Source organism: Pseudomonas sp. S37, assembly GCF_016658545.1.
In the GTDB taxonomy this organism is placed as follows: domain Bacteria; phylum Pseudomonadota; class Gammaproteobacteria; order Pseudomonadales; family Pseudomonadaceae; genus Aquipseudomonas.
In genome coordinates this window covers 57,672-113,343 of sequence record NZ_JACVZC010000005.1, presented here as the reverse complement: position 1 = coordinate 113,343, position 55,672 = coordinate 57,672, and the positions used below count along the sequence as shown (strand labels likewise).

Genomic DNA, 55,672 nt, shown 5'->3' with positions numbered 1-55,672 from the left:
AGCACACCGGCACCCCGGCGCGTACCGACTTGCCCTTGCTGAAGATGGCCTGATCGCTCAGCCACAGCAGCGGCGGTTCGCCGACCCGCTGGTAGCTGAGAATCTGCGCGCCCTGCTGGGCGATCAGGAGTTCGGCGTGGTCGCTGCTGATACGCCAGCAGTTCAGTTCGCCATGTTGCTCGGTTACGACCTGGAAGGTAGCCATTGCACTTATCTCATCGATTGCCAGTGGGCCTTGGACCCGGGCACATGCAATGAGTTTACCGCCAGCGAGGCTCAGCGACGAGGCACAGAGCGGGTGCGGCCACTGCCGTCGATGGCAACGAAAACGAACACCGCTTCGGTAACCTTGCGCCATTCACTGGACAGCGGGTCATCGCTCCACACTTCGACCATCATCTGGATCGAGCTGCGGCCAATTTCCAGGGTCTGGGTATAGAACGACAGCTGCGCGCCTACCGCGACCGGTACCAGGAAGGCCATGCGGTCGATGGCCACGGTGGCCACACGGCCGCCGGCAACACGGCTGGCCATGGCAGTACCGGCCAGGTCCATCTGGGCAACCAGCCAGCCGCCGAAGATGTCGCCAAAACCGTTGGTTTCGCGCGGCAGCGCGGTGATCTGCAAGGCCAGGTCGCCTTGCGGGATAGGATCTTCTTGTTCGAGCTCAATCATGCGATGGGGCCTCTGACCCGTGACGCTTTCGTTGGTGTGGCGCAAAGGCCGGGTAAACGATTCAGCTTGAAACATACTACGCCGATTTCGTTTCACTGGGCGGCCGTAGGGAAACTCTGCGAAACCGCCTGACAATAAAGACCGGCGTTTTCGCACAACATCCCACGTTAGGGGCAACCTTTTCCTACGAATTGCCAGTATATAGAGCATAACGGCCAGCGACGACCGCGCATTCATGAATATCCGCTTGGTTTTTGTATCGCTTTCGGCGGGGCTCGGCAATTTGCTATCTTCGCCTGTCTCCAATCCAGAAGCCGCGTGCCAAGCGGCCTGCATGCCCTACAAAGAGAACAACGAGCGATGACTTCCGTGCCGAGCAGTATCGAGCAGCCCTCGCGGCCGCTGACCCGCAGTGACTACAAGACCCTCTCACTGTCCGCCCTGGGCGGCGCGCTGGAGTTCTACGATTTCATCATCTTCGTGTTCTTCGCCACGGTGGTCGGCAAGCTGTTCTTCCCGGCCGACATGCCCGAGTGGCTGCGGCTGATGCAAACCTTCGGCATTTTCGCCGCCGGTTACCTGGCGCGGCCGCTGGGCGGCATCATCATGGCCCACTTCGGCGACCTGCTCGGGCGCAAGAAAATGTTCACCCTGAGCATCTTCATGATGGCCTTGCCGACGCTGATCATGGGCCTGCTGCCGACGTATGCACAGATCGGCATGTGGGCACCGGTCCTGTTGCTGCTGATGCGTGTGATCCAGGGGGCGGCGATCGGTGGCGAGGTACCGGGCGCCTGGGTGTTCGTCTCCGAGCACGTGCCTGCGCGCAACACGGGCTACGCCTGCGGCACCCTGACCGCGGGCCTGACCGCCGGTATCCTGCTGGGTTCGCTGGTGGCAACGCTGATCAACAGCGTCTACAGTGCCGAGGAAGTGGCCGACTACGCCTGGCGTATCCCGTTCCTGCTCGGCGGTGTGTTCGGCCTGTTCTCGGTGTACTTGCGCCGCTGGCTGCACGAGACCCCGGTGTTCGCCGAAATGCAGCAGCGCAAGGCGCTGGCCGAGGAGTTGCCGCTGCGCGCCGTGCTGCGTGACCATCGCAGCGCGATCATCCTGTCGATGCTGCTGACCTGGATGCTGTCAGCGGCCATCGTGGTGGTCATCCTGATGACCCCGGCGCTGCTGCAGAGCTTCTATCACATCAACCCGATCGACTCGCTCAAGGCCAACAGCATGGCCATCGTACTGCTCAGCTTCGGCTGCATCGGCGCTGGCAGCCTGGCCGACCGCTTTGGTGCGGGGCGGGTGTTCGTGATCGGCAGCCTGCTGTTGCTGGCCAGCTCCTGGACCTTCTACCACAGCCTGCCGACCCACCCCGAGCTGCTGTTCCCGCTGTATGCGGTGACCGGCCTGTGCGTGGGCGTGATCGGCGCGGTGCCTTATGTGATGGTCAAGGCGTTCCCGGCGGTGGTGCGGTTCAGTGGGCTGTCGTTCTCCTACAACGTCGCCTACGCCATCTTCGGCGGGTTGACGCCGATGGTGGTGACCGCGCTGCTGAAGGTGAGCCCGATGGCGCCTGCCTATTATGTGGCGGGGCTGTGTGCCGTTGGTCTGGCGGTGGGGCTGTACCTGCTCGCCAACAAGCGCTGATCTGCGCAACGTCTGCCGGCCTCTTCGCGGCTGAAGCCACTCCCACAGGTACGCTGCCGGCCCTGTGGGAGAGGCTGTCTTGATCAAAATCTCAAAGATTGTGCAGGCCCTGTGGGAGCGGGTTTACCCGCGAAATGGCCGTGCCTGTCGTGCGCCTCTTTCGAACTTTGAAAGCCGCTCGCTTCTTCACACATGAAACATGCGGAAAGAACTGAACAGCAACAGATGAATATGTAACGCAGTCGTCAACCGCTAGATCGTCAGCCTGAGCCATGCAGACAAGGAGATTCTGTATGACTCAAAACACACTTCATGACAGTTCCACGGGTGATGTCGTTATCACCCCAGGCTCCTCCGGTTCCAGTAGCGGCGGGGGCGGTTTTTTCAGCATTGGCGGTGGCGGTGGCTTCGGTGGCGGCTTTGGCGGTTCCAGCCGGCGGCGCCGGAAAAAGCGCGCGAAAGCTCGCGCTGCTGCGCTGGCGAGGGCACAAGCCGAACAGCAAGCACGCCAAGCCGCGGCTGCAACAGCACGCGCCGAAGCGCAAGCGCTTGCTCTTCGACAGCAAGTGGCTGCCTACAGCCAGGCACGAGAAGGCCGGCGCGTGCAGCTTGACGCCCATTTTGCAGGCCAGGCTCAGGGCCTGGCCCAGGCACTTCAAAGCGAAATCGATGCAGCACGCAGGCGCCCGGAATATGACGGTAGCGAACGCTGGCAGCTCTATCTGATCACCAAGGCACGTAGCGAAACAGAAGGGCTGATTGCGGCAAAGCAAGGCGCGCTGGCCGGGTATCAGGCACGAGCGGCTGCTTTTGCTGGCGCGGATGCAAGTGCGGATGCCTATGCCGCGCGGCTGTCGGGCCTGGCGACCGCGGAGCAGATGCAGCAACAGCATCTCGACTGGGAAGCGGCCTATCTGGCATCCCACGAAGCCCGGTTGCTGCAAGAAGCGATCAGGCAACTGTCAGAGCGCTCGGCCGCATTGCTGGCGGAACATGCCACTCAGGAGCAAGCCTGGAGGGCGCGGGAGGCCAGTTGGGAGCAGCAGCGGCAGTACGCTGAACAGCGCGAAGCGCGCATTCGCTACAAGCAACAGACGGATGAAGACCGACGACTGCAGCGGCTGAAAGATGCCGCCACGCTGGCCGCTCCAGTTGCCGCAGCCCAGGCCGGTGGTGTGTTGCTCACCCAGGCCGGTGCACAGGTTGCGTTAGAAGTGGCCACTTCTATACAGCAGGCCATCGCCAATGCAGCGAAGGAGGTGCTGAGGGTCGCAGCAATTCGCGCCGGTCAGGCCGTAAGCCTGTCAGCTACAGCCATGCTGTACTCGCCAGTGCTGGCAGATGGTGAGTTGACTGCCGACCAGCGTCGTCGTCGGCTTGAAGGGCTGGGGGTACGTGCTGATCTGCTGGGCGTAGAGGCTGGGCAGGATCTGCAGGCCATCGCCAACGCTGGTGGTTCGGCTCGTGTAGCGAGCCGCATCAGGATCGAGCACATGCCGGGAGGCAGTGGTGTTGCGGTGGCGTCGACAGGAGTCGGGATCGCGTCCGAGGTGCGGGTCAGAAATGCCGTTTTCGATCCTCTGACCGAAACCTACCGACTCCAGGCAGAGACGCCCATCGGCAAGACCATCGTCCTCGGTAGTTCTGCCTTGCCAGTAGAAGGTGGGACGACGGGAAGGGTGCTGTCACTTGAACCGGAGGTGGCCACAGTTGGTGCAGGCGTGGACCTGCGTTTTGACGACTGCATTGTCTGTATCCCCGGCCAACCCCCTCAGTATTTCTCTTTCGCGCTTTCGCCAGCCGGTACCGGCGTGGTCAGCGGAAGAGGGCAAGCGGTTGCTGGCAACTGGTGGTCCGACAATGGGGCCGCTGCTGGCGTGGCAGTGCCGGCACAGGTTGGCAACCAGCTGCGCGGCCGCCAGTTCACCGGTATACCGGCCTTCGAAAGTGCGGTATGGCGGGCTATTGCTGCGGATCAGGTGCTGCTTGAGCAATTCGATAAGCTGAACCAGCGACGTATTCTCAGCGGTTTTCCTCCCGTTGCACCGAGGGCGAGTTGGAGCGGGGCGCGGCAGGAGTTCGAATTGCGGCATGTGGCTGCCGCCGGGGTGGATTCCGGGCTCTACAACCTGGATCAGGTGAGAATCCACAAGCCCAGCAACACCCAAGGTGTGTTGGCGGATGTCCAGCCGTTCAAGCCGTGGTTTGCATCCAGTGTCGAGCTTGCTTTTGACCCTGCCATCGTTCTAGGCCAGCCGCCGCGTACCTGGACGCCGCTGGTTGCGCCGGGCGCGGAACTGCTCGGGCCGACGCGCTTGCCGGAAGCTCCGCCTCTCTCGGGCATCCTGCCCGGGGCACCCACCGAGCCAGTAGGGCCAAGTCTTGAAATATTTCCTGGCGAGAATCCGGGTGAAACTGGGGCCATAATTCCTGGGTTTGGTGGCGATACAGATCTGCCGCAGTCAGGCTTGGTGAATAATGAGCCTGCCAAGCCTCTGGAGGTTGGAGAGTATAAGGAGCTTAGTCGACGTAGCATCAACGACCAAATGGACGTGGATCACATAGTGTCTAGAAAAGCTTATGAGCGTTTCTTGCTTCAGAATCTTCTGAGGCCATTACCTCATGAGATAAAAGCTATGCTGGAAACTGCACCGAGTATTGTGATTCCTGATGAAGTTCATAGGAAGTATAGTCAAACTTATGGTGGTAGGAATACCGCGAAAAGACAGGCAAAGGATGCTTCTGATCTGCGTGCAGCTGTTGACAGTAACATGGATGCGCTGAAGCCTGGGCTGCTGGAATACGGATTTGAAGATTACGATATAGAAAGTGCTCGTAAGCAATTGCATGCTCTTCATGAACAAAAAGGAATGTATAAATGAATGCGCAAGAATTAGATTCTTATTTGAACGGATTTGGTAAGTCGCATAGCGAGCTTGTCACTGAGGGGCTCCTGCCATCAGGTGATCTTATTGAGATCTATGATGGTTCGCTGGCTGTGTTTAGGGAGATTTGCCCGGGAATGTATTTTAATTTCTGGGCTGAGGATCAGAGATTTGAATCTTTGACATTTTCGCTCGCAGAAACTGCGACCTCGAAAGATATCTATCAGGAAAATCTGCCTGAACCTTATAGTGGGTGTACCACTCGTGAGGCCACCATAAATCTTCTTGGAGAACCAATTCAGTCTAAAGGCCCTCATAAGATGCCTTCACCTTTGGGTGACTCAGGTGGATGGGATAGGTTTGAACTCGCCGGTCATGAAGAGTTGGACGTCTTGTTCAGGTATGACATCGCTCTGAATGTTGTAATTTTGGCATTTGGGTTGAAAGTATCTGGCTACGATCGTCTTGACGATGAAGCCCAACAGCAGACCGAGAATTGAATTTCTTGACGAGGTTATAATTATGGAGCTTAAGCCCAACCTGAGTCAGTACGAAGAGCATTCCTTTCTTGGGTTTGTCGAAGCTATCTGGCAGGCCGAGACCGACAAGGCCACCCATAATGCGTGGATCTTCCACTTCAACAATATTGTCGCCCACCCCGCCGGCAGCGATCTGCTGTTTTACTCGAATGCTGCTGACGATGGCGCCGTCAATTCCCCATCGTATGTAGTCGAAACGGTAAAGTGGTGGCATCAGCAAAACGGCCGCGCAGCATTCAAGGACCAAGTACTGCAACCGCCACCGATGCATCAAACCCTCACCCGGCAGCAGCGTGCCGATCAGTCGTCCAACCTCAATTTGGAGAAAGTGCGCCGACTGGTGGCAGAGGTTCATGCGGCCGAGCAGCAGGCAATGCATCAGCTCGCTGTGCTGCAGCAGCGGTTGGCCGTTGACCCTGTCGCCAGTACGCCGGAGCAGCAGCTGGCTGCCACTCATGCAACGTTGCGTGATCTGGAAATCACCCAGCACCAGGCCAAACGTGCGGTAAGACAACTCGAAAACCTGCAAATGTCGGTCAAGTTTGCCCTGGATGGTGCTGTGCGCGATGCGTCTAGCCCATTCCTGAGCCCGGCGATCCAGGCGGTAGCACTGCAAGAAATGACGGCGGGCAGCCAACGGCATGCTGCGGCCTTGGCCACTGTGCAAGCTCGTCATCCTGACTTGTATGCCCGGGGCGTGACGTTGATCGAAAGCCTTGAAACGCGTATCGCTCAGTTAGCCAAAGCCACTGCGAGCGGCCCAGGCCATGGGCCTTTGACGTTGACAGCAGTGGCCCATGGGGCAAGTCTTCATCCTGCATTGCTGACAGCGCAGGGCTTGAGCCGTGAGGTTGCCCAATACCAACATCAGTTGATTACGACCTTCCGTTCCGCTGTAGCAGAGCTTGAGTGGCAGGCGGCATCCGTGCAGGGTGACCACCCAGGCACGTATGCGGATGTAGTGGAATTCGTTCTAGGTACGCCGAGCGATGACCCACGCTTCGCGCTGACGGTGCCACTGGTTGAAATGTTCGCTGGCGAGGCTTTGAACTGGGCTGATCTGGCTGCAGGGCGGGGCGGGGTGCATTTGCCTGTGCGCTTGTGTTCCACCGTACGCGGTGCTCAGTCTCTTACCACCACGGGTGTCAAGCCATTCACCCGTTACTCGCACATCCTCATGACGCTGACTCAGGGGAAGGTCGTGCCTTCGAACGTACGCGTTCGGGCAGCAGTCTGGGATGACGCCCGGCAAGTGTTTGCGTTTACCAGCGAGGGTCAGGCACCGGTGAGCGTAACATGGCAGGTTGGCCATGTAGCCTATCCACCCTTGGATCCTGCACGGCCATCGAGCATTGGCTATCTGCGCATGCCCAATGTTCCTCTGATTGATCATTTCGCAGACCTGTCTCAGGTGCAATTTGACGACTACATCGTGGTGTTCCCTAACGATTCCGGCGTGGGGCCGCTCTATATCATGTTCAGAGACCGTCGCGAGGTTTAGCCCGCCGCTTCTTTACAGCAGAATATGCACAGGCCATCCGGGATAATAGGTGATGGCCTTTCATCCATTTGTCACAATTGAGTCATATCGTATTCATGCGGCCTGCAGATACTTGGCCCCGTTCCATCCAACACCCCAATATTCCTGCTAGGAGCAAGGCATGAAACTGAAGCGTTTGATGGCGGCCATCACCTTTGCCGCCGCTGGCGTTGCAACCGCCAACGCGGTAGCCGCTGTCGATCCTGCGATCCCGACCTACACCAAGACCACCGGTGTATCGGGCAACCTCTCCAGCGTCGGTTCCGACACCCTCGCGAACCTGATGACTCTGTGGGCTGAGGCCTACAAGAAGGAATATCCGAACGTAAACATCCAGATTCAGGCGGCCGGCTCCTCCACCGCGCCACCCGCGCTGACCGAAGGCACCGCCAACCTCGGCCCGATGAGCCGCAAGATGAAGGACGTCGAGCTGCAGGCCTTCGAGCAGAAGTACGGCTACAAGCCAACCGCCATCCCGGTTGCCGTCGACGCCCTGGCCGTGTTCGTGCACAAGGACAACCCGATCAAGGGCCTGACCATGGCTCAGGTCGACGCCATCTTCTCCTCCACCCGCCTGTGCGGTGGCAAGGCCGAGATCAAGACCTGGGGCGACGTTGGCGTGACCGGCGACCTGGCCAACAAGCCAGTCCAGCTGTTCGGCCGCAACTCGGTATCGGGCACCTACGGCTACTTCAAGGAAGAGGCCCTGTGCAAAGGCGACTTCAAGCCTAACGTCAACGAACAGCCTGGCTCGGCTTCGGTCGTGCAGTCGATCAGCTCCTCGCTGAACGGCATCGGCTACTCCGGCATCGGTTACAAGACCGCCAGCGTCAAGACCGTAGCCCTGGCCAAGAAAGAAGGCGGCGAGTTCGTTGAAGACAACGAAGCCAACGCCCTGAACGGCAGCTACCCGCTGTCGCGCTTCCTGTACGTATATGTGAACAAGGCGCCGAACAAGCCTCTGGCCCCGCTGGAAGCCGAGTTCGTCAAGCTGGTGCTGTCGCAAGCTGGCCAGCAGGTCGTGGTGAAGGATGGCTACATCCCGCTGCCGGCCAAAGTCGTGGACAAGACCCTGGCTGACCTGGGCCTGTCGCACGCCGGTAACGTTGCAAAGAAGTAAGTAACTGAAGAAGAGGCCGGCGCCACTGCCCGGCCTCTTCCACGAATTCCCGGTCCGAAGCCAGGTATCCTGTGCGGCGGGCTTTCGCGCGTCACCACTTTGTAATGTTTTTGTCACACGGGACCGCTAGGGTGTGCGCATGAATGATCTGGCCAATTCCAACATGACCCAAAACTCCCAGCCCGTGCGCATTGACTTCAATACGCCCGAGCTGCAACGCAAGCGCCGCATGCGTGCGCTCAAGGACCGCCTTACCCGCTGGTATGTGCTGGTGGGCGGGCTTGCCGTATTGGCGGCCATCACCCTGATCTTCTTCTACCTGGCCTATGTGGTGCTGCCACTGTTCCAGGGCGCCGAGCTGACCAGCAAGAAAGCCCTGGAGCCGACCTGGCTGCAGCAGGACGCCGGCAAACCGCTGATGATCGCGCTGGAAGAGCAGAACCTGGTGGGCATGCGGGTTTCGGACAAGGGCCAGGCATTATTCTTCGATACCAAGAGCGGTAACGAGATCAAGCGCGTCGACCTGCCGGTGCCGGCAGGCACCCAGGTGACGTCGATCGGTGCCGATCAGCCGGGCAGCCCGCTGGTGGTGCTGGGCCTGTCCAACGGCCAGGCGCTGGTGTTCCACCACACCTACAAGATCACCTACCCGGACAACAAGAAGACCATCACTGCCAACATCGACTACCCGTACGGCGAACAGCCGTTCGCGCTCGATGAGCAAGGCCGTGCGCTGGAACACGTCAGCGTCAACGTCAATGGCGACACCCTGGTGCTGGCCGGCTCCACCGGTGCGCAACTGCAGGTGCTGGCGCTGACCCGCAGCGAAAACATGATGACCGAAGAGGTCACCACCGAGCAGAACCGCATCGTCCTGCCGCAGATGACCGAGGTGGTGAAGAACATCTTCATCGACCCGCGCCAGCAGTGGCTTTACGTGATCAACGGCCGCGCCACGGCCGATGTGTTCAGCCTGCGCGACAAGAGCCTCAATGGCCGCTACAAGCTGTCCGAAAGCGCTGACACCGAGGTGACCGCCACTGGCCAACTGGTCGGCGGCATCTCCCTGATCATCGGTGACTCCAAGGGTGGCCTGGCCCAGTGGTTCATGGCCCGCGACCCCGATGGCGAATCGCGCTTCAAGCAGATCCGCACCTTCCAGATGGGCAAGGCGCCGATCGTGCAGATCGACGCCGAAGAGCGCCGCAAGGGCTTCATCGCCCTCGACGCCGAAGGCAAGCTGGGCGTGTTCCACAGCACCGCGCACCGCACCCTGTTGGTCGAGCCTGCCGCCGAAGGCCCGGGTATCCTGGCCCTGTCGCCACGCGCCAACCGCATCATCATCGAACAAGGCGGCAAGCTGTTGCCGCTGAGCCTGCGCAACCCGCACCCGGAAATTTCCTTTAGCGCGCTGTGGGGCAAGGTCTGGTACGAGAACTACGACGAGCCGAAATATGTCTGGCAATCGACGGCCTCCAACACCGACTTCGAGCCCAAGCTGAGCCTGTCGCCGCTGACCTTCGGTACCCTCAAGGCCGCCTTCTACGCAATGATCCTGGCGGCACCACTGGCCATTGCCGCCGCAATCTATACCGCTTACTTCATGGCCCCTGGCATGCGCCGCAAGGTCAAGCCGGTGATCGAACTGATGGAAGCGATGCCGACAGTGATCCTAGGCTTCTTTGCCGGCCTGTTCCTTGCCCCGTACCTGGAAGGCCACCTGCCGGGTGTGTTCAGCCTGTTCCTGCTGATGCCATTCGGCATCCTGCTGGCCGGCTTCGCCTGGACCCGCCTGCCAGAGTCGATCCGCTTGCGCGTGCCGGACGGCTGGGAAGCGGCGATCCTGATCCCGGTCATCCTGCTTACCGGCTGGTTCGCCCTGACCATGAGCCCGCACCTGGAAAGCTGGTTCTTTGGCGGCGACATGCGCCTGTGGATCACCAATGACTTAGGTATCACCTACGACCAGCGCAACGCCCTGGTGGTGGGTATCGCCATGGGCTTCGCGGTCATCCCGAATATCTACTCCATCGCCGAAGACGCCGTGTTCAGCGTGCCGCGCAGCCTCACCCTGGGCTCGCTGGCGCTGGGTGCGACACCCTGGCAGACCCTGACCCGCGTGGTCATCCTCACCGCCAGCCCCGGTATCTTCTCGGCGCTGATGATCGGCATGGGCCGAGCAGTGGGCGAGACCATGATCGTGCTGATGGCCACCGGCAACACCCCGGTGATGGAGATGAACCTGTTCGAGGGCATGCGCACCCTGGCCGCCAACGTGGCCGTGGAAATGCCCGAATCGGAAGTCGGCGGCAGCCACTACCGCGTGCTGTTCCTGGCCGCGCTGGTGCTGCTGATGTTCACCTTCATCATGAACACCTTGGCCGAGCTGATTCGCCAGCGTCTGCGCAAGAAATACTCGTCGCTTTGATAGAAAGGTAGCGATCCGTGAAAAAGGATTCCCTCAAAGGCTGGTTCAAGAGCGGCGCACCAGGCGTCTGGATGAGCGGCGGCGCGGTGGCCATGGCGGTGATCATGACCGTCGGCCTGCTGGCGGTTATCGCCGTGCGCGGCCTGGGCCACTTCTGGCCGGCCGACCTGGTGCAGGCCACCTACAAGGTGCCGGGCCAGGCTGATCACGTGGTTATCGGCGAAGTGGTGCAAAAGGAAGAAGTGCCACGCGCCCGTCTGAAAGGTGCCGGCCTGCCGGTACCGGACCAGGGCCCGGAATTCATGACCCGCGAGCTGATCAAGGTAGGTAACCGCGACCTCAATGGCAGCGATTTCACCTGGGTGGTCGGCGACTGGCTGGTCGACGAGCAGCGCCCGGCCGACCTGATCGCCCTGGAGCGGCGTGAGTGGGGCAACTTCTACGGCTACCTGGTGAGCGTCAAGGAGCAAGGCCGCGTGGTTGCCGAAGGCCCTGCGGCCTGGAACGAGCTGCAGGCTCGCCTCAAGCGTGCCAACCAGCTCTACAGCGAGCTGCAGCAGCTGGAGAAGAAGGACATCGGTGCCATCAACCATGGCCTCGAACGCCTGCGCCTGGAGGCACGCAAGCTGGAGCTGCACGGCAAGCTGGACGCCGCCGCCCAGGCCGATATGGACGCCGACCGTGCCGAGCTGAACAGCCGCTACAAGGCCATTGAAGACCGCCTCAGCGGCCTGCACCAGGCCTTCGCCCGCGACAGCCTGGTGGCGCGCGACGGTAACGGCCGTGAAGTGGAAATCAACCTGAGCAAGGTGGTGCACGCCATTCAGCCGAACGGCATGTCGGCGCTCACCAAGCTGGGCACCTACTTCGCCAAGGTCTGGGAGTTCCTCAGCGACGACCCGCGTGAAGCCAACACCGAGGGCGGTATCTTCCCGGCCATTTTCGGTACCGTGATGATGACCCTGATCATGGCCGTGATCGTCACCCCGTTCGGTGTGCTGGCCGCCGTTTACCTGCGTGAATACGCACGGCAGGGGCCAGTAACCCGGTTGATCCGCATTGCCGTGAACAACCTGGCCGGCGTACCGGCGATTGTTTACGGCGTGTTCGGCCTGGGCTTCTTCGTCTACGTGCTGGGTGGTTCCATCGACCGCCTGTTCTTCCCTGAAGCCCTGCCGGCGCCGACCCTGGGTACACCGGGCCTGCTGTGGGCCTCGCTGACCCTGGCGCTGCTGGCGGTGCCGGTGGTGATCGTGGCCACCGAAGAAGGCCTGGCACGGATCCCGCGCACCGTGCGTGAAGGCTCGCTGGCACTGGGCGCGACCAAGGCCGAGACGCTGTGGAAGATCGTATTGCCCATGGCCAGCCCGGCGATGATGACCGGCATGATCCTCGCCGTGGCCCGCGCCGCCGGTGAAGTGGCGCCGTTGATGCTGGTGGGGGTGGTGAAGCTGGCGCCGTCGCTGCCGGTGGACGGCAACTACCCGTACCTGCACCTGGACCAGAAGATCATGCACCTGGGCTTCCACATCTATGACGTCGGCTTCCAGAGCCCCAACGTCGAAGCCGCGCGGCCGCTGGTGTACGCCACGGCGTTGCTGCTGGTGCTGGTGATCGCGACCCTCAACCTGTCGGCGGTGTGGATCCGTAACCACCTGCGCGAGAAGTACAAGGCGCTGGACAGCTGATTGAAGCTTTAAGCCACAAGCGGCAAGCTCCAAGCAGATTGCCGCTTTGCCCAAACTTGCAGCTTGCAGCTCGAAGCTTGCAGCTACAAACGGAGTCAACCATGCAGAACGAATCCCACACCCACGGCATCGACATGTCTGCCTTGGGCCGCAGCAAGCAGAGCCTGCGCCTGGCCGAAGAAACCGTGGCCATCGAAGTGCCAGGCCTGAGCCTGTTCTATGGCGACAAGCAAGCCCTGTTCGACGTCAGCATGAACATCCCCAAGCAGCGCGTGACCGCCTTCATCGGCCCGTCCGGCTGCGGCAAGTCGACCCTGCTGCGCACCTTCAACCGCATGAACGACCTGGTTGACGGCTGCCGCGTGGAAGGCGCCATCAACCTGTACGGCAACAACATCTACCGCAAGGGCGAAGACGTGGCCGAGCTGCGCCGCCGGGTGGGCATGGTGTTCCAGAAGCCTAACCCGTTCCCCAAGACCATCTACGAAAACGTGGTCTACGGCCTGCGTATCCAGGGCATCAACAAGAAGCGCGTGCTTGACGAAGCGGTCGAGTGGGCGCTGAAGGGTGCGGCGCTGTGGGACGAGGTCAAGGACCGCCTGCACGAATCGGCACTGGGCCTGTCTGGTGGCCAGCAGCAGCGTCTTGTCATCGCCCGCACCATCGCCGTGGAGCCGGAAGTGCTGCTGCTCGACGAACCGTGCTCGGCGCTGGACCCGATCTCGACCCTGAAGGTCGAGGAACTGATCTACGAATTGAAATCCAAGTACACCATCGTCATCGTGACCCACAACATGCAGCAGGCGGCCCGTGTTTCGGACTACACCGCGTTCATGTACATGGGCAAACTGGTCGAATTCGGTGATACCGACACCCTGTTCACCAACCCGGCGAAGAAGCAGACCGAAGACTACATCACCGGTCGCTACGGCTAAGCCGCTTTGGCAGATGCACTGGGGTTTCTGTGGGAGCGGGTTTACCCGCGAAGCAGGCACCGCGGTGCCTGGCACCGGCTTTGCCGGTGTTCGCGGGTGAACCCGCTCCCACAGGGTTTTCATGCCAGGGTGGGCAGGGAACGAGACGAACAATTTGAAGCTTGCAGCTTCTTCGCGGAGCGAACGATGATCAACAAAGAAAGCCTTACCCACCACATTTCCCAGCAGTTCAATGCCGAGCTGGAAGAGGTGCGCAGCCACCTGCTGGCCATGGGCGGGCTGGTGGAAAAACAGGTCAATGACGCGGTTACCGCGCTGATCGAAGCCGACTCGGGCCTGGCCCAGCAAGTGCGCGAGGTCGACGAACAGATCAACCAGATGGAGCGCAACATCGACGAAGAGTGCCTGCGTATTCTCGCCCGTCGCCAGCCCGCGGCCTCCGACTTGCGCCTGATCATCAGCATCTCCAAGTCGGTCATCGACCTGGAGCGCATTGGTGACGAGTCGACCAAGATCGCCCGCCGCGCCATCCAGCTGTGCGAAGAAGGCGAATCGCCACGCGGCTACGTCGAGGTGCGCCACATTGGCGACCAGGTGCGCAACATGGTGCGCGACGCACTGGACGCCTTTGCCCGCTTCGACGCCGACCTGGCGTTGTCGGTGGCCCAGTACGACAAGACCATCGACCGCGAATACAAGACCGCGCTGCGTGAGCTGGTGACCTACATGATGGAAGACCCGCGCTCGATCTCGCGGGTACTCAGCGTGATCTGGGTGCTGCGCTCGCTGGAGCGGATTGGCGACCATGCGCGCAACATCTCCGAGCTGGTGATCTACCTGGTGCGCGGCACCGACGTGCGCCACATGGGCCTCAAGCGCATGACCGCAGAAGTGCAGGGCACTGCTATCGCCGAGGGCGAAAAGGCTAATGTTCCGGGCGAATCTGACGATAAGTAAGGTTGCTCCCGAGCATCGACGCCCGGCCTTGGCCGGGCGTTTTCGTTTGCGGTCGAGAGCCGGCAGGCACCCGCGAACGATGTGATGAAGTCCCGGCGTGACCAGGTTGTAGCAAGTGGCCAGTATTTGGCAGTAGGCTAGTCGGGTTCAGAAGGAGTATCGATGAGTAAAGTGAATGTGCTGGTCGTGGATGACGCGCCGTTTATCCGTGACCTGGTCCGCAAGTGCCTGCGCAATGCCTTCCCGGGCATGGTGATCGACGATGCGGTCAATGGCCGCAAGGCCATGGCCATGCTCGGCAAGGAAGCGTTCGACCTGGTCCTGTGCGACTGGGAGATGCCGGAGATGTCCGGCCTGGAGCTGCTCACCTGGTGCCGCCAGCAGCCTGCATTGAAGAACCTGCAGTTCATCATGGTGACCAGCCGTGGCGACAAGGAAAACGTCATTCAGGCGATCCAGGCGGGCGTTTCCGATTTTGTCGGCAAGCCGTTCACCAACGAACAGCTGCTGACCAAGGTGAAAAAGGCCCTGAGCAAGATCGGCAAGCTCGACAGCCTGATGGCCATCGGCCCGGCGCGCGCCAACCCGGCATTTGCCAACGATTCGCTGAACGCGCTGACGGCCGGCAAGCCGGAAGCGGTGAAGGTCGCGGCGCCAGCGCCAGCCCCGGCCAAGCCATTGGTCAATGCGCCAACGCCACCTGCTGCTGCACCGGCCGGCCGTGGCCAAGGCCAACTGCGCCTGGCCAGTGGCATGCAACCGTGCGTGATCAAGGCATTGAGCTTGAAGGAGGCGCTGTTGGTGGTGCGCCGCAGCGAAGCGTTACCACAAGTGCTGGAAGGCGCGGTACTGGACCTGGAGCAGGGTGAAAGCGCCGAAGTCGCCCGCCTGAACGGCTACCTGCATGCCGTCGCAGCACTGGAGCCCAAGCCGGACAGTGACTGGTTGCAGTTGACCTTCAAGTTCGTCGACCAGGATGCGCAGAAGCTCGACTACCTGTCGCGGCTGATTGCCCGTGGGACTGCGCAGAAGCACTTCACGCCGGGCGCCTGATCCCGGACATGGGGCGCATTCTTTGTAGGAGCGGCCTTGTGTCGCGATCGGGCTGCGCAGCAGCCCCAGAAATTGATGCCTCGACGCTGAAATCCTGGGGCTGCTGCGCAGCCCTATCGCGACACAGGCCGCTCCTACACAAAGCCTGGGCAGCCCTGAGCCATCCGACCAACTGCAATACCCGCCGCAAAACCCGCTGCTAGGCTTCGACAGATAACAACTGTCAAAAAGCCACTATCATGCCCACGCGCCTGCTGCTGTTCTGTGCATTGCTCATGGCCTCGGCGTCGAGCCTGGGTGTGACCCTTTACAAGATCACCGACGAATCCGGTGTCATCTCCTATTCCGACCGCCCAGGCCCAGGTGCCAAGCCTTTGGTGCTGCTCGAGCCCATGGTCGAGACGCTCGAAGGCCAGGTGTTGCTGAACGCGAAAACCTTCGACGGTGGGGTGAGCTTTTCGGCACGTAACGAGCTGCACGTACCGGTAGAGGTCGAGCTGCGCCTGGACAACCTGGTCAACGCCCAGGGCGGCGATGCCCCGCGCATCGTGCGCCGGCTGCTGCCGCCGCGCACCACGCAGATGCTCAGCGTACTGAGGGGGCGGCCCGGGCTGCTGCTGAACTACCGCTCTACCCTGTTGCAGGCCATGGGTGACCCGGGCAAGCGGCCGCAGGGCTTTCGCTATGCGTTCCCGTGGGTTGGCGGGCCATTCCGCGTGACCCAGGGCCCCAATGGCCGTGTCAGCCATTTTGGGCCCAAGGGGCGCTATGCCATGGACATCGCCATGCCCGAAGGCACCACGATCATCGCGGCGCGGGAAGGGGTTGTGGTGAAGACGCAGAACAGCCAGAGCGGGCGCGAGCCCAATCCGTCGGGCAACTTTGTCAGGATCTTGCACCCGGACGGCACCATGGGCGTGTACTTGCACCTGCAGCGCGGTTCGGTGGTGGTGAAGGAGGGGCAGCGGGTACGGCAGGGGCAGATGCTGGCCAAATCGGGCAATACCGGCAACAGCACCGGGCCACACCTGCATTTTGTGGTGCAGCGCAATGTGGGGTTGGCGCTGGAATCGATCCCTTACCGGTTCGACCGGCCGATCAGTGGGTTGCCGGACTTTACTGCGGGTAACCCTTGAGATTGTCGGGCCTGCTTTGCAGGCCATCGCGACACAAGGCCGCTCCTACAGGAATACGCAAATCCCCTGTAGGAGCGGCCTTGCGTCGCGATGGGCTGCGCAGCAGCCCCATGGCCATCAATCCAGCTTGAGCACTTTGGCCAGCACGATCTTCGGCCCTTTCATCTTCTTGATGATGATCCGCAGCCCTTCAACTTCCAGCACTTCCTCTTCTTCAGGCACGCGCTTGAGCGTCTCGTAGATCAGGCCTGCCAGGGTCTCTGCCTCGATATGGTCAAGGTCAATGCCCAGCAGCCGCTCGACCTTGAACAGTGGCGTGTCGCCACGTACCAGCAGCTTGCCCGGCTGGTAGGCGAGGATGCCGCGCTCGGTCTTGCGGTGTTCGTCCTGGATATCGCCCACCAGCACTTCCAGCACGTCTTCCATGGTCAGGTAACCGATCACCTTGCCGTCGGCTTCCTCCACCAGCACGAAGTGCGCACCCCCCTTGCGGAACTGCTCCAGCAGCTGGGCCAACGGCATGTGCCGCGACACGCGCTCCAATGGCCGGGCGAGGTCGTCCAGGTCGATGGTCTCGGGCAAGTGCTCAAGCTCCGCCAGCTCCAGCAGCAGGTCTTTGATGTGCAGCAGGCCGGTGAATTCCTCGCGCTCGGCGTCGTACACCGGGTAACGGCTGAATTTGTGGCGGCGCACCAGGGCCAGGATCTGCTTCAGCGGCGCATGGGCATCGATGGTGACCATGTCCTCGCGCGAGTTGGCCCAGTCGACCACTTCCAGCTCGCCCATTTCCACGGCCGACGCCAGCACGCGCATGCCCTGGTCGCTTGGGTCCTGGCCGCGGCTGGAGTGCAGGATCAGCTTCAGTTCTTCACGGCTGTAGTGGTGCTCGTGATGCGGGCCAGGCTCGCCCTGGCCGGCAATGCGCAGGATGGTGTTGGCGCTGGCGTTGAGCAGGTAGATGGCCGGGTACATCGCCCAGTAGAACAGGTACAACGGCACGGCGGTCCACAGCGACAGCAGCTCCGGCTTGCGGATGGCCCATGACTTGGGTGCCAGCTCACCGACCACGATGTGCAGGTACGAGATGACAAAGAAGGCGACGAAGAACGAAACGCCTTTGATCAGTTCGGGCGAGTCGACACCAAAGTACGCCAGCAGCGGCTCGAGCAGGTGGGCAAACGCCGGTTCACCGACCCAGCCAAGGCCCAGCGAGGCGAGGGTAATACCCAGCTGACAGGCCGACAGGTAGGCGTCGAGCTGGTTGTGCACCTTGCGCAGGATGTTGCCGCGCCAGCCGTGCTGCTCCGCGATGGCTTCCACGCGGGTGGCGCGCAGCTTGACCATGGCGAACTCGGCGGCAACGAAGAAGCCGTTGAGCAGCACCAGCAGGAAGGCAAAGATGATCATGCCGAAATCGGCGAATAACGAGGTGAGGCTGATACCAGGGGAAGGGTCCATGATGGATTTTTTACGGGGTCCGTCTTAGAAATGGAGAGAAAAAAAGTGCCAGCTCTTGCTGGCACAGGGGATCCAATGTAGCGGCTGGGGCCGCAAAAGCAAAGGGCGCTGCTGTTTTGGGGGCGCTTTACGCCCCATCGCCGGCAAGCCAGCTCCCACAGGGAGAGCGGAACACCTGTGGGAGCTGGCTTGCCGGCGATGGGCTGCAGAGCAGCCCCCGAGGGCCTCAAACCTTGCCGTTAGCCAATTGTGCCGGCGCAAAATGACAGGTAAAGGTACTGCCATGCCCCGGCACGCTGCTGATTTCCAGCTTGCCGCGGTGACGCATCAACACATGCTTGACGATCGCCAGCCCCAGCCCCGTACCGCCGGTATTCGACGCACGGCTGGAGTCTACCCGGTAGAAGCGCTCGGTGAGGCGCGGCAGGTGCTTGGCATCGATGCCCACCCCCGAGTCCTGCACCGACAAGTGTGCGCCCTGCGCATCGGCCCACCAGCGAATGCGGATGTTGCCTTCGTCCTGGGTGTATTTGACCGCGTTGAACACCAGGTTGGAAAAGGCGCTGCGCAGCTCCGACTCACTGCCCTTGAGCTTCACGCCGGGTGCAGCCTCCAGGGTAATGCGCTGGTTACGCGGGCCGGACAGGGCCTGGGCATCGTTCTTGATGGCGGCGAGCAGGGCGTCGACCGCCACCGGCTGGTTGTCCGACGGGTAATCGGTGGCTTCCAGCTTGGCCAGCAGCAACAAGTCGTTGAGCAGCGTCTGCATGCGCGAGCCTTGCTGGCTCATCTGCTGCAGGGCGCGGCTCCAGCGCGGGTTCACGTCCTCGACGTTGTCCAGCAGGGTTTCCAGGTAGCCGGCAATTACCGTCAGCGGCGTGCGCAGTTCGTGCGACACGTTGGCGACGAAGTCCTTGCGCATCTGCTCCAGCTGGTGAATGCGGGTGACATCGCGCACCAGCATCAGGTGCTCGTTGTTGCCGTAGCGGGTGATGTGCAGCTGCACGCGCAGGCGGTCGTTGATCGGTGAGGGGATTTCCAGCGGTTCGAGGTAGTTTTCTGCCTCGAAGTACTCCTTGAAGCGCGGGTGGCGCACCAGGTTGGTCACTTGCTGGCCACCGTCCTGTGGGGTCTTGAAGCCCAGCAGGGTCTCGGCGGCGCGGTTCCACCATTCCAGGTTACCGTCGCTGTCGAGCATGATCACCGCGTCACGCAGCGCGGCGGTGGACTCTTGCACCCGGTCGATCACCGCCTGCAGGCGGCCCCGCACGCGCTGGTCGCGACGTTGCAGGTGGTAGATGCTGTCGAACACTTCGCCCCACAGGCCGTAGCCATCGGGCGGTGCCTCGTCGGGTTGGTGGTTGCGCAGCCAGTCATGCAGGCGCAGCAGCTGCTTGAGGGTCCAACCCAGGTAGAGCGCCAGGCCGATGGCCAGGCTCCAGCCGTAATAGCCGCTGACCAGGCCGCCGATCAGGCAGACGGTGATCAGCAGCAACAGGTGGCGAATCAGGGTCGCGTGCCAGTTCTGGTTCAATTGACGGTCCTTGTACAACGACGTGCAGCTTGGCGCTTTTGAACTCGATCAGCTCTTGGTCGAGAAGCGGTAGCCAGTGCCCCGGACGGTTTGTACCAGATTTTCGTAGGCTTCACCCAACGCCTTGCGCAGGCGGCGGATATGCACGTCGACCGTGCGCTCTTCGACATAGACGTTGCCGCCCCACACCTGGTCGAGCAACTGGCCACGGGTGTAGGCGCGCTCCTGGTGGGTCATGAAGAACTGCAGCAGGCGGTATTCGGTAGGGCCCATCTCGGCCGGCTTGCCGTCGATGGTCACGCGGTGGCTGATCGGGTCGAGCAGCAGGCCACCCACCTCGATCGGCGCTTCGCTGTCGCTCGGGCCGGTGCGGCGCAGCACGGCTTTCAGGCGTGCCACCAGCTCACGCGGCGAGAACGGCTTGGTGATGTAGTCGTCGGCACCCACTTCCAGGCCCTGGATCTTGTTGTCCTCTTCACCCTTGGCGGTCAGCATGATGATCGGGATGTCGCCGGTCAGCTCGTCGCGTTTCAGGCGGCGGGCCAGCTCGATGCCGGAGGTGCCCGGCAGCATCCAGTCGAGCAGGATCAGGTCCGGCTTGCGGTCGACGATGATCGCGTGGGCCTGTTGGGAGTTTTCCGCTTCCAGGCAGTCATAGCCGGCCATTTCCAGGGCAACGGCGATCATCTCGCGAATAGGCGCTTCGTCGTCGACGATCAGAATGTTCCTGCCAACCATGCTCAAAACCTCTCCTGGATTCGGTGTCTTGGCCCGCATTAGATAACGGAATTATTGCAGCTGTGTGACAGGGTGTTGGCCGTTCTGGCGACATTCCGTGACTGGACTAGGCTACAGAAGGCCGCAGTTGTGGCAACCCGAACTCATTTCCCCCCGAAACAATGGTGAATCCAATGACACGACATACGCTGAGCTGGATGGCCCTTTTCACTGCGCTGGCGCTCCCGGGGGTGGCTTCTGCCCACCATGCCATGGAGAAGGACGGCATGTGGGTCGATCACGCCGGCATGACCCTGTATACCTTTGACAAGGATGCGGGCGGCAAATCGATGTGCAATGGCGAATGCGCCACCAACTGGCCGCCGTTGATGGTCAGTGATGGTGAAAAAGCCGAGGGCAAGTGGACGCAGATCAAGCGTGATGACGGCAAGATGCAGTGGGCCTATGACGGCAAGCCGCTGTACACCTTCATCAAGGACAAGAAGGCCGGGGACAAGACCGGGGATGGCGTGAAAGACGTCTGGCACGTCGCCAAGCCGTAAGGCCGATACGTGGCCCTGTGGGAGCGGGTTCACCCGCGAATGCTGCGGTGCAGCAGATATTGCATTCGCGGGTAAACCCGCTCCCACAGGGGCGGTGATCACGCTTGTTAGCGCAGTGCGTAATCCAGCACCACGCCAATAAACACCAGCAACCCCGCCCAGTGGTTGTGCAGAAACGCCTTGAAGCAAGATTCCCGGTCCAGCTTGCGCGTCGACCAGTACTCCCAGGCAAAGCACGCCGCCGCCCCCATCAACCCCAGGTGGAACCAGCCACCCAGGTCAAAGCGGCTACCCGCCAGCAACAGGCAGCCCAGCGACAGCAACTGCAAGGTCAGAATGATGGTGCGATCTGCCTCACCAAACAGGATCGCCGTCGACTTCACGCCGATCTTCAGGTCGTCATCGCGGTCGACCATGGCGTAGTAGGTGTCGTAACCCACTGTCCACAACAGGTTGGCGATATAAAGCAGCCAGGCGCTGGCCGGCAGCTCGCCACCCGCGGCCGTGAAAGCCATCGGGATGCCCCACGAATACGCCGCCCCCAGTACTACCTGCGGATAATAGGTGTAGCGCTTCATGAACGGGTAGCAGAACGCCAGCGCTACCGCGCCAAACGACAGCCACACGGTCCGGCTGTTGGTGCACAGCACCAGCAGGAAGCTTACCCCGACCAGGATGGCGAACAGCGCCAGCGCCTCGCGTGGCCGCACCCGGCCACTGGCCAGCGGGCGGTCGGCGGTGCGCTTGACGTGGCCGTCCACCTTGCGGTCGGCGAAGTCGTTGATGCAGCAGCCGGCAGCGCGCATCAGCACCACGCCAAGGCCGAAGATCAGCACGTTGGCCACGGTCGGGGAGCCGTTGCCGGCTATCCACACCGCCGACAACGTCGGCCACAGCAGCAGGTAGATGCCGATCGGCCGGTCCATGCGGCTGAGCTGGACGAAGTCCCAGGCCCGTGGGTGCAGATGGTTGAGCGACTTGAGCAGTTGCAGGTACATCAGCGGTTTTCCTCCTTGGCCGCTTGCCACAGTGCCGGCAGGAATACCTCTGCCACCAGCAGGTCCAGGCCGTCACGCTCGAAGCGGGAGCGGCGGCCCCACAGTGCCGCATGGGCCGCTTCAGAAGGCAGCCAGGCCTGTGGATAACTGCACACTTCCAGCGGGTGACGGATGAACGCCTGGTCGCAGAACAGCAGCTCGCCCAGCGAGCGGCTGCCGAGGGTTTCCAGGTCCAGCCCACCGCGCTCCAGGGCACTGCGGCTGGCCACGCTGCGGGCGAACACCCAGGGTTGGCCATGGCCGCGCAGGTACACCTCGCGCACCCAGCCTTCCGCGCCCTCGGTAATGCCCAGTGCCAGGCATTCGTCATCGCGCAGCGGCTGCCAGCCCTCGAACAGCGGGGTGACAGAGAAGTGATCAACGGAAAGGCGGGTCAGGCGGCGGGTCAGCGAGCCCTCGTCGAACAGCCAGTCAAGGGTAGGCTGGTCGATGTCGGTCGCCAGCTGTGAATACGGCAGCCACGCCACAGCGGCTGCTTGCGGGGATTCGTACGACACGTCGGTCTGCTTGTTACAACCAGAGAGGCGGCGAGCTTAGCATGATTGCCCCGAGTGCTTGCATACTGGGGGCAGGGCCGCTAAAAAGCCCCCACGAATTGTGCGTCGGCCTCTTCGCGGGTAAACCCGCTCCCACAGGTACTCTGCAGGTCATGAGGCTGCGGTGATCCTTGTAGGAGCGGGTTTACCCGCGAAAGGGCCCTCAGCAACAACACAAAGCCCAAGCTTGACCCGAGGAAAACGACCTGATGAAAAAGTGGCAATGTATTGTCTGTGGCCTGATCTACGACGAAGCCCAAGGCTGGCCTGACGACGGCATCGCCCCCGGCACCCGTTGGGAAGATGTACCGGAAGACTGGCTGTGCCCCGACTGCGGCGTCGGCAAAAGCGACTTTGAAATGATCTCCATCGGCTAAGCGAGGCAAGCACGACATGACGTCCCCTGTGGTAATCATCGGTACCGGCCTTGCGGGCTACAACCTGGCCCGTGAATTTCGCAAGCTCGATGCGCAGACGCCGCTGCTGCTGATCACTGCCGATGACGGTCGTTCCTACTCCAAGCCCATGCTCTCCATGGGCTATGCCAAGCAGAAAGACGCCGACGGCCTGTGCATGGCCGAGCCGGGCGCCATGGCCGAGCAACTGAATGCCGAAATCCGCACCCATACCCGCATCAGCGGCATCGACCCAGGCCATAAGCGCCTGTGGATCGGCGAAGAGGCGGTGGAGTACCGCGACCTGGTGCTGGCCTGGGGCGCGCAAACCGTGCAGGTGCCGGTCGAAGGTGACGGCAGCCACCTGGTCTTCCCGATCAACGACCTGGAAGACTACGCACGCTTCCGTGCCGCGGCCGCCGGCAAGCAGCGTGTACTGATCCTCGGCGCCGGCCTGATCGGCTGTGAATTCGCCAACGACATGAGCCTGGGCGGCTTCCAGGTCGACGTGGTGGCGCCGTGCGAGCAGGTCATGCCGACCCTGTTGCACCCGGCTGCCGCCAGCGCGGTGCAAGCCGGGCTGCAAGGCCTGGGCGTGCGCTTCCACCTTGGGCCGGTGCTGATCCGCCTGCAGCAGGTGGACCACGGCCTGGAAGCGCATCTGTCGGACGGCAGCGTGATTGCCTGCGACCTGGTGGTTTCCGCTATCGGCCTGCGCCCGCGTACCGACCTGGCCGCCGCCGCCGGCCTGCAGACCAACCGCGGCGTCAGCGTCGACCGTGAATTGCGCACCTCCCACGCCAACATCTTCGCCCTCGGCGACTGCGCCGAAGTCGATGGCATCAACCTGCTCTATGTGATGCCTTTGATGAGTTGTGCCCGTGCCTTGGCGCAAACCTTGGCCGGCAAACCGACGGCGGTGGCCTACGGGCCGATGCCGATCACCGTGAAAACCCCGGCGTGCCCGCTGGTGGTCTCGCCCCCGCCACAGGGCCGCGAAGGCAGTTGGCAGGTAGAGGGGCAGGGCAGTGACCTCAAGGTGCTGTGCCTGGACGCCGACGGCAAGCTGCTGGGTTACGCCCTGACCGGGGCGGCGGTGATGGAGAAACTGGCGCTGAATCGCCAGTTACCAGCGGTTATGGCGTAAATAGCAGGCGTTCTGTCGGATTTATCCTGTTGTTGCCTGCACAATGGCCGCCCAGATACTGGCGCGGCCCCTGAGCACGTGCCATTCTCACTCCCGTCTGCCGCAGATTAGAGCCTGCGGTGCCTTGAGCGCTGCTCCCAAAGGCAGCACGGCATAACAACAAGAATTCCGTCAAAGAGGCTTCACTATGCGCAAACCAGAACTCGCCGCCGTCATCGCCGATAAGGCCGATCTGACCAAGGAAAAGGCCAATCAGGTTTTGAACGCGATTCTCGACAGCATCACCGGTGCCCTGGACAAGGACACCGTGACCCTGGTCGGCTTCGGCACCTTCGAAAAACGTCATCGTGGCGCGCGTACCGGCAAGAACCCGCAAACCGGCGAGCCGGTGAAAATCAAGGCCAGCAACACCGTGGCCTTCAAGCCAGGCAAGAACCTGCGCGACAGCGTCAATGTCCCGGCCAAGCCAGCCAAGAAAGGCAAGTGATCGCGCCCTGACAACCCCAGTGTCAGCCAAGCGGGCGCCCCAGGGCGCCCGTTGTGCTTTCTGCAGGCAAAATGTTTCGAACTTGCATAAATAGTTCAGGAAAAGGCTAAACTGCGCGCCTTAGTCACTTTTTATTCGAGGCGCGTTGATGAAGTTCCGCTTTCTTCTCTGGGCCATGGGGCTGTTGATGGCCAGGGCCAGCCGTAAAAACCCGGCGTTCCAGCAGCAGCTCAAGGGCAAGGACCTGGTGTTCCAGATGCAGACCCTGGACGGCAAGGTTGCCCGGCACTTCACCGTCAACAACGAGCGCATCAGCAGCAAGGGCGGTGCGCACCCGCAGCCCGCCTTCGCCATCGCCTTCAAGGACGCGGCCTACGGCTTTGCCACGATGCAGGCGGGCAACAAGCAGTTGGCGTTCATGCAGGGGATTCAGGACAAGAACATCCAGATCAAGGGCAACCCGGCATTGGTGATGTGGTTTCAGGGGTTGATGAAGTACCTGAAGCCGAAGAAGAAGAAAGGCTGAAACCCAACAGGCTGATGGCTCACGCGTACCCTGTGGGAGCGGGTTTACCCGCGAATGCTGCAGTGAATCCACCGACGCATTCGCGGGTAAACCCGCTCCCACAGGGGGCCAATAACCTCAGTGCGGTGCGTGAAACTGCGAAGCCAGCTCACGCAACAGGCTCTCGGCCTCCAGCACCTTGTTCACCACATCCTCAGCCTTGTCCCGGGCAATGCCCAGGCGCTCCAGCAACTCATCCGGAATCTCTTCCTGCGGCCCCGAGCCAATCCCCCGCGAGCGCAGTAGCCGGGTAGCCAGGCACACCAGGTTGGGGAACGCCGCATACTCGCCGTCGTAGGCCGGGTCGTGCTGGAAGCGCAGCGCGGTCGACAGCTCTTCCGGCATGTCCCACAACTTCATCAGCCAGGCGCCGATCTGCTCACGGCTGATGCCCAGCAGGTGCTGTTCCACGTAGGTGTGGTTCAGGTGCGGGTTGACCTCCAGGTGGCGGCAGATCAGCGAGAAGTGCGGCGGGAACACATGCGCCAGCAACAGGTAGCCAAAGTTGTGCAGCAGCCCGGCCAGGTAGGTCAGGCCGGCTTCGGGGCGTTCTGCCCGCGGCATGGCACGGGTCAGGCCTTCGATGATCGCGGCGGTGTAGATCGATTGCTGCCAGTATGGCGTGGCTTGTTGCGGGTGGTCTTTCGGCAGGCTCAACGTCTTGCCCAGCGCCAGGCCCAGGGCCAGGTTGATCACCAGGTCGAAGCCCAGCACGCGCACGATGGCGTCTTCCACCGAGCGGATCTTGCCCGGCGAGGCATAGTAAGGCGACGCCGCCCAGCTCACCACCTGCGCAGCCAGTGCCGGGTCGGTTTCGACTACGCCAGTGATGTCGTCGACGCTGGCATTGGGGTCTACCCGCAATTTGATGATCTTTTGCGCGGTATCGGCCAGTGGCGGGATTTCGATGGTTTCTTCCAGGCGCTTCTGGATGCGCCGGGCAGTGAAGGCCTGCACGGCGTTGGTGATTTCCCGGGTGTCGTCATCGGGGCGGTCGAGGTTGGGGCTGATCGCCTCGACGTCCTGGCCAAAGCTGCTGGCGCTGGCCTTGGCCAGCATGCGCTTGAATGGCGCGCGCTCGATTTCCAGCAGCAGGCCGGCTTCACCCGACTGGATAAACACGGTTTCGGTGTCGAGCAGGCTTTTTTCGTACTGGCAGGGCGAGCTGGTCAGTGCCGGGATCCCCGGCAGGGCCTTGAGCTGGTGCTTGTCGAGCATCTGCTTCAGGCGTGGCACCGACACGGCAGTGAGCTTGCGCCCGGTCAGCTCGGCCAGGCGGTTAAGGTCCAGCAACTGGCTCTGCGGGAACAGCACCATCAGGGCGCCGACCTCGTCGTCGAGCAGCACGGCCTGTACCCGCGAGGCGGCCGGCAGGTGCGGATGCTCGAGCACCTCGCGGTAGGCGACGCCGAGTTTTTCCAGCAGTTGCCTGATAACGGAAGGTGTGTGTGGGGTTGCGGTGTCCAGGGCAACTTCAGTCATGGTCCGTATCCACTGATGCTTTTAAACGCGAAGTATAACCAGCCCCGGGGCAAATCTGGATCCATTATGGGACTGGCGTCACACTTGGCCATATTGCTGGCCATGACGCAGCCAGCGGTCCAGCAACGGGCTGACGTGTTCCGGCCAGCGGGCGATCAGCGCCTGGGCAGCGTCGCGCACGGCCGGCAGCAGGTCGGCGTCGCGCATCAGGTCGGCGACCTTGAACTGCAGCAGGCCGGTCTGGCGGGTGCCGAGCATCTCGCCCGGGCCGCGTAGCTCCAGGTCCTTTTCGGCAATGATGAAGCCGTCATTGGTTTCGCGCATGATGCCCAGGCGCTCGCGACCGATCTGCGACAGCGGCGGGTGGTACAGCAGCACGCAATGGCTGACGGCGCTGCCCCGGCCAACCCGACCGCGCAGCTGGTGCAACTGGGCCAGGCCCAGGCGCTCCGGGTTCTCGATGATCATCAGGCTGGAATTGGGCACATCCACGCCGACCTCGATCACCGTGGTGGCGACCAGCAATTGCAATTCACCGGCCTTGAACTGCGCCATGATTTCGGCTTTTTCCGCCGGTTTCATGCGCCCGTGAATCAGCCCCACCCGCAACTCGCCCAAGGCGCTGCCAAGCTCCTCGTAGGTGCTTTCGGCGGCCTGGCAGGTCAGTTCTTCGGACTCTTCAATCAGGGTGCACACCCAATAGGCCTGGCGCCCCTCGGCACAGGCGGCGCGCACGCGCTCGACCACTTCGAAGCGGCGGCTGTCGGCGACCAGCACGGTGTTCACCGGCGTACGCCCGGGTGGCAGCTCGTCGAGCACCGAGGTGTCCAGGTCGGCATAGGCGCTCATGGCCAAGGTACGCGGGATCGGTGTGGCGGTCATGATCAGCTGGTGCGGGCACAGCTCGCCCGCCACGCCCTTCTTGCGCAGGGCCAGGCGCTGCTGCACGCCAAAACGGTGCTGCTCGTCGATGATCGCCAGGGCCAGGTGCTTGAACTTCACCTCTTCCTGGAACAGGGCGTGGGTGCCGACCACCATAGGCGCCCCGTTGGCGATCTGCTCCAGGGACGCAGCCCGGGCCTTGCCCTTGAGCTTGCCGGCCAGCCAGGCCACTTCGATGCCCAACGGCTCCAGCCAGCGTTTGAAGGTGATGTAGTGCTGTTCGGCGAGGATCTCGGTAGGTGCCATCAACGCCACCTGGTAACCGGCCTCCAGGGCCTGCAGTGCGGCCAGCGCCGCGACCACAGTCTTGCCGGCACCCACGTCGCCTTGCACCAGGCGCATCATCGGTTCGTGCTGGCTGAGGTCGTAGGCAATTTCGTTGGCCACGCGCTGCTGTGCACCGGTCGGCGGGAAGCCGAGGTTGGCCAGGTATTGCGCCTGCAGGCGGGTGGCTTTGGGCAACACGGGGGCACGCAGGCTGCGCAGGCTTTCGCGCAGGCGCTGTTGCGAAAGCTGGTGGGTCAGCAGCTCTTCGAAAGCCAGGCGGTGCTGAGCCCAGTGGTGACCCAGGGCCAGTTCGTCGACGTCGGCGTCGGCTGGCGGGTTGTGCAGGTAGCGGATGGCATCGTCCAGCGGCGCCAACTGGTAGTCGCGGGCCAGTTCGTCGGGCAGCCAGTCGGGCAGGCTGCGCGGGCCAAGCATGCCCAGGCTCTGTTGGCACAGCTGGCGCAGGCGTTGCTGGGTAAGGCCTTCGGTAGACGGGTAGATCGGTGTCAGGGTCTGATCGACCGGCGGCGGCGGTTCGTCGCCGTTCAGGGCGCGGTATTCCGGGTGGTAGATTTCCAGGCCCGAAGCGCCGGGGCGCGCCTCGCCGTAGCAGCGCAGGTGGGTGCCCCGCTTGAGGCCTTCCTTCTGCGCGTTGCTGAAGTGGTAGAAGCGCAGGCTCAGCACGCCACTGCCGTCACCCAGGCGCACCACCAGGCTACGGCGTTTACCCATGGTCACGTCGGCGCCGCTGACCACACCTTCGATCACGGCATCCTGGCCCGGGCGCAGTTGGCCGATGGGCACCACGCGCGTGCGGTCCTGATAGCGCAGGGGCAGGTGGAACAGCACATCCTGCAGGTTCTCCAGGCCCACCTTGGCGAGCTTCTCGGCCATGGCCTCGCCAACACCTTTGAGCACGGTGACCGGGACGTTCGACAGCTCAGTCATGACTCAGACCGGTTGTTCCGCAGGGGCTTTGGCGACCGAGCACAGGCGGATCGAGTCGGCGAGGATCTCGATGGCCTTCGGCCGCGGGAAGCTGGCGCGCCAGGCAATGGCCACGGTGCGGAATGGTGCCGGTGCGGTCAGCGGGCGCACCTCGATGACACCGGGCGCATAGTGGTGGCTGTGCACGGCAGACAGCGGCAGGATCGACACACCAAGGCCCGAGGCCACCATGTGGCGGATGGTTTCCAGCGAGCTGGACTCGACCGTGGTGTGCCGCGAGCCTTCACCGCCCTTGTTCAGGGTCGGGCAGGCTTCCAGTACCTGGTCGCGGAAACAGTGGCCTTCACCGAGCAGCAACAAGCTCTTGTCGTTGAGCATGGAGGTGTCGATGGTTTTTTTCGCCGTCCACGGGTGGTCGGCCGGCATCAGGGCGCAGAACGGCTCGTCGTACAGCGGCAGGGTCAGCACGTCGGCTTCATTGAACGGTAGAGCGATGATCACTGCATCCAGCTCGCCGTTGCGCAGTTTTTCGCGCAGCACGTGAGTGAAGTTTTCTTCGATGTACAGCGGCATCTGCGGCGCCACACGGTGCAGCTGCGGGATCAGGTGCGGGAACAGGTAGGGGCCGACGGTGTAGATGGCACCCACCTTGAGCGGGGCAGTCAGCTGGTTCTTGCCGGCCTGGGCCAGCTCGCGAATGCCTTGGGCCTGCTCCAGTACCTTCTGTGCCTGGGCGACGATGTTCTCGCCGACAGGGGTCAGGCGAACCGCGCTCTTGCTGCGTTCGAAGATCAGAACGCCAAGCTCATCCTCGAGCTTCTTCACACCGACCGACAGGGTCGGCTGGCTCACGTGGCAGCGCTCGGCGGCATGGCCGAAGTGCTGTTCCTGGGCGAGTGTGACGATGTAGCGTAATTCTGTGAGGGTCATAACGTGCGTCCATGAAGTTGCGGGCCCAGCATAGCGGCTGCAATCGATAGACGCACGTTATCAGACTTGCCGATTTGTGACAGAAACAAAAGTCTCAGCGGCGGTCCAGTGAGTAGACGAACGGTGCCACGACTTCGATCGTGCCATTGTTCAGCAACTCGGGTGGCGGCTTGGGTACCGTGCCGGCCCGGCGGATCATTTCCAGGGTCGCCCGGTCCAGGGCAGCACTGCCCGAACCACCTGCCATCGAGTACGACACCACCTTGCCTTCGGCATCGACCACGAAGCGCAGGCGGTTGATGCCCTGCAGACCGCGGCGGCGCGCGTCTTCCGGATAGCGCTTGTACTTGGCCAGGTGACGCAGCAGGTCACTCTGCCAGGTCGGCAAGGCGTTGCTGTTGGACGCAATGCTCGGTGCCGGTGCCGCAGATTTCTGCGGTGGCGTGTTGCTTGGCGGTGCGTCTACCGTCTGCTCGGTCGGCGGTGCTTCCTTCGGCGGCTCAGGCTTTTTCTCGGGCTTGGGCGGCTGTGGCTTGGCCTTCGGCTTGGGCGGCTTGGGAATGGCGATTTTCGGCTTGGGTGCTTCCGCCAGCTTCGGCAGCGGCGGTTCCTCGACCGGTGCCGGTGGCTGCGGCGCCGCCTTTGGAGGTGGCGGTGGCGCAGGCTCCGGCAGCGGTGCCAGCTCGACCATCATGGCTGCCGGCGGCAGCTCGATGGCCTGGGGCACCGACCAGTTGAGCGTCAGCACCACGGCGAGCACGTGCACACCCAGCACGATCGCCAGGCTGCCACCGTAGCGCGCCATGTTTGAGCGCGGTTTTGTCATTTCTTGGCTGCCGTCTCGAGACCTACCAGACCGACCTTCAGGTAGCCGGCCGCGCGCATGTTGTTCATCACTTCCATCAGGTCACCGTAATCCACGCCTTTATCGGCCTGGAAGAAGATGGTGGTTTCCTTGTCACCCTTGGTCTTGGCATCGAGCATCGGGCCAAGCTGGTCGGGTGCCGCAACCTGATCGTCGCCGACGTACAGCTTCTGGTCGGCCTTGACGCTGACGAACACCGGCTTCTCGGGCCTCGGCGCCGGCTTGGCGGTCGAGGCCGGCAGGTCGACCTTGATGTCGACCGTGGCCAGGGGGGCTGCCACCATGAAGATGATCAGCAGCACCAGCATCACGTCGATGAACGGCGTAACGTTGATTTCGTGGTTTTCGGCGAGGTCGTCGCCACCTTCGTTGAGATGCAGGCCCATGGTTTACCCCACTTTCACCATGTGCGGGGCAGCGCGGTCGCTGCCCTGGTGGTCCAGGTCACGGCTGACCAGCAGCAGTACCTGAGCGGAGGCGTCGGACACCTGAGCCTTGTAGCCAGCGATGGAGCGGGCGAAGACGTTGTAGATGACCACGGCCGGGATTGCTGCGACCAGGCCCAGGGCGGTGGCCAGCAGGGCCTCGGCGATACCTGGGGCAACCACGGCCAGGTTGGTGGTCTGGGTCTTGGCGATGCCGATGAAGCTGTTCATGATGCCCCATACGGTACCGAACAGGCCGACGAACGGCGCAGTGGAACCGATGGTAGCGAGTACGCCGGTGCCGCTGCTCATGGTGCGGCCGCTGGCATGCACCAGGCGCTCCAGGCGGAAGCTGACGCGCTCCTTGATACCCTCTTTTTCGCGGGCGTTGGCCGACAGGCGCATTTCTTCGAGGGCGTCGTGGACCAGCGTGTGGGCCAGGGTGCCTTCCTTGTTGGAGACTTCGCTGGCGTCTTTGAGGGTGGTGGATTTCTTCAGCTGGGCGATTTCACCCCGCAGGCGACGCTTGGCGCCCATCAGCTCGAAGCCTTTGGCGATCCAGATGGTCCAGGTGATGATGGAGGCGATGGCCAGGCCGATCATGACGAGCTTCACCACGATGTCGGCGTTCTTGTACATGCCCCAAGGGGACAGGTCGTGGGCCATGCCCAGCGAGGTGTCTTCAACCAGGGCTTCGACGCTTGGGTCGACTGCGACCGGTGCATCGGCAGTGGCAGCGCCGTCAACGGCCGGTGCCTGTACGTCGCCAGCCGGGGCCACAGGGGCAGTACCCGGGGCAGCAGCGGCAGTGGCTGCTGCAGGGGTGGCGGCATTGGTGGTTGGCTCATCGGCCATGGCCACCGGGGCCAGCACCAGGCTGAGTGTCAGCGCGGCGATGGCGCGCCAGGCGCGCGACGGGGTTGGCGAAGCGGAAGGTTGATTACGTGTCATGCTGGCCGGACCTGATGAAGAAAAAAGTAAACGTTCTCCAAGGCCTCGAGGTAGGCCGAGAACAAATTGGCGGCCATTATTGCAAGTAATTCTTGTTAACAAAAGTAATCTTGTTGCTTTTTTCGCCTATGGTCCAGCCATCCATCGTGTAGCGTGGTCGGCTGATCAATTGGTCTAGGGAGTTTTGTGATGTCAGACCTTTCAGTGATGGTGGTGGGTTGTGGTGATGTAGGCGGGCGCCTGGCCCGGCAGATGCTGGCGCGCGGCTGGCAGGTGAGCGGCCTGCGCCGGTCGGTCGGGGAGCTGCCAGCGGGTGTTCAGCCGGTTGCCGCAGACCTGGCCGAAGCGTCGATTCCGCAAGCCTGGCCAACGGGCGCGCTGGACTACCTGGTGTATTGCGTGGCCGCCAGCCAGCACGACGAGGCGGGTTACCAGGCAGCTTATGTAGACGGTTTGCGCCATGTGCTGGCCTGGTTGGCCGAGCGTGGCCAGCGCCCGCGCCGCCTGCTTTTCGTTTCCAGCAGCAGCGTGTATGCGCAGCAGGACGGCGAATGGATCAAGGAGGGCGCGGCCACCGAGCCTGAGGGTTATTCCGGGCGGGTGATGCTGGAGGCAGAACGGCTGGCACTGGCCAGTGGTTTTCCGGCGAGCGTGGTGCGCCTGACCGGCATCTATGGCCCGGGTCGGGAATGGCTGCTGAGCCAGGTGCGCCAGGGTTACCGCGTGGCCGTAGAGCCGCCGCTCTATGGCAACCGCATTCATGCCGAGGACGCTGCCAGCCTGCTGGCGTTCCTGCTGCAGGCCGATGCTGATGGGAAGGTGCTGGACGACTGCTATATCGGCGTGGACGACGACCCGGCGCCACTGGCCGACGTGGTGGCCTGGCTGCGCGAGTACATGGGCGTTACCGAATGGTCCGATGAGCAGCGTGTGCGGCGTACCGGCAGCAAGCGCTGCAGCAACGCGCGTGCGCGTGCGTTGGGCTGGGCGCCGGTGTATCCGAGTTACAAGGAAGGCTATGCGGCAATCCTGAAAGGCGTGCGCTGAGTCTGCCGGCCTCTTCGCGGGTGAACCCGCTCCCACAGGTACTGCACCGCCGGTGAGCGCGGTGCTATCCCTGTGGGAGCGGGTTCACCCGCGAAGAGGCCGATAAGGTCCAAACGCGAGTTCAGTCCCTTTCAGTCCTTCTCCAGCACCCACTGACGCGTACCCGCCGCCAGCTGTGGCATTTCATCCGACTGCGCACGGTTCACTGCCTGGAAGATCTCCAGCTTGTCGCCATCGCGCTTGATGATGAACGGCGCACCACGCTGGTTGCGCTCCAGCCACAGGCTGTCGTTGCTGCCACCCATGGTCGCGCAGTCGCCGGCCAGGCACAGGGCGAAGCGGTCCGGGCCAGGCAAGCCGGTAACGTTGCCGGTATCGCTGAAGCGCACCTTGTCGCCTTTGCCCTGGCCTTCGAGAATTTTCCATTCCCCACCCAGGTAGGCCTGATACAGGGCTTTTTCGAAGCTGCTGCCCAACGGGGCGTTGGCTGTGGCCGGGGCTTTGACGCGGACGAAGGTCTGCCTGGTGCCAGCCTGGTCAGTGGTCAGCAGTTCGTCGCCGTCCAGCTCAAGCTGCTCGGTCTGGCCACCGAAAAAGCTGGCCTGCAGTTGTTTCTCAAGGGTGGTCAACTGCCCGTCGGCAGCTTCGAAGCCATTGCTGAAACTGGCCTGGTGGTTGGCCACGTCGAGTTTCCACTCGAAAACCGGGCCATGTTCATTCAGGGCCTGGCGCAGGTTGTCGCCTTTCACGGCAGCCTTGATCGCGGCCTGGTTGATCCAGGTGCCGTTGAAGTCTTCGGGTTTGTGGCTGGCGCAGCCGCCCAGTAGCAGGGCTGCCAGCGCGAGGGGCAGTGCTTGACGCATGACGGGAAAACCTTGCAGAGGAGGGAGGGTGACGGGCAGGGCGCCCGTCACCCGAGGCATCATTCGATGACCAGGATGGCGTCCATTTCGACCTGGGCGCCTTTCGGCAGCGCGGCAACGCCAATGGCGGCGCGGGCCGGGTAAGGCTGTTCGAAGTAGCGGCCCATCACCTCGTTGACCTTGGCGAAGTGGCTCAGGTCGGTGAGGAAGATGTTCAGCTTGACGATGTCCTTGAACGAACCGCCAGCGGCTTCAGCCACGGCCTTGAGGTTTTCGAACACCTGCACGGTCTGGGCTTCGAAGCCTTCGACCAGTTCCATGGTCTTCGGGTCCAGCGGAATCTGGCCCGACATGTACACGGTGTTGCCGGCCTTGATCGCTTGCGAGTAGGTACCGATAGCGGCTGGGGCCTTGTCGCTGTTGATGACGGTCTTGCTCATGATGACTCCTTGCGGTTGGCGGACTACGTACGCATGCGGGTGATGCGGACCACACCGGTCAGGGTACGCAGCTTCTTGATCACACGTGCCAGGTGCACGCGGTCGTGCACGCTGACCACCAGTTGGACCACGCTGATACGGCCGTCGCGTTCGTCCATGCTGATCTTCTCGATGTTGCCGTCGGCGGCGTTGACGCTGCTGGCCAGCAGGGCGATCAGGCCCCGCTGGTGTTCCAGTTCGACACGCAGTTCGACATTGAACTCGCCCGTGATGTCCTTGGCCCAGGAGAGCTGCACGCATTTTTCCGGGTTGTGGCGGATTTCACTGATGTTGCGGCAGTTTTCCAGGTGCACGACCATGCCCTTGCCAGCCGACAGGTGGCCGACGATCGGGTCGCCCGGGATCGGCGTGCAGCACTTGGCGTAGCTCAGCACCAGGCCTTCGGTACCACGGATCGCCAGCGGGCCTTCCGGCGCCGGCAATTGTTCGCCTTCGGCCGACAGCAGGCGGCGCGCGACCACGTAGGCCATGCGGTTGCCCAGGCCGATGTCTTCGAGCAGGTCTTCGATCAGCTCCAGGCGGTACTCGGCGAGAATCGCCTGAATGCGCTCCTGGGGGATTTTCTCCAGGCTGCTGTCGAAGCCGGTGAGTACTTTGTTCAGCAGGCGTTCGCCCAGGCTGATGGACTCGGAGCGTCGCTGCTGCTTGAGCGCATGGCGGATGTGCGTACGCGCCTTGCCGGTGACCACGAAGTTGAGCCAGGCCGGGTTTGGCCGGGCGCCCGGGGCGCTGACGATTTCCACCGTCGAGCCGCTCTGCAGCGGCTCGGACAGCGGCGCCAGGCGGCGGTTGATGCGGCAGGCGATGCAGCTGTTGCCAACGTCGGTGTGCACCGCGTAGGCGAAGTCGACGGCCGTGGAGCCTTTGGGCAGCTCCATGATCCGGCCTTTGGGCGTGAACACGTAGACCTCGTCCGGGAACAGGTCGATCTTCACGCTCTCGATGAATTCCAGCGAGTTGCCAGCCCGTTGCTGCAACTCGAGGATGCCTTTGACCCACTGGCGGGCGCGGGCATGGCTGCCCTTGGGCTGCTCGTCGTCGTTGGACTTGTACAGCCAGTGCGCGGCGATGCCGTTGTTGGCCATCTCTTCCATTTCGCGCGTGCGGATCTGGATTTCGATAGGCACGCCGTGCATGCCGAACAGCGTGGTGTGCAACGACTGGTAGCCGTTGGCCTTGGGGATCGCGATGTAATCCTTGAAGCGACCGGGCAGCGGCTTGTACAGGTTGTGCACGGCGCCAAGCACGCGGTAGCAGGTGTCGACCTTGTCGACGATGATGCGGAAGGCATACACGTCCATGATCTCGTTGAAGGCGCGGCGCTTGCCGCGCATCTTCTTGTAGATGCCATAGAGGTGTTTCTGCCGGCCGCTGACCTCGCCTTCGATGCCGTCTGCAGCCAGGCAGTTGGCCAGCGAGTGCTCGATCTTGGCGACGATCTCTTTACGGTTGCCGCGTGCGCTTTTCACCGCCCGGTGAATCAGCGACGAGCGCATCGGGTGCATGGCCTTGAAGCCGAGGTCCTCGAACTCCACGCGCACGGTGTGCATACCCAGGCGGTTGGCGATGGGGGCGTAGATCTCGAGGGTTTCCTTGGCGATGCGCCGGCGCTTTTCGCCAGACAGCACTTCAAGGGTGCGCATGTTGTGCAGGCGGTCGGCCAGCTTGACCAGGATCACGCGGATATCGCGGGCCATGGCCATGGCCATTTTCTGGAAGTTTTCGGCCTGCGCCTCGGCCTTGGTCTCGAAGTTCATCTGGGTCAGCTTGCTGACCCCGTCGACCAATTCGGCCACGGTCTCGCCAAACTGCTGGCTGAGGGCTTCCTTGGCGATGCCGGTGTCTTCGATCACGTCGTGCAGCATGGCTGCCATCAGGCTCTGATGGTCCATGTGCATGTCGGCGAGGATGCTGGCCACGGCCAGCGGGTGGGTCACGTAGGGCTCGCCGCTGCGGCGGCGCTGCCCGTCGTGGGCCTGTTCGGCGTAGAAATAGGCGCGCCGGACCAGGTTGACCTGTTCAGGGCCAAGATAGGTCGACAGCCGTTCGGCCAAGGCTTCTATACCCGGCATGGGTTCACCTCCTGCCGAGGAAGAGGGCCTTGCGCCGTGCGACGTCGACCTGGCATCAATCAGACAGCCTCGTTGTTCTCGTCCTCGAACGCGGCGAACACCGGATCCTCGGTGACGATCTCTTCGGCGGCGATGAACTCGTTGGTGACGATGCCTTCGGCGATTTCACGCAGGGCAACAACGGTAGGCTTGTCGTTTTCCCACGCTACGCGTGGCTCTTTGCCGCCGGTCGCCAGCTGGCGAGCGCGCTTGGTCGAGAGCATGACCAGCTCAAAGCGGTTATCCACGTGTTCCAGGCAGTCTTCAACAGTTACGCGGGCCATGGTCTTCCTCAGTAGCAAATGCGGTGGGCGTGCAGCCCAGTAATGGGCAGGCGGACTCGATAGTATAAAAATTCACCAGCCAATAGGGAAGCGCTGTTTTACCGGGCCGCTTCATCCCCAAGCCTGCCGCCGCACCCTGTGGGAGCGGCTTTAGCCGCGAAAGGGCCGGAACAGACACCCTCGATGCATGAGCCTGACGATAACCTCAGAGCATCGCGCCGCGCAACCGCGGGGTCAGCTCTTCGAACAATGTCTGCACCGAGCGCAGTGCCCGGCAATCTGGCCGGGTCAGCAGCCACAACTGGGTGTCGCAGCCGGTTAGCGGCCCGCTCAGCGCATCTACCCCGGGCAGTGCATGCACCATGTAGTCCGGCAGCGCTGCCACGCCCAGCCCGGCGGTCACCAGTTGGGCGATGGTCGACATGCTGCTGCACTGGTAGCGCGGGCTCAACCCTGGGTATTGCTGGTTGCGCCAGACCACCGTGGGGTGGTCCTGCATCGAGTCGTCAGGGGCGATCCACGGCGTGCTGGCCGGCGATTCGGCGAGGCGCTCGCGCCACTGCGGCTGGCCGCAGACCACATAGGATGTAGAGCCCAGGTTGCGGCCCACCAGGTGCTCCGGTGGCGTGTTGGTCAGGCGCAGGGCAATGTCGGCGTCGCGCCGGCTGAGGTTGGCGAAGGTGTTGGAGGTGCCCATCTCCAGCGACAGGGCCGGGTAGTTGGGCATGAACTCGGCCAGCGCCGGCAGCAACAGGCTGTGCATCACCGCCTCGGTGCAAGTCAGGCGCACCGTACCGCTGACCACTTGTTCGCCACTGGTCATGGCGATGCGTGCCGCCTCCAGCGCCTGTTCGGCGCGCTCGGCCTGCTCGGCCAGGGCCTGGGCGGTGTCGGTCGGCAGGTAGCCTTTGCGGCTTTTTACGAACAGCGCGGTACCGAGTGCCGACTCCAGGCGGCGGATCGAACGGAACACGGTCGACACGTCGACTTTGAGCAGCTCGGCGGCCTTGGCCAGCGAGCGGCCACGCTCCAGTGCCAGGACCAGGGAGAGGTCGGCGTGGGTAATCTGATATTGCATTGGTGCACGCTCTGCTTGCCGAATTGCCAATGTCTGTTGCGTCAGGGCCATTTTATAGTGAAACGGCCCCCCGGAATCAATGCGCCCGGTCGGGTAACCAATCCCCACGATGGGAAAGTGAAAAGAACAACAGCTGCAACCATCGTCGCCCGTGAGGCGCCAGCCGTATCCCCACATCGCCGCAGCAAATCAAAGGATGTACAGCCATGACGTCGGTAACCCCGTGCGCCAGTTCTTCCAGCGAGATGAATGACTTCCTCCAGGCCCATCCGGACACGCAGTACGTCGATCTGCTGATCTCCGACATGAATGGCGTGGTACGTGGCAAGCGCATCGAGCGGGCCAGCCTGCACAAGGTGTACGAAAAGGGCATCAACCTGCCGGCATCGCTGTTCGCCCTGGACATCAACGGCTCCACCGTGGAAAGCACCGGCCTTGGCCTGGACATTGGCGATGCCGACCGTATCTGCTTCCCGATCCCCGGCTCGCTGTCGGATGAACCCTGGCAGAAACGCCCGACCGCCCAGCTGCTGATGACCATGCACGAACTGGACGGCCAGCCGTTCTTTGCCGACCCGCGTGAAGTGCTGCGCCAGATCGTGAGCAAGTTCGACGACCTGGGCCTGGATATCTGCGCTGCGTTCGAGCTGGAGTTCTACCTGATCGACCAGGACAACCTCAACGGCCGCCCGCAACCGCCGCGTTCGCCCATTTCCGGCAAGCGCCCGCAGTCGACCCAGGTGTACCTGATCGACGACCTTGACGAGTACGCCGACTGCCTGCAGGACATGCTCGAAGCGGCCAAGGAGCAAGGCTTGCCGGCCGATGCCATCGTCAAGGAAAGCGCCCCGGCGCAGTTCGAGGTCAACCTGCACCACGTGGCCGACCCGCTGAAGGCCTGCGACTACGCGATCCTGCTCAAGCGCCTGATCAAGAACGTGGCCTACGACCATGAAATGGACACCACTTTCATGGCCAAGCCTTACCCGGGCCAGGCCGGCAACGGCCTGCACGTGCACATTTCGTTGCTGGACAAGAAAACCGGCAAGAACATCTTCGCCAGCGACGACCCGCTTGAGAGCGACACGCTGCGCCACGCCATTGGTGGCGTGCTGGAAACCATGCCGGCGTCGATGGCCTTCCTCTGCCCGAACATCAACTCCTACCGCCGCTTCGGCGCGCAGTTCTATGTGCCCAATGCGCCGAGCTGGGGCCTGGACAACCGCACCGTGGCCGTGCGCGTGCCGACCGACAGTAGCGACAACGTGCGCCTTGAGCACCGCGTGGCTGGTGCCGATGCCAACCCGTACCTGATGCTGGCGGCCATCCTGGCCGGCGTGCATCACGGCCTGACCAACAAGGTCGAGCCCGAGGCACCGATCGAAGGCAACTCCTACGAACAGCTGGAGCAAAGCCTGCCGAACAACCTGCGTGATGCCCTGCGCGCGCTGGACGACAGCGAAGTCCTCAACCAATACATCAGCCCGGACTACATCGATATCTTCGTGGCCTGCAAGGAAAGCGAACTGGCCGAGTTCGAGGTGTCGATTTCCGACCTTGAGTACAACTGGTACCTGCACACGGTGTAAGCCCATGAGCGCAACTGCGGTCCCCTTGATCGGTGTCAGCGCCTGCCGCCAGCAGGTGGGGAAGAACTCGTCGCACACGGTGGGCGACAAGTATGTGGAGGCGGCCGGCTTTGCCGGCCTGCCGCTGATCTTGCCGGCCCGCGACGGGGGCAGCGACACGCCCGCGCTGCTGGCCCGCCTGCACGGCATTGTTTTTACCGGCTCGCCTTCAAATATCGAACCGCATCATTACAATGGCGCCCCCAGTGCAGCGGGTACCCGGCACGACCTGGCACGCGATCGCCTGACCCTGCCGCTGCTGCAAGCGGCGATTGCCGCCGGTGTACCGGTGTTCTGCATCTGCCGTGGCTACCAGGAATTGAACGTGGCCCTTGGCGGCAGCCTGCACCAGCGTGTGCAGGAGCTGCCTGGCTACCTTGACCACCGCGAACCCGAGGACGCACCCCTGGAGGTGCAATACGGCCCTCGGCACCCGGTCAGCATCGAGCCTGGCGGGTTGTTCGAGCGCCTGGGCCTGGCGGCGCAGTTCGAGGTCAACTCGCTGCACAGCCAGGGCATCGACCGCCTGGCCCCGGGCCTGCGGGTCGAAGCACGGGCGCCGGATGGCCTGATCGAGGCGGTGTCCATGCCTGCGGCGCCGGGCTTTGTGCTTGGCGTGCAGTGGCACCCGGAGTGGCGGTTTAACGAAAATCCGGTCTCGCTGCGCCTGTTTCAGGCGTTTCGCGAGGCCTGCATTGCCTACGCAGCACGGGAGGGCGCACGGCAGGCGTGATGCTTACGTCAGCCGAAGGTCTCGGATGACGTGTCCCCGACAGCAAGCTTTCAATGAGTGAAAGCGGGCCTTGCACGCAAGGCCTGTGAAAACAATTCCAAAATTTACGGCAAATACTCATGAGCAATTACACAGAAGCCGGCCGCCCACCCGACGTGGCGGCCGACGCGGGCAACACTCAGCGCAGCAAGGGCCTGGCCAAAGGCCGCTTGGGCTTGCTGGCCAGCGTGGTGCTGGGCATTTCCACCATCGCCCCGGTCTACACTCTGACCGGCGCCCTAGGCCCGACCGTGCGCGAGGTGGGTGCCCACCTGCCGGCCGTGTTCATCGTCGGCTTCCTGCCGATGCTGCTGGTGGCCCTGGGTTATCGCGAACTGAACTCGGCGGAGCCGGACAGCGGCACTTCGTTCACCTGGTCGGCCCGTGCCTTCGGCCCGATGATCGGCTGGATCGGCGGCTGGGGGCTGGTGGTGGCTACCACCATCGTGCTGTCCAACCTGGCTGGGGTGGCGGTCGACTTCTTCTACCTGTTCCTCGGCCAGATCACTGGCAAGCACGAGTTGGCGGCGTTGGCCGACAACCTGTTGATCAACATCACCACCTGTTGCGTGTTCATCGCCCTGGCGGTGTGGATCTGCTGTCGCGGCATTGCCACCACCATGACCGTGCAGTACGGCCTGGTGGCCTTGCAGTTGCTGGTGCTGATCGGCTTTGCCTTCGCCGCCTTCGGCGGCACCACTGCGCCGCCGCCGCTGGAGTTCGATTTCGCCTGGTTCAACCCGTTCGGTGTCGAGTCGTTCTCGGCCTTTGCCGCCGGCTTGTCGTTGTCGATCTTCATCTTCTGGGGTTGGGACACCTGCCTGACCGTCAGCGAAGAGTCGGTGGGCAGCGAAGAGGTGCCCGGCAAGGCTGCCACCTGGACCGTAATGCTGATTCTCGGCCTGTACCTGTTCACTGCCATCGCCACCCTGCAGTTTGCCGGTATCAGCGAAACGGGCCTGGGCCTGAACAACCCGCGCATCCAGGAGAACGTGTTTGCCCACCTGGCCGGCCCGGTCATGGGGCCGCTGGCGATCCTGATGTCCATCGCCGTACTGGCCAGCACCGCGGCGTCGCTGCAGTCGACCTTCGTGGCGCCGGCGCGCACCCTGTTGGCCATGGGTTACTACGGCGCAGTACCGCCGAAGTTCGCCAGCGTCTGCCCGCGCTCGCAAACCCCGCGCTATGCCACCATCTGTGCCGGTATCGCCGCGGGCCTGTTCTACGTGACCATGCGTACCCTGAGCGAGAACGTGCTGGCCGATACCATCACCGCGCTGGGCATGATGATCTGTTTCTACTATTCGCTGACGGCGTTTGCCTGCGTCTGGTATTTCCGCGACAGCCTGTTCAGCAGCGTGCGCCACTTCATCATGCGCGGTATGTGCCCGCTGGTGGGTGGGGTGATTTTGTCGGTGATCTTTGCGCGCACCGCCATCGACAGCGCCTCGCCGGACTTTGGCAGCGGCTCGCATGTGGGCGGGCTGGGGCTGGTGTTCGTGATTGCCGCGATCATCTCGGTGCTGGGCATCGGGCTGATGATGCTGTCGCGCATGCGTGCGCCGGCGTACTTCCTGGGGGCTACCCTGCGTCAGCAGGCTACCTTGCCTTTGCAGGAATAAAGCAAGGGGGCGCTTTGCGCCCCTTTCGCGACACAAGGCCGCTCCTACAGGAGATCGCGTCAGTCAGTCCTGCGCGATCCCCTGTAGGAGCGGCCTTGTGTCGCGAAAGGGCTGCAAAGCAGCCCCATGCGGTATATCAGGAGAGCAGCTCTTTCAGCAGCCCACTGTTGCGCTGCTGCTGCTTCTTCAACACCAGGCGATTCGAACGGAACACCGCCTTCAAATCTTCCAGCGCCACGTCGAAATCATCGTTGATGATCACGTAGTCATACTCGTCGTAGTGCACCATCTCGCTGACCGCTTCCTTCATGCGCCCGGCGATGATCGCTTCGCTGTCCTGCCCACGGCCGTCCAGGCGCTGGCGCAGCGCTTCCTGGCTCGGCGGCAGGATGAACACCGACAGCGCCTGCGGCATCAGCTTGCGCACCTGTTGGGCGCCTTGCCAGTCGATTTCCAGGATCAGGTCATTGCCCAGGTCCAGCACTTCCTGCAGCGCGCTGCGCGAAGTGCCGTAGAAGTTGCCGAATACTTCGGCATGCTCCAGGAAGTCGCCTTGCGCGATCAGTGCCTTGAATTCCTCGTGGACGACGAAGTGGTAGTTCACCCCGTGCTGCTCGCCCGGGCGCATGGCGCGGGTGGTGTGCGACACGGACACGCGAATCTGCGGGTCAGCCTTGGTCAGGGCAGTAACCAGGCTGGTCTTGCCGGCGCCCGAAGGGGCCGAAACGATGTAGAGGGTGCCGCTGCTGTGGTTCATGGTCGGGGTGGCCTTACTCGATGTTCTGTACTTGTTCACGCATCTGTTCGATCAATACCTTCAGGTTGACCGCCGCTTGCGTGCTGCGTGGGTCGAAGGCCTTGGAGCCAAGGGTGTTGGCCTCGCGGTTGAGTTCCTGCATCAGGAAGTCCAGGCGCCGGCCGGCAGCGCCGCCACCCTTGAGCACCCGGCGTACTTCGGTGACATGGGTGCTGAGGCGGTCGAGTTCCTCGGCCACGTCGCTTTTCTGGGCCAGCAGCACCATTTCCTGTTCCAGGCGCTGTGGGTCGAGTTCGGCTTGCATGTCGCCGAAGCGGTCGAGAATCTTCTGCCGCTGTGCCGCCAGCATTTGCGGCACCAGCGCGCGCAGGGTGGTGACTTCGCCGGCCATGTTGTCCAGGCGCTCGTTGATCAACCGGGCCAGTTCCTGGCCTTCGCGCAGGCGCCCGGCCTTGAGTTCGGCCAAGGCTTCGTCGAACAGCGCCATGGCCTCGGCGTTCAACGCCTGCGGGTCGCTGGTGTCAGCCACCAGCACACCCGGCCAAGACAGCACTTCCAGCGGGTTCAGTGGTGCCGGCTGCTTGATCAGGCCGGCCACTTCCTCGGCGGCGGCCACCAGCTGCGCGGCGCGCTCGCGGTCTACCTTCAGCGGCTTGCCGTTGCTGTCTTCGTTGAGGCGCAAGGTGCATTCCACCTTGCCCCGCGACAGCCCCTGGCGCAGGCCTTCACGCACACCGCCTTCAAGGTCGCGCAGGGCCTCGGGCAGGCGCAGGTGCGGTTCCAGGTAGCGATGGTTGACCGAACGCAGCTCCCAGACCAGGGTGCCCTGGCTGCCGGCGCGCTCGACACGAGCAAAAGCGGTCATGCTGTGCACCATGGGGAGTACCTCGCGTAGATAAATGAACGGTGGCAGCCTCTTGGCTGCAAGGCGCAGGATTGTAGCGCAGTGGGGGCGTGGCGCCCAATCCGCCTATGTTACCGAGGGGTAGCTGCGGCGGTAGGAAAAGGCGACGGGCAGCCCTGTGCGCGACAATAGGCATGTCTTCCCCGGGCTACGGGCTCTATAATGCACGGCAGATTCAAAGTCCCAGTACAGGTATCCCAGATGAAACGTCCAAGTGGTCGCGCCGCCGATCAGCTCCGCTCGATCCGCATCACCCGCAACTACACCAAGCACGCCGAAGGGTCGGTACTGGTCGAGTTCGGTGACACCAAGGTTATCTGCACGGTCAGCGTGGAAAACGGTGTACCGCGCTTCCTCAAAGGCCAGGGCCAAGGCTGGCTGACCGCCGAATACGGCATGCTGCCGCGCTCCACCGGCGAGCGTAACCAGCGCGAAGCCAGCCGTGGCAAGCAGGGTGGTCGCACCCTGGAAATCCAGCGCCTTATCGGCCGGTCGCTGCGCGCCGCGCTGGACATGAGCAAGCTCGGTGACATCACCCTGTACGTCGACTGCGACGTGATCCAGGCTGATGGCGGTACCCGCACAGCGTCCATCACCGGTGCCATGGTTGCCCTGTGCGACGCCCTGGCGGTAATCAAGAAGCGCGGTGGCCTGAAGGGTGGCAACCCGCTCAAGCACATGATCGGTGCTGTTTCGGTCGGCATGTATCAGGGCGAAGCCGTGCTCGACCTGGACTACCTGGAAGACTCCGCTGCCGAGACCGACCTGAACGTGGTCGTGACCAGTGCCGGTGGTTTCATCGAGGTACAGGGCACCGCCGAAGGCGCGCCTTTCCAACCTGAAGAGCTCAACGCCATGCTCGCCCTGGCGCAGAAAGGCATGACTGAAATCTTCGAACTGCAGCAGGCCGCACTGGCCGACTGAGACCAGCCAGGGAGGTGCGGGGCATGAGCGATTCGAACCTGTCGATCACCCCGCCCAATGCCGAAATCCGGCAATGGGCGATGTTCTGCCACCTCTCCGCGCTGCTGGGCCTGGTGGTGCCGCTCGGGCACCTGCTGGGCCCGCTGGTGCTGTGGCACCTCAAGCGCGAGCAAGACCCTTTCATCGACGCCCAGGGCAAAGAGGCGCTGAACTTTCAGATCAGCGTGACGATTGCCGGGTTCATCTGCTTCTTGCTGATGTTCGTGTTTATCGGGCTGGTGCTGTTCGCCATGCTGACGGTGGCGGTGCTAATCCTGATCATCATTGCCGCGGTGCGGGCGAATGAGGGCAAGCCGTATCGTTACCCGATGATCTGGCGGCCGATCAAATAGATTTTCTGTGGCCCATTCGCGGCGGTTCGACGCCTCGATAAACCCGCTCCCACAGGGTAATCACAGCCATTAGCGCCTGTGTTGTCCCTGTGGGAGCGGGTTCACCCGCGAATGGGCTGCAAAGCAGCCCCAAGGTTCAGATGGTCAACGTCCAGTCATAGTCCACGATCAGCGGCGCATGCTGCGAAAAGCGCGGCTGACGCGGCAGGCGGGCGTTGCGCACGAAGCGGCGCAGGCCCGGGGTGAGGATCTGGTAGTCGAACCGGTAGCCCAGGTTGAGCATCTCGGCCTGTTCGTTGTCCGGCCACCAGCTGTACTGGTCGCCTTCACGGCTGACTTCACGCAGGGCATCGACATAACCCATCTCGCCCGTGATCGCATCCATCCAGGCGCGCTCCGGCGCCAGGAAGCCCGGCGACTGCTGGCTGTCACGCCAGTTCTTGATGTCGAGCTTCTGCTGCGCCACGTAGAACGAGCCGCAGTAGATGTACTCGCGACGCTTGCGGCGTTGCTTGTCCAGGTACTTGGCGAAGTCGTCCATCAACTTGAACTTCTGGTTCAAGTCTTCATCCCCGTTCATGCCCGAAGGCAACAGCAGGGTGGCAATACTGACTTTGTCGAAATCTGCTTGCAGATAACGCCCGTAGCGGTCGGCTGTCTCGAAGCCCAGGCCGGTGATGACTGCCTTGGGCTGCATGCGCGAATAGAGGGCCACACCACCTTGGGCAGGCACCTCCGCGTCGCAGGCATAAAGGAAATAGCCATCGAGCTGGAAAGCTGGGTCATCGAGTTCAAAGGCCGAGGCGCGGGTATCCTGAAGGCAGATGACGTCGGCATTCTGGGCTTGCAGCCAGCTGAGCAAACCACGCTCGGCCGCAGCCTGAATGCCATTTACGTTCACACTGATGATCCGCATAAATGGCCCCATAAATCTCGTGCGTGTATGATACCCGAGCTCAACCCATTTAGCTAAATCCGTGGTGTCCGGGACTATTCATGCAGCAGTATCAGCGCGACTTTATCCGTTTTGCCATCGATCGCGGGGTACTGCGTTTCGGTGAATTCACCCTGAAATCGGGGCGTACCAGCCCGTATTTCTTCAATGCCGGCCTGTTCAACACCGGTTCCGCCCTGGCCGAACTGGGCCGTTGCTACGCCGCCGCCATCGTCGACAGCAAGATCCCGTTCGATGTGCTGTTCGGCCCGGCCTACAAGGGTATCCCGCTGGCGGCGACTACCGCCGTGGCGCTGGCTGACCAGCATCAGCTCGATGTGCCATGGTGCTTCAACCGCAAAGAAGCCAAGGACCACGGCGAAGGCGGCAGCCTGGTTGGCGCACCGCTGGCCGGTGAGGTGCTGATCATCGACGACGTGATCACTGCCGGTACCGCCATTCGTGAGGTCATGCAGATCATCAACGCCCAGCAGGCCAAGGCCGCTGGTGTGCTGATCGCACTGAACCGCGAAGAGCGAGGCAATGGCGAGTTGTCGGCGATCCAGGAAGTGGAGCGCGACTTCGGCATTCCGGTGGTCAGCATCGTCTCGCTGACCCAGGTGCTGGAGTTCCTGGCCGATGACCCACAGCTGAAGCAGCACCTGCCGGCGGTCGAGGCTTACCGGGCGCAATACGGGATCTGATCCTGGCCTGGAAATGAAAAAGGCGACCTTCTTGATGAAGGTCGCCTTTTTTTGTGTCGCCTGTTCTGGCCCTTTCGCGGGTGAACCCGCTCCTACATTGGGCAGCGCCAGACTCGAGGGCTGCGATTGCCTTTGTAGGAGCGGGTTTATCGAGGCGTCGAACCGCCGCGAAGAGGCCTGAACAGGCTAACGATCAGCGCGGCTTGCGGTTGGTAATCAGGGTACCCACACCGCTGTCGGTGAAGATCTCCAGCAGCACCGCATTCGGCACGCGGCCGTCGATGATGTGCGAGCTGTTCACGCCGCCCTGCACTGCGTCCAGCGCGCACTTGATCTTCGGCAGCATGCCGCCGTAGATGGTGCCATCGGCGATCAGTTCGTTGACCTGCTCGGTGGTCAGCCCGGTCAGGACCTGGCCCTGCTTGTCCATCAGGCCGGCGATGTTGGTCAGCAGCATCAGCTTCTCGGCCTTCAGCGCCTCGGCCACCTTGCCTGCCACCAGGTCGGCGTTGATGTTGTACGACTCACCGTTGGCACCCACGCCGATTGGCGCGATGACCGGGATGAAGTCGCCTTTCACCAGCATGTTCAGCAGGTCGGTGTTCACGCTCACCACTTCGCCAACGTGGCCGATGTCGATGATTTCCGGGGTGGTCATCTCGGGCGTCTGGCGGCTGACAGTCAGCTTGCGCGCGCGGATCAGCTCCGCGTCCTTGCCGGTCAGGCCGATGGCGCTGCCGCCGTGGCGGTTGATCAGGTTGACGATGTCCTTGTTGACCTGGCCACCCAGCACCATCTCCACCACGTCCATGGTCGCCGAGTCGGTGACGCGCATGCCGTCGATGAAGTGGCTTTCGATCGACAGGCGCTTGAGCAGGTCGCCGATCTGCGGGCCACCACCGTGGACCACCACCGGGTTGATGCCTACAGCCTTCATCAGCACGATGTCACGGGCGAAGCCGGTTTTGAGCTCCTCGCTCTCCATCGCGTTGCCGCCGTACTTGATCACCAGGGTCTTGCCGACAAAGCGGCGGATGTAAGGCAGTGCTTCGGACAAAACCTCGGCTACATGGGAAGCGGCATCGCGATCGAGGGTCATGCAGGGCTCCTGTAAGGAACAGATAGTCGGTCAGAACGGCAGTTGCAGCTCAGGGGCAACCCGTAGCAACTGGGTACGGAAAACATCCTTGATACGTTGCAACTCGGCGTCGCTGTCGGCCTCGAAGCGCAGCACCAGCACCGGCGTGGTGTTGGAGGCGCGAACCAGGCCCCAGCCGTGGGCATAGTCGACCCGCACACCGTCGATGGTGGTCAGGTTGGCTTCGCCCCAGTCGGCGTCGCGTTGCAGTGCATCAATGATGCTGAATTTACCCTCGTCGGTCACATCAATATTGATTTCCGGCGTGGAAATATCGTTCGGGAAGGCGGCGAACAGGTTTTCGGCGCTTTGCCCGGCCTTGCTGAGTATCTCCAGCAGGCGCGCGGCACTGTAGATGCCGTCGTCAAAACCGTACCAGCGTTCCTTGATGAAGATGTGACCGCTCATCTCGCCGGCCAGCAGCGAGCCGGTCTGTTTCATCTTCTTCTTGATCAACGAATGACCGGTCTTCCACATCAGTGCGCGGCCACCATGCTGTTCGATCAGCGGGGTCAGGCGGCGGGTGCATTTGACGTCGAAGATGATCTCGGCGCCCGGGTTGCGCGCCAGTACGTCCTGAGCAAACAGCATCAGCAGGCGGTCGGGGTAGACGATGCTGCCGGTGTTGGTCACCACGCCGACGCGGTCGCCGTCACCGTCGAAGGCCAGGCCGATGTCGGCACCGGTTTCCTTGACCTTGGCGATCAGGTCTTCGAGGTTTTCCGGTTTGCCCGGGTCCGGGTGGTGGTTGGGGAAGTTGCCGTCGACCTCGCAGAACAGCGGGACCACTTCACAGCCCAGCGCCTCGATCAGCTGCGGCGCAATCACGCCGGCAGCGCCGTTGCCGCAGTCCACTACCACCTTGAGCTTTTTCGCCAGTTTCACGTCACCGACGATCTGCTGGAAGTAGCGGTCAAGGATCTCGACCTTTTCCACGCGGCCTTCGGCCAGGGTCAGGTCATTGGTTTTCAGGCGGGTCAGCAGGGCCTGGATCTGTTCATTGGCCAGGGTGTCGCCAGCGATGACGATCTTGAAACCGTTGTAGTCCGACGGGTTGTGGCTGCCGGTCAGCATTACGCCCGATTTACCGGCCAGCACGTTGGCGGCGTAGTACAGCGCCGGGGTGGGCACCAGGCCGACGTCGCTGACCTGGCAACCGGCATCGACCAGGCCCTTGATCAGCTGTTCGACCAGCATCGGGCCGGACAGGCGGCCGTCACGGCCTACCGAAACCTGCGGTTCGCCTTGAGCCAGGCTTTGCGCGCCGATGGCGCGGCCGATCCAGTAGGCAGTTTCGGCGTGCAGGGTCTTGCCGACCACGCCGCGGATGTCATAGGCGCGGAAAATGCTGTCTGGCAATGCGGCGGGGACCAGGTGGGCCATGTCGTTCATCTCTGGAAGCTCCATTAGTCAAAGGCTTTCTGGGCAGGCGCAAACTGAACGCTTGGACGGTGGTTTCGCCAGAGAGTTCGCCATCCTTGGCCTGAACGGTCGTCTGTCGGCTCAGTGGCTGCCGGAGTGACCGAAGCCGCCAGCGCCCCGCTGGCTCTCATCGAATGCTTCGACGATATCGAAGTGGGCTTGTACTACCGGGACTAGCACCAGCTGGGCGATGCGCTCGCCAACAGCGATGGTGAACGGGGTGTTGCCGCGGTTCCAGCACGACACCATCAGCTCGCCCTGGTAGTCCGAGTCGATCAGCCCGACCAGGTTGCCCAGCACGATGCCGTGCTTATGGCCCAGGCCCGAGCGCGGCAGGATCACCGCCGCCAGGCCCGGGTCGCCGATGTAGATCGACAGGCCGGTAGGGATCAGCAGGGTCTGGCCAGGCTCAAGGACCGTGTCTTCCTTGAGCAGGGCGCGCAGGTCGAGGCCGGCGGAACCGGGGGTGGCGTAGGTCGGCAGCGGGAATTCGCTGCCCAGGCGTGGGTCGAGGATCTTGGCTTGAAGAGCGTGCATGTAACTTATTGAACCTGGTTGAGCCGTTCGGCGATGAAGGCGACCAGTTGCCGGGCGATCTTGCCCTTGCTGGTCTGCGCGAAGAGAGTCTGGTGCTGCTGGCGGTCGATCACGGTCAAGGCGTTTTCTTCGCTGTTGAAGCCGATGCTGGGGTTGGCCACATCATTGGCGACGATCAGGTCGAGGTTCTTGTCCTTGAGCTTGCGCGTAGCGTAATCGAGCAAGTGTTCGGTTTCGGCGGCAAAGCCGACGCTGAACGGGCGGTCGGCGCGGCCAGCAAGGGTGGCAAGGATATCGGGATTGCGCACCATCTGCAGCAGCATGCCGTCGCCAGTCGTAGGATCTTTCTTCAGTTTTTGTGCGGCAACCACTTCCGGGCGGTAGTCCGCAACCGCTGCCGAGGCGATGAACAGGTCGCATGGCATGGCCGCTTCGCATGCCGCAAGCATGTCCCGCGCGCTGACCACGTCGATACGGCTGACCCGGTCGGGGGTTGGCAGGTGCACCGGGCCCGTCACGAGGGTCACCCGAGCCCCGGCTTCGGCGGCCGCCTCGGCCAGGGCGAAGCCCATCTTGCCGGAGCTATGATTGGTGATGTAGCGCACCGGGTCGATGTTTTCCTGGGTCGGCCCGGCGGTGATCAGCACGTGTTTGCCGGTCAGTGCCTGGCGCTTGAAGCTTTCCGCCGCGCACCAGGCCAGGTCGGTGGCTTCGAGCATGCGCCCCAGGCCGACGTCGCCACAGGCCTGGCTGCCGGAGGCCGGGCCGAACACCTGGATGCCTCGGCTCTTGAGCAGTTCAAGGTTGGCCTGGGTGGCCGGGTCGCGCCACATGGCCTGGTTCATCGCCGGGGCCACGGCCACGGTGGCGTCGGTGGCCAGTACCAAGGTGGTCAGCAAGTCATCGGCCATGCCTTGGGCCATGCGTGCCATCAGGTCGGCGGTGGCCGGTGCGATCAGCACCAGGTCGGCCCACTTGGCCAGTTCGATGTGGCCCATGGCCGCTTCGGCGGCCGGGTCCAGCAGGTCCATGTGCACCGGGTGGCCCGACAGCGCTTGCAGGGTCAGCGGGGTGATGAACTCGGCACCACCACGGGTCATGACGACGCGCACCTGCGCGCCGTGCTCCAGGAGACGGCGAATCAGCTCGGCGCTTTTGTAGGCGGCAATGCCGCCACCTACGCCGAGAACGATGCGCTTGCGATACAGCCGCTGCATAGGCTTGCCTTTTTCCAGTGAGAGCGGGCGGCGACGTTTGAAAATGCCTGCGGCAGAACGTCGCATGTACGAGGCGAAATAGATTAACACAGGGCCGAAATGGGCCGCAGCAAAGGCAGAGGGGCAGGGATGAATATCAGGGAGTGGCCGGCTGAAGAGCGGCCGAGGGAGAAGTTGTTGCAGCGTGGGGCCGGGAGCCTGACCGATACGGAGTTACTGGCGGTATTTCTTGGTTCAGGCGTGCGCGGTTGTAACGTGGTGGAGCTGTCGCGTGGTTTGCTGCTGAAGTTCGGCAGCTTGCGCAGGTTGCTGGAGGCTGATCGTGAGGCTTTCTTGAGTGAGCTTGGGCTGGGTCCGGTGAGGTACAGCCAGTTGCAGGCATTGCTGGAGATCGGGCGCAGGCACCTGGCAACCTCGATTGAGCGTGAGTCGGCCATGGACAGCCCGGAAACAGTGCGGCGCTACCTGAAAGCGATGCTGCGGCATGAACCCAGTGAGGTGTTCGGTTGCCTGTTTCTGGATACCAAGCATCGGCCGTTGGCGTTTGAGATCCTGTTCAGGGGCACGATTGACCGGGCCAGCGTCTACCCGCGGGAAGTGGTGCGGCGGGCATTGCTGCACAACGCGGCGGCGTTGATCCTGTGCCACAACCATCCTTCGGGTAACAGTGAGCCGAGCCAGGATGATGTGCATCTGACCGTGTCGTTGAAGCGGGGTTTGGCGTTGATCGATGTGCGGGTGCTGGATCACATCATCATTGGTGACGGGGAGCCGTTGTCGATGGTTGAGCATGGGTGGATTGTGGCGTAGGTCGTTGTGTTCCTGTACTGGCCCTTTCGCGGGTAAACCCGCTCCCACAGGACCCCCACAGCCCTCAAAGGCGGTGTTATCCCTGTGGGAGCGGGTTCACCCGCGAAGAGGCCGGTGCAGGTTTACTTGGTCACCGACACCTTGCTGAAATCCAGTCGCCCGAACGGGCTCACCTGGTACCCCTCGACCTCCTGGCGCAGCAGGGTCGCCGCTGTCGGGTGCGCCAGCGGCACCCACAGCGCCTGCTGCTGGATCAGTGTCTGCGCCTGCTGGTACAGCCGGCTGCGCACGCTCTGGTCGTTGGTCGTACGCCCGGCGCTGATCAGCTGGTCCAGGCGGTTGTCGCAGAAACGCGCGAAGTTGGTCCCCGACTCCACCGCCGCGCAGGAAAACTGCGGGCTGAGGAAGTTGTCAGGGTCGCCGTTGTCACCGGCCCAGCCCATGAACAGCAAGTCATGCTCGCCGGCCTTGGCGCGGCGGATCAGCTCGCCCCATTCGATTACGCGGATTTCCGCTTTCACACCAATCTTGGCCAGGTCGGCCTGCAGCATCTGCGCGCCAAGGCTGGGGTTGGGGTTGAGCAGGCTGCCCGAAGGGCGGGTCCAGATCGTGGTGCTGAAGCCCTCGGCCAGGCCGGCCTTGGTCAGCAGGGCCTTGGCTTTCTTCAGGTCCAGCGGGTAGCCGGGCAGGTCCTTGGCGTAGCTCCAGGTGTTGGGCGGGTAGGGGCCGTTGGCGGCCACCGCCGAGTCCTCGAACACGGCCTTGAGGTAGGCCTGCTTGTCGAAGGCCAGGTTGATCGCCTGGCGCACTTCTGGCTTCTCCAGCGGCGGGTGCTGGCTGTTGATGGCGACAAAGGCGGTCATGAATGCCGGGGTGGTGGCCACCTTGAGGTTGCCGTCCTTGCCCGCCTCGGCAATATCCAGCGGCTTGGGCGACAGGGCAACCTGGCACTCCCCGCGCTTGAGCTTCTGCAGGCGCACGTTGGCATCGGTGGTGATGGCGAAGATAAGCGGGTCGACGGCCGGCTTGCCGGCGAAATAGTCCGGGTTGGCGCGGTAGCGCACCACGGCGTCTTTCTGAAAGCGCTGGAATACGAATGGCCCGGTGCCGATCGGTTGGCTGTTGAGCTTCTCCGGGGTGCCGGCCTTGAGCAGTTTGTCGGCGTATTCGGCGGAGTAGATCGAGGCGAAGCCCATGCTCAGGGTGGCCAGGAAGGTGGCGTCCGGGTGGCTGAGGGTGAAGCGCACGGTGTTCGGCGCCGGCGCCTCGATGGCCTTGATCAGGCTGCCCAGTTGCAGCGACTGGGCGTGCGGGTAGCCACCCGGCGCCGTCTTGTGCCAGGCATGTGCCGGGTAGAGCATGCGCTGGAAGCTGAACAGCACGTCGTCGGCATTCAGTTCACGGCTGGGCTTGAAGTACGGGGTGCTGTGGAACTTCACGCCGTCGCGCAGGGTGAAGTCGTACACCAGGCCGTCGGCCGATACTGTCCAGCTGGCCGCCAGGCTCGGTGCCACTTTGCCTTGCGCCGCGTCGAACTCCACCAGGCGGTTCATCAACACGTCGGCGGTGGCGTTGGTGGTGGTCAGCGAATTGTACTGCACCACGTCGAAGCCTTCGGGGCTGGCCTCGCTGCAAACGCTCAGCGGTGCGGCCTGGGCAGCGCTGGCCGCGAACACGGCGCCTGCGGCGAAAAAGGAGTTGAGCAATAAGGAAAGGGCGGCAGCACGCATGGTGGCTCCTTGGCTGTCAGTGGCCCATCTGCCAGTGCAGTCTGGAAAAGGCCTACCCTAGTGCGCCTGCCGGCAAATGACCACACCCTTTTTTACAAATTTGGCGACGAGCGGTCGACGGCTGGCGGGGCCTGCCGCTATGCTGGCCCGGCGCGTTCTGGCATGCGGCAATGTGTATCTACTGTTGTTGCAGCCGAGTCTTTCTGGTATAAAGCAGCGCTCTTTTCTAGGGGCTCGGCCTGTCGCATAAGCGGATCCGGTCGATAAGACCTCCAGAATCACGGCGCCCAGGCGCCAAAGACTGAGAGATTAAGCGGCCAACCCATGCCGGGTTGGGCATGTGGTTTTAGAGGGCTGAGTCATGTCGAGAGTCTGTCAAGTTACTGGTAAGGGTCCAGTAACCGGGAACAACATTTCCCACGCAAACAACAAAACCCGTCGTCGTTTCCTGCCGAACCTGCAGCACCACCGTTTCTGGGTTGAATCCGAGAAGCGTTTCGTGCGTCTGCGCGTTTCCGCCAAAGGCATGCGTATCATCGACAAGCGCGGCATCGACGCCGTTCTGGTTGACATCCGTAAAGCTGGCGCCAAGGTTTAAGGGAGAGCATCATGCGTGAATTGATCCGTCTGGTTTCGAGTGCCGGTACCGGCCACTTCTACACCACCGACAAGAACAAGCGCACCACCCCGGACAAAATCGAGATCAAGAAATATGATCCGGTTGTTCGCAAGCACGTGGTGTACAAGGAAGCCAAGATCAAGTAATTGATCGGCGACCTGAAAAAAACCCGCATCCGAAAGGACGCGGGTTTTTTTATGCCTGCAGCAGGGTCAGTTGAAGTCGAAGCCCTGGATCAGCAGGTCGGCACCGGCCTTGATCTGGATACGCTCGACGTCGTACTCGCGGGTGCACATTTCGTTGGGGCCGACCACCCGGGTGCGGCCGGTAAGGGCGCCGATGGTGTCTTTCAGGGCGGGTGCATAAGGGGTGCCGACCAGGTGGGCGAGGGTTCGCAGCACTTCTTCGTTGGTCATGGTGTTCTTCCTGTTGAAGTTGGATGGCCCGACACGGGCAGGGCCATCCTCACGCATGCCTGAAGACCGCCTGCGCTACATAGATACTTCTAGGCTTACTTCTGCTCGAACATCACATAGATCTTGCGACAAGGCTCCAACACCTCCCAGGTGCCCTTGAAGCCGGCGGGGATGACAAACCGATCGCCGGCACGCAGGGTTTTCGCCCCACCGTCCTGGTCGCGCAGCACCGAAACACCCTGGACGATCTCGCAGTATTCGTGCTCGGTGTAGTTCACTGTCCATTGGCCCACCTCACCTTCCCATACGCCAGCAGCAAATTGCCCGCATGGGCTGGAGTAGTGGTTGTAGACAGCCTGGTCGGGCTCGCCCTTGAGGATTTTTTCTGCCGCGGGGCGGTAGCGCTCGGCCTCGGTGATGATCTGTGCAAAGTCGACGATACTGGCGATGCTCATGGTGCGGCTCCTGTTGTTGTTTAATAAAATGAACATCAGTAGGCTTTTGAGCCTTCCGTGTCAAATATATTGATAGTTTACACCGGCTGGTTTAGGGTATCGCTTGCCAGTGTGCGCTCGTCGCCCGGCCAGAATTCTGACAACGCCTGTGAGTCCTCAGTGCGGCGTTGCACCTAAACAAGAGGAGGAGTTTCGTATGACCACCCTGACCCGTGCGGACTGGGAACAACGTGCCCAGCAACTGAAGATCGAAGGCCGTGCCTTCATCAACGGCGAATACACCGATGCCGCATCCGGTGAAACCTTCGAGTGCCTGAGCCCGGTCGACGGACGCTTCCTGGCCAAGGTTGCCAGCTGCGACCTGGCCGATGCCAACCGCGCTGTGGAAAACGCCCGCGCCACCTTCAATTCCGGCGTCTGGTCGCAACTGGCCCCGGCCAAGCGCAAGGCCAAGCTGATCCGCTTCGCCGACCTGCTGCGCAAGAACGTCGAAGAGCTGGCGCTGCTGGAAACCCTGGACATGGGCAAGCCGATTGGCGACTCCTCCAGCATCGACATCCCGGGCGCGGCCCAGGCCATTCACTGGACCGCCGAAGCCATCGACAAGGTCTACGACGAAGTCGCCCCGACCCCGCACGACCAGCTGGGCCTGGTTACCCGCGAGCCAGTGGGTGTGGTCGGTGCCATCGTACCGTGGAACTTCCCGCTGCTGATGGCCTGCTGGAAGCTCGGCCCGGCACTGGCCACCGGTAACTCGGTCGTGCTCAAGCCGTCCGAAAAGTCGCCGCTGACTGCCATTCGCATTGCCCAGCTGGCGATCGAAGCCGGCATCCCGGCTGGCGTACTCAACGTGCTGCCAGGTTACGGCCACACCGTGGGCAAGGCCCTGGCCCTGCACATGGACGTCGACACCCTGGTGTTCACCGGCTCGA

At 62.6% G+C, this 55,672-nt stretch carries 54 protein-coding genes and 1 pseudogene (2 of these 55 only partly in view); 27 read left to right on the top strand and 28 right to left on the bottom strand.

Annotated features, from left to right (window positions below):
• Both IAE39_RS03730 and IAE39_RS03725 read right to left on the bottom strand, forming a co-directional pair.
• Positions 1–205, bottom strand: the beginning of a protein-coding gene (locus tag IAE39_RS03730; RefSeq protein ID WP_201199529.1) for a D-hexose-6-phosphate mutarotase. 692 nt of this gene lie to the left of the window's left edge; 205 of the gene's 897 nt are visible here — the first part of the coding sequence; the start codon lies at positions 203–205; the stop codon falls past the left edge of the window.
• A 71-nt stretch (positions 206–276) separates the two neighbouring features.
• Positions 277–675: an acyl-CoA thioesterase gene (locus IAE39_RS03725; RefSeq protein ID WP_003253317.1), complete on the bottom strand. Its 399-nt coding sequence runs from the start codon at positions 673–675 to the stop codon at positions 277–279.
• 360 nt (positions 676–1,035) lie between these two features.
• Between IAE39_RS03725 and IAE39_RS03720 the strand changes: the two genes are divergently transcribed.
• The 11 genes from IAE39_RS03720 (at position 1,036) to IAE39_RS03670 (ending at position 16,606) form a co-directional block, all read left to right on the top strand.
• Positions 1,036–2,325 carry an MFS transporter gene (locus IAE39_RS03720; protein WP_201199527.1) on the top strand — a complete coding sequence of 430 codons (1,290 nt, stop codon included), beginning with the start codon at positions 1,036–1,038 and terminating at the stop codon, positions 2,323–2,325.
• A gap of 293 nt (positions 2,326–2,618) precedes the next feature.
• Positions 2,619–5,207 (top strand): S-type pyocin domain-containing protein, encoded by a 2,589-nt coding sequence (locus IAE39_RS03715; RefSeq protein WP_201199525.1) that lies wholly within the window; start codon positions 2,619–2,621, stop codon positions 5,205–5,207.
• The gene (locus IAE39_RS03710; RefSeq protein WP_201199517.1) at positions 5,204–5,710 is read left to right on the top strand and encodes a DUF6392 family protein; all 507 of its coding nucleotides are present in this window, start codon (positions 5,204–5,206) and stop codon (positions 5,708–5,710) included. Before IAE39_RS03715 ends, IAE39_RS03710 begins: the two co-directional genes overlap by 4 nt.
• Positions 5,682–7,250: an S-type pyocin domain-containing protein gene (locus IAE39_RS03705; protein ID WP_236548391.1), complete on the top strand. Its 1,569-nt coding sequence runs from the start codon at positions 5,682–5,684 to the stop codon at positions 7,248–7,250. The genes IAE39_RS03710 and IAE39_RS03705 overlap by 29 nt, the downstream gene beginning before the upstream one ends.
• A 160-nt stretch (positions 7,251–7,410) precedes the next feature.
• On the top strand, positions 7,411–8,409 hold the full coding sequence (locus IAE39_RS03700; RefSeq protein ID WP_201199515.1) for a phosphate ABC transporter substrate-binding protein PstS: 999 nt from the start codon (positions 7,411–7,413) through the stop codon (positions 8,407–8,409).
• Between the two features lie 139 nt (positions 8,410–8,548).
• On the top strand, positions 8,549–10,837 hold the full coding sequence (locus IAE39_RS03695; protein WP_201199513.1) for an ABC transporter permease subunit: 2,289 nt from the start codon (positions 8,549–8,551) through the stop codon (positions 10,835–10,837).
• Between the two features lie 71 nt (positions 10,838–10,908).
• Positions 10,909–12,525: a phosphate ABC transporter permease PstA gene (gene pstA / locus IAE39_RS03690; RefSeq protein ID WP_201199572.1), complete on the top strand. Its 1,617-nt coding sequence runs from the start codon at positions 10,909–10,911 to the stop codon at positions 12,523–12,525.
• Positions 12,526–12,626: 101 nt separating this feature from the next.
• Complete coding sequence (gene pstB / locus IAE39_RS03685) at positions 12,627–13,460, top strand: phosphate ABC transporter ATP-binding protein PstB (protein WP_201199512.1); 834 nt, start codon at positions 12,627–12,629, stop codon at positions 13,458–13,460.
• Positions 13,461–13,646: 186 nt separating this feature from the next.
• Positions 13,647–14,417, top strand: a complete 771-nt coding sequence (phoU, locus tag IAE39_RS03680) for a phosphate signaling complex protein PhoU (protein ID WP_201199511.1) — start codon at positions 13,647–13,649, stop codon at positions 14,415–14,417.
• Between the two features lie 162 nt (positions 14,418–14,579).
• Positions 14,580–15,470, top strand: a complete 891-nt coding sequence (locus tag IAE39_RS03675; RefSeq protein ID WP_201199510.1) for a response regulator — start codon at positions 14,580–14,582, stop codon at positions 15,468–15,470.
• Between the two features lie 239 nt (positions 15,471–15,709).
• Positions 15,710–16,606: a peptidoglycan DD-metalloendopeptidase family protein gene (locus tag IAE39_RS03670; protein WP_201199509.1), complete on the top strand. Its 897-nt coding sequence runs from the start codon at positions 15,710–15,712 to the stop codon at positions 16,604–16,606.
• A 117-nt stretch (positions 16,607–16,723) separates the two neighbouring features.
• Here IAE39_RS03670 and IAE39_RS03665 read toward each other — a convergent pair whose 3' ends face one another.
• From IAE39_RS03665 to phoB, 3 genes are all read right to left on the bottom strand, one after another.
• Complete coding sequence (locus IAE39_RS03665; protein ID WP_201199508.1) at positions 16,724–18,064, bottom strand: hemolysin family protein; 1,341 nt, start codon at positions 18,062–18,064, stop codon at positions 16,724–16,726.
• A gap of 226 nt (positions 18,065–18,290) precedes the next feature.
• Positions 18,291–19,598 (bottom strand): phosphate regulon sensor histidine kinase PhoR, encoded by a 1,308-nt coding sequence (phoR, locus tag IAE39_RS03660; protein WP_201199507.1) that lies wholly within the window; start codon positions 19,596–19,598, stop codon positions 18,291–18,293.
• A 48-nt stretch (positions 19,599–19,646) separates the two neighbouring features.
• Entirely contained in the window at positions 19,647–20,336 is a 690-nt protein-coding gene (gene phoB, locus IAE39_RS03655) for a phosphate regulon transcriptional regulator PhoB (protein ID WP_003253341.1), read from the bottom strand.
• Between the two features lie 173 nt (positions 20,337–20,509).
• Between phoB and IAE39_RS03650 the strand changes: the two genes are divergently transcribed.
• Positions 20,510–20,878, top strand: coding sequence for a COG4315 family predicted lipoprotein (locus tag IAE39_RS03650; protein WP_201199506.1), 369 nt, complete (start codon positions 20,510–20,512; stop codon positions 20,876–20,878).
• Positions 20,879–20,985: 107 nt separating this feature from the next.
• On the opposite strand, the gene ubiA is transcribed toward IAE39_RS03650, so the two are convergent.
• Complete coding sequence (gene ubiA / locus IAE39_RS03645) at positions 20,986–21,876, bottom strand: 4-hydroxybenzoate octaprenyltransferase (RefSeq protein ID WP_201199504.1); 891 nt, start codon at positions 21,874–21,876, stop codon at positions 20,986–20,988.
• On the bottom strand, positions 21,876–22,433 hold the full coding sequence (locus IAE39_RS03640) for a chorismate--pyruvate lyase family protein (RefSeq protein ID WP_201199499.1): 558 nt from the start codon (positions 22,431–22,433) through the stop codon (positions 21,876–21,878). Before IAE39_RS03640 ends, ubiA begins: the two co-directional genes overlap by 1 nt.
• A gap of 248 nt (positions 22,434–22,681) precedes the next feature.
• Between IAE39_RS03640 and IAE39_RS03635 the strand changes: the two genes are divergently transcribed.
• The 4 genes from IAE39_RS03635 (at position 22,682) to IAE39_RS03620 (ending at position 25,027) form a co-directional block, all read left to right on the top strand.
• A complete protein-coding gene (locus IAE39_RS03635) occupies positions 22,682–22,849 on the top strand; it encodes a rubredoxin (protein ID WP_201199498.1) in 168 nt (55 codons plus the stop codon).
• A 16-nt stretch (positions 22,850–22,865) separates the two neighbouring features.
• Positions 22,866–24,014 (top strand): NAD(P)/FAD-dependent oxidoreductase, encoded by a 1,149-nt coding sequence (locus tag IAE39_RS03630; RefSeq protein WP_201199497.1) that lies wholly within the window; start codon positions 22,866–22,868, stop codon positions 24,012–24,014.
• Between the two features lie 187 nt (positions 24,015–24,201).
• Positions 24,202–24,501 (top strand): HU family DNA-binding protein, encoded by a 300-nt coding sequence (locus IAE39_RS03625; RefSeq protein WP_201199496.1) that lies wholly within the window; start codon positions 24,202–24,204, stop codon positions 24,499–24,501.
• Between the two features lie 148 nt (positions 24,502–24,649).
• Positions 24,650–25,027 (top strand): SCP2 sterol-binding domain-containing protein, encoded by a 378-nt coding sequence (locus IAE39_RS03620; RefSeq protein ID WP_201199495.1) that lies wholly within the window; start codon positions 24,650–24,652, stop codon positions 25,025–25,027.
• A 117-nt stretch (positions 25,028–25,144) separates the two neighbouring features.
• Here the strand turns inward: IAE39_RS03620 and IAE39_RS03615 are convergent, their stop codons facing one another.
• The 6 genes from IAE39_RS03615 to exbB form a co-directional block, all read right to left on the bottom strand.
• Entirely contained in the window at positions 25,145–26,548 is a 1,404-nt protein-coding gene (locus IAE39_RS03615) for an aminoacyl-tRNA deacylase and HDOD domain-containing protein (RefSeq protein ID WP_201199493.1), read from the bottom strand.
• A 78-nt stretch (positions 26,549–26,626) separates the two neighbouring features.
• Positions 26,627–28,705, bottom strand: a complete 2,079-nt coding sequence (recG, locus tag IAE39_RS03610; protein ID WP_201199491.1) for an ATP-dependent DNA helicase RecG — start codon at positions 28,703–28,705, stop codon at positions 26,627–26,629.
• Between the two features lie 3 nt (positions 28,706–28,708).
• Positions 28,709–29,635, bottom strand: a complete 927-nt coding sequence (locus IAE39_RS03605; RefSeq protein WP_201199483.1) for a hydrogen peroxide-inducible genes activator — start codon at positions 29,633–29,635, stop codon at positions 28,709–28,711.
• 94 nt (positions 29,636–29,729) lie between these two features.
• On the bottom strand, positions 29,730–30,461 hold the full coding sequence (locus tag IAE39_RS03600; protein WP_201199474.1) for an energy transducer TonB: 732 nt from the start codon (positions 30,459–30,461) through the stop codon (positions 29,730–29,732).
• A complete protein-coding gene (gene exbD / locus IAE39_RS03595; protein ID WP_003253367.1) occupies positions 30,458–30,886 on the bottom strand; it encodes a TonB system transport protein ExbD in 429 nt (142 codons plus the stop codon). Before exbD ends, IAE39_RS03600 begins: the two co-directional genes overlap by 4 nt.
• 3 nt (positions 30,887–30,889) lie before the next feature.
• On the bottom strand, positions 30,890–31,876 hold the full coding sequence (gene exbB / locus IAE39_RS03590; protein ID WP_201199472.1) for a tonB-system energizer ExbB: 987 nt from the start codon (positions 31,874–31,876) through the stop codon (positions 30,890–30,892).
• A 189-nt stretch (positions 31,877–32,065) separates the two neighbouring features.
• Here exbB and IAE39_RS03585 point away from each other — a divergent pair, with 189 nt between their 5' ends.
• Positions 32,066–32,923: an SDR family oxidoreductase gene (locus IAE39_RS03585; protein WP_201199471.1), complete on the top strand. Its 858-nt coding sequence runs from the start codon at positions 32,066–32,068 to the stop codon at positions 32,921–32,923.
• Between the two features lie 131 nt (positions 32,924–33,054).
• Here IAE39_RS03585 and IAE39_RS03580 read toward each other — a convergent pair whose 3' ends face one another.
• From IAE39_RS03580 to IAE39_RS03560, 5 genes are all read right to left on the bottom strand, one after another.
• Complete coding sequence (locus tag IAE39_RS03580; RefSeq protein WP_201199470.1) at positions 33,055–33,786, bottom strand: hypothetical protein; 732 nt, start codon at positions 33,784–33,786, stop codon at positions 33,055–33,057.
• A gap of 59 nt (positions 33,787–33,845) precedes the next feature.
• Positions 33,846–34,226 (bottom strand): RidA family protein, encoded by a 381-nt coding sequence (locus tag IAE39_RS03575; protein ID WP_009684531.1) that lies wholly within the window; start codon positions 34,224–34,226, stop codon positions 33,846–33,848.
• A gap of 23 nt (positions 34,227–34,249) precedes the next feature.
• The gene (spoT, locus tag IAE39_RS03570) at positions 34,250–36,358 is read right to left on the bottom strand and encodes a bifunctional GTP diphosphokinase/guanosine-3',5'-bis pyrophosphate 3'-pyrophosphohydrolase (RefSeq protein ID WP_019471052.1); all 2,109 of its coding nucleotides are present in this window, start codon (positions 36,356–36,358) and stop codon (positions 34,250–34,252) included.
• 59 nt (positions 36,359–36,417) lie between these two features.
• Entirely contained in the window at positions 36,418–36,681 is a 264-nt protein-coding gene (rpoZ, locus tag IAE39_RS03565; RefSeq protein WP_003253383.1) for a DNA-directed RNA polymerase subunit omega, read from the bottom strand.
• Between the two features lie 205 nt (positions 36,682–36,886).
• On the bottom strand, positions 36,887–37,759 hold the full coding sequence (locus tag IAE39_RS03560) for a LysR family transcriptional regulator (protein WP_201199469.1): 873 nt from the start codon (positions 37,757–37,759) through the stop codon (positions 36,887–36,889).
• Positions 37,760–37,965: 206 nt separating this feature from the next.
• Between IAE39_RS03560 and IAE39_RS03555 the strand changes: the two genes are divergently transcribed.
• The 3 genes from IAE39_RS03555 (at position 37,966) to IAE39_RS03545 (ending at position 41,781) form a co-directional block, all read left to right on the top strand.
• Positions 37,966–39,348, top strand: coding sequence for a glutamine synthetase family protein (locus IAE39_RS03555; RefSeq protein WP_201199468.1), 1,383 nt, complete (start codon positions 37,966–37,968; stop codon positions 39,346–39,348).
• A gap of 4 nt (positions 39,349–39,352) precedes the next feature.
• Complete coding sequence (locus IAE39_RS03550; protein ID WP_201199467.1) at positions 39,353–40,120, top strand: gamma-glutamyl-gamma-aminobutyrate hydrolase family protein; 768 nt, start codon at positions 39,353–39,355, stop codon at positions 40,118–40,120.
• Between the two features lie 119 nt (positions 40,121–40,239).
• Positions 40,240–41,781: an APC family permease gene (locus IAE39_RS03545; protein ID WP_201199466.1), complete on the top strand. Its 1,542-nt coding sequence runs from the start codon at positions 40,240–40,242 to the stop codon at positions 41,779–41,781.
• 136 nt (positions 41,782–41,917) lie between these two features.
• Here IAE39_RS03545 and gmk read toward each other — a convergent pair whose 3' ends face one another.
• Both gmk and IAE39_RS03535 read right to left on the bottom strand, forming a co-directional pair.
• The gene (gene gmk, locus IAE39_RS03540; protein WP_201199465.1) at positions 41,918–42,538 is read right to left on the bottom strand and encodes a guanylate kinase; all 621 of its coding nucleotides are present in this window, start codon (positions 42,536–42,538) and stop codon (positions 41,918–41,920) included.
• Between the two features lie 13 nt (positions 42,539–42,551).
• Entirely contained in the window at positions 42,552–43,415 is an 864-nt protein-coding gene (locus tag IAE39_RS03535; RefSeq protein WP_201199464.1) for a YicC/YloC family endoribonuclease, read from the bottom strand.
• A 228-nt stretch (positions 43,416–43,643) separates the two neighbouring features.
• Between IAE39_RS03535 and rph the strand changes: the two genes are divergently transcribed.
• Positions 43,644–44,366 (top strand): ribonuclease PH, encoded by a 723-nt coding sequence (rph, locus tag IAE39_RS03530; protein WP_201199463.1) that lies wholly within the window; start codon positions 43,644–43,646, stop codon positions 44,364–44,366.
• A 23-nt stretch (positions 44,367–44,389) separates the two neighbouring features.
• Positions 44,390–44,758, top strand: coding sequence for a DUF4870 domain-containing protein (locus tag IAE39_RS03525; protein WP_201199455.1), 369 nt, complete (start codon positions 44,390–44,392; stop codon positions 44,756–44,758).
• 136 nt (positions 44,759–44,894) lie between these two features.
• Here the strand turns inward: IAE39_RS03525 and IAE39_RS03520 are convergent, their stop codons facing one another.
• Positions 44,895–45,674, bottom strand: coding sequence for an exodeoxyribonuclease III (locus IAE39_RS03520; RefSeq protein WP_172229251.1), 780 nt, complete (start codon positions 45,672–45,674; stop codon positions 44,895–44,897).
• Between the two features lie 80 nt (positions 45,675–45,754).
• Between IAE39_RS03520 and pyrE the strand changes: the two genes are divergently transcribed.
• Positions 45,755–46,396: an orotate phosphoribosyltransferase gene (gene pyrE, locus IAE39_RS03515; RefSeq protein ID WP_201199453.1), complete on the top strand. Its 642-nt coding sequence runs from the start codon at positions 45,755–45,757 to the stop codon at positions 46,394–46,396.
• 193 nt (positions 46,397–46,589) lie between these two features.
• Here the strand turns inward: pyrE and argB are convergent, their stop codons facing one another.
• The 4 genes and pseudogenes from argB to coaBC form a co-directional block, all read right to left on the bottom strand.
• Positions 46,590–47,495: an acetylglutamate kinase gene (argB, locus tag IAE39_RS03510; RefSeq protein WP_004575216.1), complete on the bottom strand. Its 906-nt coding sequence runs from the start codon at positions 47,493–47,495 to the stop codon at positions 46,590–46,592.
• A gap of 30 nt (positions 47,496–47,525) precedes the next feature.
• Positions 47,526–48,893 (bottom strand): annotated as a pseudogene (locus tag IAE39_RS03505) (phosphomannomutase/phosphoglucomutase); the annotation flags it as partial.
• A 144-nt stretch (positions 48,894–49,037) separates the two neighbouring features.
• The gene (gene dut, locus IAE39_RS03500; protein WP_016712700.1) at positions 49,038–49,493 is read right to left on the bottom strand and encodes a dUTP diphosphatase; all 456 of its coding nucleotides are present in this window, start codon (positions 49,491–49,493) and stop codon (positions 49,038–49,040) included.
• Positions 49,494–49,498: 5 nt separating this feature from the next.
• On the bottom strand, positions 49,499–50,710 hold the full coding sequence (gene coaBC, locus IAE39_RS03495) for a bifunctional phosphopantothenoylcysteine decarboxylase/phosphopantothenate--cysteine ligase CoaBC (protein ID WP_201199449.1): 1,212 nt from the start codon (positions 50,708–50,710) through the stop codon (positions 49,499–49,501).
• A gap of 129 nt (positions 50,711–50,839) precedes the next feature.
• On the opposite strand from coaBC, the gene radC reads away from it, so the two are divergent.
• On the top strand, positions 50,840–51,520 hold the full coding sequence (radC, locus tag IAE39_RS03490) for a RadC family protein (RefSeq protein ID WP_201199571.1): 681 nt from the start codon (positions 50,840–50,842) through the stop codon (positions 51,518–51,520).
• A 122-nt stretch (positions 51,521–51,642) separates the two neighbouring features.
• Here the strand turns inward: radC and IAE39_RS03485 are convergent, their stop codons facing one another.
• Entirely contained in the window at positions 51,643–53,250 is a 1,608-nt protein-coding gene (locus IAE39_RS03485; protein WP_201199443.1) for an ABC transporter substrate-binding protein, read from the bottom strand.
• Between the two features lie 361 nt (positions 53,251–53,611).
• On the opposite strand from IAE39_RS03485, the gene rpmB reads away from it, so the two are divergent.
• Both rpmB and rpmG read left to right on the top strand, forming a co-directional pair.
• The gene (rpmB, locus tag IAE39_RS03480; RefSeq protein WP_003253504.1) at positions 53,612–53,848 is read left to right on the top strand and encodes a 50S ribosomal protein L28; all 237 of its coding nucleotides are present in this window, start codon (positions 53,612–53,614) and stop codon (positions 53,846–53,848) included.
• Between the two features lie 11 nt (positions 53,849–53,859).
• Positions 53,860–54,015: a 50S ribosomal protein L33 gene (gene rpmG / locus IAE39_RS03475; protein WP_003253507.1), complete on the top strand. Its 156-nt coding sequence runs from the start codon at positions 53,860–53,862 to the stop codon at positions 54,013–54,015.
• A gap of 66 nt (positions 54,016–54,081) precedes the next feature.
• On the opposite strand, the gene IAE39_RS03470 is transcribed toward rpmG, so the two are convergent.
• The gene (locus tag IAE39_RS03470) at positions 54,082–54,285 is read right to left on the bottom strand and encodes a hypothetical protein (RefSeq protein WP_201199435.1); all 204 of its coding nucleotides are present in this window, start codon (positions 54,283–54,285) and stop codon (positions 54,082–54,084) included.
• 95 nt (positions 54,286–54,380) lie between these two features.
• Entirely contained in the window at positions 54,381–54,740 is a 360-nt protein-coding gene (locus IAE39_RS03465; protein WP_201199433.1) for a cupin domain-containing protein, read from the bottom strand.
• A gap of 196 nt (positions 54,741–54,936) precedes the next feature.
• Here IAE39_RS03465 and IAE39_RS03460 point away from each other — a divergent pair, with 196 nt between their 5' ends.
• On the top strand, positions 54,937–55,672 hold the 5' portion of the coding sequence (locus IAE39_RS03460) for an aldehyde dehydrogenase (protein ID WP_003253510.1). Its footprint extends 758 nt past the window's final position; 736 of the gene's 1,494 nt are visible here — the first part of the coding sequence; it begins with the start codon at positions 54,937–54,939; its stop codon lies off the right edge, out of view.

Coding starts and splice junctions, on each gene's coding strand:
- IAE39_RS03575 (WP_009684531.1), bottom strand. CDS start 34,226: ATGAGCAAGACCGTCATCAACAGCGACAAGGCCCCAGCCGCTATCGGT.
- IAE39_RS03465 (WP_201199433.1), bottom strand. CDS start 54,740: ATGAGCATCGCCAGTATCGTCGACTTTGCACAGATCATCACCGAGGCC.
- IAE39_RS03485 (WP_201199443.1), bottom strand. CDS start 53,250: ATGCGTGCTGCCGCCCTTTCCTTATTGCTCAACTCCTTTTTCGCCGCA.
- IAE39_RS03580 (WP_201199470.1), bottom strand. CDS start 33,786: ATGCGTCAAGCACTGCCCCTCGCGCTGGCAGCCCTGCTACTGGGCGGC.
- IAE39_RS03710 (WP_201199517.1), top strand. CDS start 5,204: ATGAATGCGCAAGAATTAGATTCTTATTTGAACGGATTTGGTAAGTCG.
- IAE39_RS03715 (WP_201199525.1), top strand. CDS start 2,619: ATGACTCAAAACACACTTCATGACAGTTCCACGGGTGATGTCGTTATC.
- IAE39_RS03535 (WP_201199464.1), bottom strand. CDS start 43,415: ATGGTGCACAGCATGACCGCTTTTGCTCGTGTCGAGCGCGCCGGCAGC.
- IAE39_RS03550 (WP_201199467.1), top strand. CDS start 39,353: ATGAGCGCAACTGCGGTCCCCTTGATCGGTGTCAGCGCCTGCCGCCAG.
- IAE39_RS03585 (WP_201199471.1), top strand. CDS start 32,066: ATGTCAGACCTTTCAGTGATGGTGGTGGGTTGTGGTGATGTAGGCGGG.
- IAE39_RS03470 (WP_201199435.1), bottom strand. CDS start 54,285: ATGACCAACGAAGAAGTGCTGCGAACCCTCGCCCACCTGGTCGGCACC.
- argB (WP_004575216.1), bottom strand. CDS start 47,495: ATGACCCTCGATCGCGATGCCGCTTCCCATGTAGCCGAGGTTTTGTCC.
- IAE39_RS03630 (WP_201199497.1), top strand. CDS start 22,866: ATGACGTCCCCTGTGGTAATCATCGGTACCGGCCTTGCGGGCTACAAC.
- IAE39_RS03605 (WP_201199483.1), bottom strand. CDS start 29,635: ATGACCCTCACAGAATTACGCTACATCGTCACACTCGCCCAGGAACAG.
- rpmG (WP_003253507.1), top strand. CDS start 53,860: ATGCGTGAATTGATCCGTCTGGTTTCGAGTGCCGGTACCGGCCACTTC.
- IAE39_RS03695 (WP_201199513.1), top strand. CDS start 8,549: ATGAATGATCTGGCCAATTCCAACATGACCCAAAACTCCCAGCCCGTG.
- IAE39_RS03675 (WP_201199510.1), top strand. CDS start 14,580: ATGAGTAAAGTGAATGTGCTGGTCGTGGATGACGCGCCGTTTATCCGT.
- pyrE (WP_201199453.1), top strand. CDS start 45,755: ATGCAGCAGTATCAGCGCGACTTTATCCGTTTTGCCATCGATCGCGGG.
- IAE39_RS03520 (WP_172229251.1), bottom strand. CDS start 45,674: ATGCGGATCATCAGTGTGAACGTAAATGGCATTCAGGCTGCGGCCGAG.
- IAE39_RS03625 (WP_201199496.1), top strand. CDS start 24,202: ATGCGCAAACCAGAACTCGCCGCCGTCATCGCCGATAAGGCCGATCTG.
- IAE39_RS03615 (WP_201199493.1), bottom strand. CDS start 26,548: ATGACTGAAGTTGCCCTGGACACCGCAACCCCACACACACCTTCCGTT.
- IAE39_RS03545 (WP_201199466.1), top strand. CDS start 40,240: ATGAGCAATTACACAGAAGCCGGCCGCCCACCCGACGTGGCGGCCGAC.
- IAE39_RS03725 (WP_003253317.1), bottom strand. CDS start 675: ATGATTGAGCTCGAACAAGAAGATCCTATCCCGCAAGGCGACCTGGCC.
- spoT (WP_019471052.1), bottom strand. CDS start 36,358: ATGCCGGGTATAGAAGCCTTGGCCGAACGGCTGTCGACCTATCTTGGC.
- ubiA (WP_201199504.1), bottom strand. CDS start 21,876: ATGTACCTGCAACTGCTCAAGTCGCTCAACCATCTGCACCCACGGGCC.
- pstB (WP_201199512.1), top strand. CDS start 12,627: ATGCAGAACGAATCCCACACCCACGGCATCGACATGTCTGCCTTGGGC.
- IAE39_RS03525 (WP_201199455.1), top strand. CDS start 44,390: ATGAGCGATTCGAACCTGTCGATCACCCCGCCCAATGCCGAAATCCGG.
- recG (WP_201199491.1), bottom strand. CDS start 28,705: ATGACTGAGCTGTCGAACGTCCCGGTCACCGTGCTCAAAGGTGTTGGC.
- IAE39_RS03705 (WP_236548391.1), top strand. CDS start 5,682: ATGAAGCCCAACAGCAGACCGAGAATTGAATTTCTTGACGAGGTTATA.
- exbB (WP_201199472.1), bottom strand. CDS start 31,876: ATGACACGTAATCAACCTTCCGCTTCGCCAACCCCGTCGCGCGCCTGG.
- IAE39_RS03620 (WP_201199495.1), top strand. CDS start 24,650: ATGAAGTTCCGCTTTCTTCTCTGGGCCATGGGGCTGTTGATGGCCAGG.
- dut (WP_016712700.1), bottom strand. CDS start 49,493: ATGCACGCTCTTCAAGCCAAGATCCTCGACCCACGCCTGGGCAGCGAA.
- phoB (WP_003253341.1), bottom strand. CDS start 20,336: ATGGTTGGCAGGAACATTCTGATCGTCGACGACGAAGCGCCTATTCGC.
- IAE39_RS03720 (WP_201199527.1), top strand. CDS start 1,036: ATGACTTCCGTGCCGAGCAGTATCGAGCAGCCCTCGCGGCCGCTGACC.
- exbD (WP_003253367.1), bottom strand. CDS start 30,886: ATGGGCCTGCATCTCAACGAAGGTGGCGACGACCTCGCCGAAAACCAC.
- IAE39_RS03635 (WP_201199498.1), top strand. CDS start 22,682: ATGAAAAAGTGGCAATGTATTGTCTGTGGCCTGATCTACGACGAAGCC.
- gmk (WP_201199465.1), bottom strand. CDS start 42,538: ATGAACCACAGCAGCGGCACCCTCTACATCGTTTCGGCCCCTTCGGGC.
- IAE39_RS03555 (WP_201199468.1), top strand. CDS start 37,966: ATGACGTCGGTAACCCCGTGCGCCAGTTCTTCCAGCGAGATGAATGAC.
- coaBC (WP_201199449.1), bottom strand. CDS start 50,710: ATGCAGCGGCTGTATCGCAAGCGCATCGTTCTCGGCGTAGGTGGCGGC.
- rpmB (WP_003253504.1), top strand. CDS start 53,612: ATGTCGAGAGTCTGTCAAGTTACTGGTAAGGGTCCAGTAACCGGGAAC.
- phoU (WP_201199511.1), top strand. CDS start 13,647: ATGATCAACAAAGAAAGCCTTACCCACCACATTTCCCAGCAGTTCAAT.
- rph (WP_201199463.1), top strand. CDS start 43,644: ATGAAACGTCCAAGTGGTCGCGCCGCCGATCAGCTCCGCTCGATCCGC.
- radC (WP_201199571.1), top strand. CDS start 50,840: ATGAATATCAGGGAGTGGCCGGCTGAAGAGCGGCCGAGGGAGAAGTTG.
- pstA (WP_201199572.1), top strand. CDS start 10,909: ATGAGCGGCGGCGCGGTGGCCATGGCGGTGATCATGACCGTCGGCCTG.
- IAE39_RS03665 (WP_201199508.1), bottom strand. CDS start 18,064: ATGGACCCTTCCCCTGGTATCAGCCTCACCTCGTTATTCGCCGATTTC.
- IAE39_RS03650 (WP_201199506.1), top strand. CDS start 20,510: ATGACACGACATACGCTGAGCTGGATGGCCCTTTTCACTGCGCTGGCG.
- IAE39_RS03700 (WP_201199515.1), top strand. CDS start 7,411: ATGAAACTGAAGCGTTTGATGGCGGCCATCACCTTTGCCGCCGCTGGC.
- IAE39_RS03670 (WP_201199509.1), top strand. CDS start 15,710: ATGCCCACGCGCCTGCTGCTGTTCTGTGCATTGCTCATGGCCTCGGCG.
- IAE39_RS03560 (WP_201199469.1), bottom strand. CDS start 37,759: ATGCAATATCAGATTACCCACGCCGACCTCTCCCTGGTCCTGGCACTG.
- IAE39_RS03600 (WP_201199474.1), bottom strand. CDS start 30,461: ATGACAAAACCGCGCTCAAACATGGCGCGCTACGGTGGCAGCCTGGCG.
- rpoZ (WP_003253383.1), bottom strand. CDS start 36,681: ATGGCCCGCGTAACTGTTGAAGACTGCCTGGAACACGTGGATAACCGC.